Genomic DNA, 56288 nt, shown 5'->3' with positions numbered 1-56288 from the left:
AAGGAAAAACCGCACCCCAAAAGGTACGGTTCGTGAAAGGCCACGCTCCCTGCGCCGGTATTACCCGGATCAGGTTCGACGGGTTGCCCTGGGCGGAAACCCTCCCCGGGCTCTCAGCGAATAGCACCCCTGGCGGTTATGTTCGTATATGTTACGCTGCCGGCGGATTCGTTGTCAAACGATCGACGCGGAATGCCCCCGTTGCCTTTACTTGGGAGGGAGGGTGGGTTAAACTTTTTCAACATCGATCATTTTTCTCCCGGGCGAGGTGTTCCTGTTGGCAAGGCCGACGATGGCGGAAATCAGCCTTTCGGCGCTCCGGCATAATTACCGGACCTTGCGCTCCCTCCTTCCTCCGTCGACCTCCATCTTTGCCGTCGTGAAGGCGAACGCCTACGGCCACGGGGCGGTTCCCGTCTCCAGGACGCTCGTGGAGGAAGGCGTCAGGATGCTCGGCGTGGCCACCGTGGAGGAAGGGGTGGAGCTTCGCCAGGCGGGCATCCGCTGCCCGGTTGTCGTGCTGGGCGGGGTGGACGAGCTGCAGGCCGAGGAGGCCCACGCCAATGGCCTTTCCGCGGCCCTCTTCGATCCCGACCAGATTCCCTATATGGCCCGCGCCGCGGCCACCCGCGACAGGCCGTTCCCGGTCCACCTGAAGGTCGACACGGGGATGGGCCGGCTGGGCATTCTTCCGGAGAGCGCGACAATGATCATCGAGGCCGTGAGGTCGCGCAAGGAGCTGAGCGTCGAGGGCTGGATGACCCACCTCTCTTCCGCAGACGGGAAGGAACCGGCCGACCGGGAGTTCACCCTCGGCCAGCTCGCCGTTTTTTCCCGGGGGATCGCGGCGATGCGGGAAGCGTTCGGTGCCGGGGTCACGGTGCACGCCCTGAACAGCGCCGGCATCCTGTCCTTCCGCGAATACGCGTTCGACATGGTCCGACCCGGGATCACCCTGTACGGCAGCCTTCCGTCGGATGGGCTGGGCGCGGAGCTGGGCTTGCGGCCGGTGATGCGGCTGGTCACCAAGATTATCTCGATCAAGGAGCTGCCCCCGGGCCATCCCGTGAGTTATGGGAGGGGATATCGCCGGCCCGAGCGGCGGAAGATCGCGGTGGTGCCGCTGGGATACGCCGACGGCTATCGTCGTTCCTTCTCCGACGCCGCGTCCATGGGGGTGATGGGCCGCATGGCGCCGGTCGCCGGAAGAGTGTGCATGGATCACACGATGCTGGACGTGACCGACATCCCTGGCGTCTCGCGGGGGACGGACGTCGTGGTGATGGGCGAAGGAGCGGCCACGGCCGACGATCTGGCCCGTATCTCCGGGACCATTCCCTACGAGATCCTCACGCAGGTGGGTCGGCGGATTCCGAGGCGCGTCGTTGGCTGACCGGGTGAAACGCAACGGACTCTCCGTGGTCCTGGAGAAGTTCGGGACCCGGGTGTTCCGGATGGTCGAGGACTTGGGGAACGTCTTCGTCCTCTTCCTGCAGTGCCTCACCTGGCTGTTCCGTCCGCCGTCGGAAATACGGAACATCGTGAAGCAGATGGAGGAGGTGGGGATCCGGTCGATGCCGGTCGTCCTCGTGACGGCGACGTTCACCGGCATGGTCATTTCCCTCCAGAGCTGGTCGGGCTTCCAGCGATTTCAGGCGACCAGCCTTGTCGGGTCGGTGGTGGCCCTCTCCATCACGCGGGAGCTCGGACCGGTGTTCGCCGGGCTCATGGTCTCCGGGCGCGTCGGGGCGGCCATGGCGGCGGAGCTTGGGACGATGAAGGTCACGGAGCAGATCGACGCTCTTGTGACTCTGGCCACGAACCCCGTGAAGTACCTCGTGATCCCTCGCGTGGTCGCCTCCACGGTGGTCCTGCCGATCCTGGTCGTCTTCGCGGACCTCGTGGGGATCCTCGGCGGGTACTTCGTCGCCGTGTACCTTCTCGGCGCCAACCCGTATGTTTACGTCAACAAGACCTACCAGTACCTTGAGTTCAAGGACATCTATACCGGTCTTATCAAGGCCGCCGTCTTCGGCTTTCTGATCGCCCTCATCTCCTGCTACAACGGCTTCATCGCAGAGGGGGGCGCCGAGGGCGTGGGGCGGGCAACGACGCGGGCGGTGGTGGCCTCCTCGATGGTGGTGCTCATCTCGGACTACTTCATGACGTCGTTCATGTTCTAGCGGGAGGCGCCGGGTGCCGACGATCGAGATCCACGGGTTGTGCAAGCGGTTCGGGAAGAACGTCGTCCTCGACGGTCTCGACCTGACCGTGCCCCGGGGGAAGAATACGGTCGTCATCGGCGGCAGCGGCACGGGCAAGTCGGTGCTCATCAAGTGCGTGGTGGGGCTCCTGCGGGCGGACGCTGGGGAGATCCGGATCGACGGCGAGGACGTGACGAAGATGGACGAGCGCGAGCTGATCCGGGTCCGGATGAAATTCGGCATGCTGTTCCAGGGTTCGGCGCTGTTCGACTCGATGAACGTGGGGGACAACGTGGCGTTCGCCTTGCGACGGCTCCACCGGTATCCGGAGCACCAGATCCCGAACGTGGTGGAGGAGAAGCTCGCCCTGGTGGGGCTGCGCGACCTCCAGCACCTGATGCCCTCGGAACTGTCGGGCGGGATGAAGAAGCGGGTCGGTCTGGCCCGCGCCATCGCCTCGGAGCCCGAGATTCTCCTGTATGACGAGCCGACGACCGGCCTGGACCCCATCATGGCGGACGTCATCAACGACCTGGTCATCCGGCTGCGGGAGTCGCTCGGCGTGACCTCGATCTCCATCACGCACGACATGGCATCGGCCTACAAGATCGCGGATTTCATCGCCATGTTGTATAAAGGAAAGATCATCGAGGTGGGGACGCCGGACCAGATCCGGCAGACCGCCAACCCTGTGGTCTCCCAGTTCGTGGAAGGGCGCGCCCAGGGGCCCATCACGGCCGAGCACGAGGAGTTCGTCCGCTTTGTCCACCGGTCGGGCGAACCCCGGGGGCAGGAGGAGCATTGATGTCCAGAGAAGCGAAGGTGGGGATCTTCGTGGTGCTGGGGCTGGTGATCCTCACGTACTTCACGTTCCGCGTCAGCAAGTGGGGGGGGATCGCGGAAAAGGGGTACAAGCTCACCGTGGACTTCGAGACCGCAGCGGGGCTGGAGCCCAAGGCGAACGTGAAGATGGCGGGGGTCCCGGTGGGGAAGGTGGAGGAGATCCGGCTCGAGGGCAACCGGGCGAGACTCGTGCTGCGAATCGACAGGGACAAACACATCCCCGTCGACTCCATGGCGTCGATCCAGACCCAGGGGCTTCTCGGAGAGAAATACGTGGAGATCCTGCCGGGCAGGCAGACGGAGCAGATGCTCCCTCCGGGCGGCCGGATCGCCAATACCCAGCCGCCGCTGAACCTGGACGAAGTCATCCGGAAACTCTCCCTCATTGCCGACGACGTCAAGAGCTTCACCGCGACCCTCTCCGGCACGATCGGGACGGAGGAGGGAAAAAAGGCCCTGGCCCGGATCCTGGCCAACGTCGACCGGTTCTCCGGGGACCTCAAGGACATCTCCTCGGACAACAAGGAGAACCTGCGGGTCACCATCGCCAACCTGCGGGAGTTCTCCCAGACGCTCAAGGAGCAGACCCCCGGCCTTGCGAAGAAGCTCGAAGCGATGGGCGACCAGGTCAGCGGAGTGTTCGGCGAGAACCGGGAGAACATCCGGGAGAGCATCGCGAACCTGAAACTGGCCTCCGCCAAGCTGGACAACGTCCTCTCCTCCGCGGAGAAGGTGCTGGCCAAGATCGAGCGAGGGGAAGGGACCCTCGGGAAACTGGTGAACGACAACACCACCGTGGGCTCGCTCAACGACACCCTGGAAGGGATCAACCGGTATGTCCGGAAAACCGAATCCCTCAAAACGTTCCTGGACTACCGGCTCGAATACCAGACCGGCCCCTCCGAGTACAAGCACTTCGCGAACCTGCGGCTTCAGCCTTCCGCCGACAAATATTACCTCCTCGGGATCGTCGACGATCCTCGCGGGAAGCTCGACACCAGCGACACCACGTCGACCGTCAACGGGGTGACGACCCGGTCGCGCACGGAGTCCTTTACCAACAAGCTTACGTTGACCGCGCTCGTCGCGAAGCGGTTCTCCGGCTTGACGATCAAGGGGGGAGTCATGGAGTCGACGGGGGGGGTCGGCGCCGATTACGAGGTGTTCAAGGACCGACTCACCGTGGGTCTGGACGCCTTCGATTTCGGGGGGAGAACTGGGCGGCATCCGCATTTGAAAGCGTATGGCAACTATGATATCGTCAAAAACCTTTTCATCACCGGCGGGGTGGACGATATCCTCAACAGCGAGAACAACCTGAGGACGTTCTTCTTCGGATTCGGGATCAAATTCGCGGACGAGGACTTGAAGACCCTGCTGGGAGCCGTCCCGATCCGGCCGTAGCGGGCGTTCGATCACAATACGGGAAAAGACGCGAGAGGGAAGCGTACCATGGCGAGAATCCATCGGGCGATTTTGAGCGTGTCGGACAAAACGGGCGTGGTCGAGTTCGCGAAGGGAGTTTCGCGACTCGGCGTGGAGCTGTACGCCTCGGGGGGGACGGCGAAGCTGTTGAAGGAGAAGAAGATCCCGGTTCGACTCATCGAGGAATACACCGGCTTCCCGGAGATGCTCGACGGCCGTGTGAAGACGCTCAATCCGAAGATCCACGGGGGGATCCTCGCGCTCCGGGACAACCCCGCGCACCTGAAGACGATCGAAGCCCACGACATCGTTCCGATCGACATGGTGGTCGTCAACCTCTATCCCTTCGAGGCCACGATCGCGAAGCCGGGATGCACGCGCGGCGAAGCGATCGAGAACATCGACATCGGGGGGCCGTCGATGCTCCGCTCCGCGGCCAAGAACTGCCAGTACGTTGCGGTGGTCTGCGACCCGGCGGACTACCCGGACCTCCTGGCGAAGCTGAAGAAGGGGAACGGCAACCTGGACCCACAGACGCACACGGAGCTGGGTCGGAAGGCCTTCGCCCTCACTGCGGCCTACGACGCCGCGATCTCCAACTACCTGGGGCGCGGCGAGAACGGCCTCGACGAGTTCCCGGTGACCTTCACCGCCCAGTGGCTCCGGCGCCAGTCCCTCCGCTACGGGGAGAACCCGCACCAGACGGCCGCCTTCTACGCGGACCTCTCGCTCCCCCCGGAGCCGACGCTCGGCGGTGCGCGGCAGCTCCAGGGAAAGGAGCTCTCCTACAACAACATCGTGGATATCGACGCGGCCCTGCAGCTGGTCATGGAGTTCTCCGGGCCGGCGGCTGCCATCCTCAAGCATACCAACCCCTCCGGCGTGGGGATATCGAAACGAAGGCTGGTCGACGCCTTCAAGAAGGCGAGGGAGTGCGACCCCGTTTCCGCCTACGGCGGGGTGATCGGGTTCAACCGCCCGGTCGGATCCGAGACGGCCAGGGAAGTGGCGGCCACCTTCTTCGAAGCGGTCATCGCCCCCTCCTTCGACAAGGCGGCCCGGAAGATCCTCTCCGTCAAGGCGAACCTCCGGGTGCTGGAAACCGGGGGCGAGTTTCGCTGGTGCGCGGAGGCGGGCCACGAGATGAAGAAGGTGAGCGGCGGCCTCCTCCTGCAGAGCCGGGACCGGCACGTCCTCAATGACCAGGATCTCAAGGTCGTGACGAAGCGGGCGCCCACGGCCGACGAGCTCGAGGCCCTGCAGTTCGCCTGGAAGGTCTGCAAGCACGTCAAGTCCAACGCCATCGTGTACGCCCTGAAGGACCGGACGGTCGGCGTGGGAGCGGGCCAGATGAGCCGGGTGGACTCGGCAAGGATCGCGGGGATGAAGGCGCAGCGGCCGACGAAGGGTACGGTCGCGGCCTCCGACGCCTTCTTCCCCTTCCGGGACGGTCTCGACGTTGCCGCCTCCGCGGGCGCGACGGCGGCCATCCAGCCGGGCGGGTCGGTGCGCGACGGGGAAGTGATTGCCGCTGCCGATGAGCACGGGATGGCGATGGTGTTCACCGGGGTCCGGCACTTCCGGCATTAGCGGGCGGGGACACTCCTCGCGATATGAAGCACAAAACCGGGGATGTCCCCGATAAAAGGAGGGAATGAGTGGGCCTGAAAGTCCTGGTGGTGGGAAGCGGCGGGCGGGAGCACGCGCTGGTCTGGAAGATCGCCCAGAGCCCTCTGGTGGACAGGATCTACGCGGCGCCGGGAAACCCCGGGATGGCGAAACATGCCGAACTCGTACCGGTGGCCTCCGACGACCTCGAGAGGCTGCGGGAGTTCACGGTGGGGAACCGGATCGATCTGACCGTCGTGGGGCCCGAGGCCCCTCTGGTAGCAGGTCTCACCGACCTGCTGGCGAAGGAGGGGCTCCTGGTGTGCGGCCCGAGCCGTGCCGCCGCGCAACTGGAGGGCTCCAAGGTGTTCACGAAGAACATCATGGCCAGGTACGGGATCCCGACGGCCGCTTTCCGGGTGTTCGACGACTATGACGACGCAGAGCAGTTCGTGCTGACCCATCGCCTTCCCGTCGTGATCAAGGCGGACGGATTGGCGGCAGGCAAGGGCGTGGCGGTCGCCGGAACGTACGAGGAAGCGGTCACGTTTCTGCGGGACGTGATGGAAAAGCGGGTCTTCGGCACCGCCGGGGAGAGGGTCGTCGTGGAGGACTGCCTGACGGGCGAAGAGGCATCGTACATCGTCTTCACCGACGGCGAGAAGATCGTTCCTCTGCCCACGTCGCAGGACCACAAGCGGATCGGCGACGGCGACACGGGGCCCAACACGGGCGGGATGGGGGCGTACTCCCCGGCGCCGGTGGTGTCGCCCGAGGTGGAGAAGAAGGCCATGGAGAAAATCTTCAAACCGCTCCTCGCCGGCATGCGGGCCGAAGGGATGCCGTTCCGCGGGATCCTTTACGGAGGGCTCATGATCGAGCGAGGAGAGCCGAAGGTGCTCGAGTTCAACGTCCGGTTCGGCGATCCCGAGGCGCAGCCGCTCTTCATGCGCCTGAAAAGCGACCTCGTCCCTCTCCTCATCCAGTGCGCGCAGGGGAAGCTGACCGACGCAGGAATGGATATCGATCCCCGGCCTACCGTATGCATCGTGATGGCCTCCGCAGGTTACCCGGGAGCCTACAGGAAGGGATTCCCCATCTCCGGCATCGAGGAGGCGGAGAAGCTGGGCGGCGTTCAGGTGTTCCAGGCGGGAACGGCCTTTAAGGACGGCCTGCTGGTGAACAACGGCGGGCGCGTGCTGGGCGTCACTGCAGTCGACGATAATATCCGTACCGCCATCGAGCGGGGGTACCGCGCGGTGGAGAAGATCCAGTGGGAGGGGGCGTACTACCGGAGCGACATCGGGAAGAAGGCACTCCTGCGGGGCGGAGTATAAGCTTCATGGCCGGCAAAGTTCTCATCCTCATGGGCAGCAAGTCCGACGCGGAGGTGATGGGAGAAGTTTCCCACACCCTGTCCGCGCTCGGGGTCCCCTGCACGACGACCGTGGCGTCCGCCCACCGCTCTCCGGGGCGCACGCAGAAGCTGGCGCGGGAGGCGGAGGTGCAGGGATACTCCGTGATCATCGCCGGCGCGGGGGCCGCCGCTCATCTTGCGGGCGTCGTCGCGGCGGAGACGGTGCTGCCCGTCATCGGGGTCCCGCTGGCAAGCTCCCCCCTGTTGGGGCTGGACTCTCTCCTCTCCACCGCCCAGATGCCGGGAGGCGTGCCTGTCGCCACCATGGCGGTCGGCAAGGCCGGCGCCCAGAACGCGGCCTATCTCGCCGCGCAGATCCTTGCGTTGTCCGACCCGAAGCTCAAGAAACGCTTGAGGGACCGGCGGCGGAAGATGGCGGAAGGCGTCGCGGCGTCCGCCAAAGAGGTTCGATGATCTTCCTCTCCCCCGAATGCTTCCCCTGCTTCCTGCGGCAGGCGGACCTGGCGGCACGCGCGCACGGCGCCTCCGATGCGGAGCGGACGATGCTTGCCTCCCGGGTGTCCGCCATGCTGGCAGGGCTTTCCGATGGGGAAGTCCCCGCCGGGGTCGCCACGCGCCTCCAGGCGCTCGCGCGGGAAATGCTTCGGACCGATGACCCGTTCCGGCAGGTGAAGCGGCGGGAGCTGCAGCGGTTCGAGGCGGTGTCGAGGCGGGCCGAGGAGTTCGTCGCCGCCTCGCCCGACCCGCTTGCGGCGGCCGTATGGATCGCGGTGTTCGGCAACGTCATGGACTTCGGGATCATCGAGCGGGAGTGGATGGAGCGGGAGGTCGACGGCCTCTCCGGGAAGACCGCGCCGGCGGGGGTGCCCAGGGAGATCCTCGAGCGGATCCGCCGCGCGAAACGGATCGGTGTCCTGCTCGACAACGCCGGGGAGGCTGCGTTCGACGTGCCGCTCCTTGCGCGGCTCGGACGGGAGGAAGGGCGGGACGTCTGGATCGGGGTGAAGGGCGGCCCCGTCATCGACGACCTGACTGCGGCCGAGGCCATCGAGCTGGGTTTGTCCCGCTACGGCGAGATCCTCTCCAACGGGAACCAGGGCGTAGGGACCGACCTTGCTCTCTGTCCGCCGGAATTCCGCGCCCGTCTCTCGGTTTCCGACCTGGTCCTTTCCAAGGGACAAGCCAATTTCGAGACTCTCGTGGGACAGTTGCGCAACGCCGTCTTCCTTCTGCGGTGCAAGTGCCCCGTGGTATCCCGCGCCCTTGGGAAGAGGGAAGGTGACATCGTCATCCTCGACGGTGCATCCGCGACATGACCCGACTGGCGTGTTTCGACGCAGGCAACGTTGCTTTCTTTCCCCCCGGCGTAGTCGAATCGCTGCAGGCCGGAGGGATGGTCATCTTTCCGACCGACACGCTGTATGGCCTGGGGGTCGACCCGCGCTCGAAGGAGGGGCTCCGGAAACTCCTCGTCCTCAAGAGCCGCGAGGGAAGAAAGCCGATCCCTCTCCTTCTCGATCGCGCGGAGCGGGCTTCCGCCTGGGCGGAGCACGTTCCTCCCTCGGCCTTGCGTCTCATGGTAGCGTTCTGGCCGGGGGGCTTGACGATCGTGCTGCCGGCGTGGGCCGATGTGCCTCCGCAGATCACCGGCGGAAGCGGGACCGTGGGGCTCCGGGTGCCGAACCATCCCATCCCCCGGGCCCTGGCAAAGTCCCTGGGAGGGGCGATCACCGGGACGTCCGCCAACCGGGCGGGAAATCCGGGCGACTGGCGCACCGCCGAGGAGATCGTCCGCGAGTTCACCGGGGAAGTGGACTGGGTCCTGTGGGACGGGCGCTCTCCCGCGTCCGGTACGGCTGCCTCCGCGGTCCAGCGGTCCCCGGGCTCAACGGTCGTGCGCGCGAGCGAAGAGGACGTTGTCCTCCTGCGGGAAGGTGTGATCCCTTTCGGGGAGATCACCGACATTCTGAAAAAGGGGTGAAGCCATGGCGATCGTCGCTCCGTTTCGCGGGATCCACTACGACACGAAGAAGATCGGGGACCTCTCGAAGGTGGTCACACAGCCGTACGACGTGATCTCCCCGGAGGAGCAGAAGGCACTCCATCAGCGTCACCCCCGCAACATCGTCTGGGTGGATTTCGGCCTGGACCAGGCGGGGGACGGCCCGAAGGAGAACAAGTACACCCGAGCCGCCTCCCATTATCGCCAGTGGCTCTCCGAGGGGACGCTCGTGCAGGACTCCCGGCCCGCCTTCTACTACTACGAGCAGGAGTTCACCATCCCCGGCAAGGGGACCTTCGTCCGCAAGGGCTACCTGGGCGCGCTCCGCCTCTCCGCCTTCGGGGAGGGGGAGGTGCTTCCTCACGAAAAGACGCTCTCGAAGCCGAAGGAGGACCGGCTTGCCCTCATGCGAGTGACCGACGCGAACATGAGCCCCATCTTCGGGTTGTTTTCGGACCCGAAGGACGAGGTGCTGGCCGCCCTGCGCAAGGGGCTTTCCCCGACTCCCGATTTCGTGGCGAAGGACGACCTGGGGGTCCTGCACCGGGTGTGGACGGTGTCGGACCCTGCCGTCCAGAAGGCTGCGGCGAAGAAGATGGCGGACAAGAAGGTCTTCATCGCGGACGGCCATCACCGGTACGAGACCGCGCTGGCCTTCCGCGACGAAATGCGGAAGAGGCACGGGAGCCGCGAGAACGCCGCATACGAGCATGTCCTCATGTTCCTTTGCAATATGGACGACAAGGGGATCGTCATCCTTCCCACGCACCGGGGGGTCCACTCGCTTCCCGAATTTTCCGAGGAGGAGCTCGCAGCGAAGGTGCGTGCGGCGCTGCCCATGGAGAGCCGCAAGGGATCGCCGGAGGACGCCATCCGGGCTCTCGAGGCTGCGGGGAGGAAGGGGAAGGCAATTGCCTGGAGCGCGGGAGGAGGCCGGTTCCACCTGATCGCCTTCCCGGATCTTGCCCGCTTCTGCGGGGAGCGCCTTGCGAAGTTTCCCCCGGAGCTCCGCTCTCTGGACGTGGTGCTCCTGCACGGCTTCCTGCTGGAGCAGATGCTCGGCGTCACCCCTGAGGCTGTGACCGCTGGGCAGTGCGTCAAGTATTACAAGGATCCGGCCAAGGCGGTGTCGGACCTCTCGGGCGGCGCGATCCAGGCCGCGTTCTTTGTGAACCCGGTGACCGTCGAGGAGTTCCGGAGCGTGTCGCTCTCCGGCCACGTTCTGCCGCAGAAGTCCACGTTCTTCTTCCCGAAGATCCTGACGGGGTTTCTGATCTTCTCCACCCGCGGGGGTGAACGGGTCTAGGGACGGTCCTGGAGAGCGACTTGGCAGCACAACAAAGGAATCGCGGTCACACAGCCGGGGAGGATTGACCGAAAGAGGATGCCAGGACCGTCCCTGTTTTTTAACGAAGCGGAGTTGCGCGACGGCAGACCCGCTCGCATCGACTTTGCCCCGATGTCGATCCGGCAACCTGCACGGGGTTACCGGTTTTCCATCGAAGCGTTTCTTTTAGCCGATTTCGCCGCCGCCGTTTGCGGTCGCACGGTCCTCGACCTTGGGACCGGTTGCGGGATCGTCCTGCTCCTCCTGGCTCGGCTATGCCCCTCCATGCGCCACGGGGTCGGCGTGGAGATCCAACGCGATCTATGGGAGATTGCCCGGAGGAACATCGAAGAGAACGGGTTCGAAGGCGTGCTTGCCGCGGTACACGGTGATTTCCGGGAACCGCATCCGGAGCTTCCCCCGGGGGCGTTCGACCTCGTCGTCTCCAACCCGCCTTTCCGGCGGCTGGGGGAGGGCCGGAGAAACCCCGACCCCCAGAAGGAGATCGCGCGCCACGAGGCAAGGTGCAAGCTGGCCGACGTTTTCGGGGCCGCAGTCAGAACCCTGTCCGCGCAGGGTCGCTTTTCCATGATCGGTCGGCCGGAGCGTCTTGCCGAAATCCTCTCCTGCGCCTCCGCCGCGCTTATTTTCCCCGAGAGGCTCCGGTTCGTCCACCCGTACGCAGACCGTCCTGCCAACCTCGTCCTCTTTATAGGAAACCGCCGCAGGCCTCCGGAACTGTCGGTTCTCCCCCCCCTCACTGTCTACGCTTCGAGCGGGCGGTACCACCCGGAGATGGAAAGGATCTACCGCGGTCTCATCCCGCCTTGACGAACTTTAGAGAGGCGGAATTCATGCAGTAGCGCAGTCCCATCGGCTTCGGCCCGTCGGTGAACACGTGGCCGAGGTGGGCGTCGCACCGGCTGCAGAGCACCTCCGTCCGCTTCGTGAAGAAGCTGCTGTCATCCTCCGTCCGGACGTTCTCCTTGGCAACCGGGGCCCAGTAGCTTGGCCATCCCGTCCCGGAATCGTATTTGGTATCGGAGCTGAACAGGTCGTTTCCGCAGCAGATGCACTGGTAGATCCCCGTCTCCTTGGTGTCCCAGTACTGCCCCGAAAACGCCCTTTCGGTCCCTTTCTTCCGGGTGACGTGGAACTGTTCGGGGCTCAGCAGCTTCTTCCACTCGGCATCGGTCCGGATTACCTTCTCCGTCATGACGTACCCTTTCCGCTGGGCTGAATACAACTTGATCTGTGAGGAGCCGCCGCCCGTCCTCGTTCCTGCGGCCGGACTCTCCGAGGCCTGTATCGTGCCGTAGAGGGCTCCGGGATCCACGAGCGCGAGCCCGATCGCGAGGGCGCCGAGTTTCAGGAACTCGTCCCTTCGCAGATTCACGTCCAGTAAGCGCTTCATCGCTGATCCTCCTTCCACCTCCATTGAGATTCGGCTGGATCCGGTGACGTTTCCCGGAAGCTACGGTTTCCGGGAAGCAGCCTTGCGGGCAAGGGAGCGCAGGATTTTCCTTGTTTCCGGGTCGGCTACGGCGGCCACCCCTTCCGGTTCGTCGGCGGGGGAGGGAATTGCACCCTCATGCGGCGCTACCGGGTCCCCCGTCTCCGCTGCGGGGAGAGGCCCCACCACGAACCGGATGTCCTCGGCCTTTTCGTTCTCCAGGATGCGGTTGATCCGTTCGAGCAGGGCAGGTTTCCCCAACTGGAGTTCCTGCGCCCAGGCGTGGTTTTGGACCAGGACCGTGAGGACGCGGTTCTTCAGTCTTGCGGGGGACGTTTTCCCGGAGAGCAACGGGCCCACGATCTGCGGCCACGCCGAGGAGAGTCGGACCATCCACGTGACGGAGCAAAGTCCCTGGGCGGAAAGGACTTCTTCAAGTACATCCGATATCCTGGCTGCTTTTTTCACGTCCGCCTTTGGCGGATTCGCCGCATCCTGCCCCCCGCGATCTGGCCAATGAGGGCGCAAACGACAAACGGCGGGATGGCCCACGCGGACACTTGGTTGCTGATCCGCAGGTAGGCGATGACGGGCACGGAGAGATGGATGTAGACGAACCACATCAGGGAGAGTTTCCTCGTCCCTTCCCGGAGATACCCCAAGGGGAGGTTGACTGCCAGTGCCGCGACGCCGATCCACGCCATGAGGCTCAACTGGGGGGGAGTCCCGAAGAGGTTTCCGTCGAGCGTCATGGATTAACTATATAATAGATCGTCAATTCTGACAGCAGGTTCGGGAGGTTTCCTGTTGGGGCGTCCTTCCTCCCCGGAGATGATCCTGATCTTTCGGGGGACACACCAGGTTCTGTCGGCGGAGAAACATCTGAAAAGAGGAGGGGTAGCCATGCGGTTGATCCCCGTCCCCAGACGGCTTACCTCCGATTGCGGCCTTGCCATCCGGATCCCTCCCGGGGAGCTGGTTCGCGCCCGGAAGGTTCTCTCGGTGGCAAAACTTCTCCCGGTATCGGCCCACCTTTTGCGTGATCATGGAGAGTATGAGAATATTCCATTCTGAACCGCCGTTTTGCTGGACCTCCGGAAGGGGGGGATATTTACCTTGACAAACTGTAATTGGCCAATCAAAATAAATACTTATTTCAGGGCCGCCGGGGGTGGTGTGCGAAGGCGGAAGGATTGCCCCACTTTTTTAGTTGTGACGGTTTTTGTCACCCTGGTGACACTTTCTGACTCGGGTATCGCCGGTGAACCGGCGGTTCCCGCGGCGCCCCCGGTTATCGCAGCCGTATCCTTGCCGGTCCCGGCCCCGGAAGCGTTGCCCGGCCCCGCCTCTCTCCCTGTTACCACCGCCGTATCCCTGCAGGCCCCGGAGCCGGAAGCGCTTCCCGCCCAGCGGCAGGTTGAGCCGCTCGCCGTAAACTCCCAACTCCCACCCGAACCGGCTGCCGTCCTCTCGGCCCCTCCCGAAGAGAAGCAGCAGGACCGCGTGCTGTCGCAGGGGGAGGTGGACCTCCAGCTTTCGAAGGATCGTGTAGAGGAGCGGGAGGCGGATTCGTCGATGGGATTCTTCGTCAGTGCGCAGGAAGAAAGCAGGCACAAAGACACCGTTCTCTACACCGGCTTGATGGCCCGGATCGAGAAGTTCATCCGCTATTTCCAGAACGCCGGGCGAAGCAGGTTCGAGCTCTATCTGTCAAGGTCGGGCAAGTATTCGGAAATGATGCGGGAGATCCTCGCCGAGTACGGCCTTCCCGGGGATCTCATCTACCTTGCCCTCATCGAGAGCGGGTTTTCCCCGAAGGCATACTCGGTGGCGCGCGCCGCCGGGCCCTGGCAGTTCATCGCCGGTACCGGCCGCCGGTACGGCCTGCGGATCGACTGGTGGGCCGACGAGCGCAGGGACTACGAGAAATCGACCCACGCGGCAGCGTCCTACCTCAAGGATCTGTACGGGATGTTCGAGTCCTGGCCCCTCGCGACCGCGGCGTACAACGCGGGAGAAGGGAAGATCCAGAAGGCGGTAACCCGATACAGGTCCGAAGATTACGTCAAGCTGATCCGCCACCGGTACTTGAAGCAGGAGACGAAGGATTACGTCCCGAAGATGATCGCAGCCCTGACCATCGCCAAGGAGCCGGAGAGGTACGGCTTCGAGGGGGTGAAATACGAGGATCCTCTAGAATTCGACAAGGTGACCGTCCCCGGCGGGACGGACCTGCCGACGCTGGGACGGCACATCGGGGTTCCTTACGAATCCCTGCGGGAATGGAACCCGGAACTCCGCCGTTTCTGCACCCCGCCCAACCAGGAGAGCTACGAGATCCGGCTTCCCAAGGGGTACGGCAGGATCGCCGAGGAGCATATGGAGGAGATTTGGGCGAACGCCAGGGTCACCTTTCTGCTCCACACCGTGAAGAAAGGCGAGTCCCTGAAATCCCTCGCGGACAGCTACCAAACGTCGGTCCCCATCCTCCTGGAGTTGAACGGAATGAAACAGCCGAAGATCGGCCGCTCCGCTCGGCTGGTCATCCCGGTAACCGGCCTCTCCGAAGAGGAGGCCGTACCTGGGAAGGAGATGTCCGCCGAGCAGGTAGAGATGGCGCTCAAGCGGCTGGATGACGGAGCGCGGCGGACCCGGACGGTACGCGTGAAGAAGGGGGCCGGTGCAGCGCAAAAGTCCGTCGCTTCCGAGCGCGGCGGGAAGAAGGAGATCCGGCATGTCGTCCGTCGCGGAGACACCCTGTCGAAAATCTCGAAGGTGTACGGCGTCACCCCCGAACAGCTCTCCGAGCGGAACAACCTGAAGGAGGGACAGGCGCTGCCCCGGGGGCGCGTCCTGCGGATCCCCCTGGAGTCCTAAGCTGCCCGATCCCCGCAACTTCGTCTATCTCGACAACGCGGCGACTTCCCTCCCCAAACCCAAAGGCGTGGCGGAGGCGGTCGCCGCCGCCATCCGGCGAGCGGGAAATCCCGGCCGCTCGGGACACGTCCTGTCCATCCGTTCCGCCAGGGACGTATTCGCCGCGCGGGAAAGGCTGGCGAAACTGTTCGGCGCGAAGGACAGCTCCCGATTCGTCTTCACGGAGAACGCCACCGCCGCGCTCAACCAGGCGATCAAGGGGATCCTCAGGGCCGGCGACCACGTGGTGACCACCTCCGTCGAGCACAACTCGGTAATGCGGCCGCTGCGTCGAATGGAGGGGGCGGGTGTTTCGGTGACGGTGGTCGCCGCGGGCCGGGACGGCATCGTCGACGCGAAGGAGGTCGTCGCCGCCATTCGTCAGACGACGCGTCTCGTCGCCGTGGTCCACGCTTCGAACGTTTCGGGCGCGATCCAGCCGGTAGGGGAGATCGTCCGGGCCGCGCACCGGCGCGGCGTCTTCACGCTGGTGGATGCCGCCCAGACGGCGGGGGCGCTTCCGATCGACCTCGAGGGCCTCCCCGTCGACCTCCTTGCCGCCCCCGGTCACAAAGGACTCCTGGGCCCCCAGGGAACCGGTTTCCTCTACGTGCGGAAAGGGGTGTCTCTCGTGCCGCTCATTGAGGGCGGAACGGGAAGCCTCTCCGAGGCCGACCACCAGCCGTATTTCTACCCCGACGCCCTCGAGTCGGGGACCCGGAACAGCGTGGGGCTCGCCGGCCTTGCCGTTTCCCTCGCCTGGCTGCTGCGCAAAAGGGTGGAAAGCGTCCGGGAGAAGGAATTGGCGCTGCTTGCGGACCTGCTCGAGGGGATGGAGAAGATTCCTGGCGTGACCCTCTTCGGCCCCCGGGATCCCGCCCGCTGCGCTTCCGTGCTCTCCTTCCTGGTGGACGGGATGGATCCCGCGGAGACGGGATGGCGGCTCGAGAAGCGGTTCGGAATCCTCGTCCGGGCGGGTCTCCACTGTTCCCCCAACTCGCACCGGACGCTACGGACCTTCCCCGAAGGAACGGTTCGCGCGAGCCCCGGGCCGTTCACGACCCGGAAGGAGATCGCCCTCTTTCTTTCCGCCCTTCGGAAGATCCGCTGATCGACGCCGCCCGCCGAAGGATGGCGGTTGTCGACCTTCCCGCGAGGAACCTGATCGTTCGCACGGATCCGCCGCGCTCCCTGACGAATCCGGAGCCGACGATATCCTTTCCTTTCCAGTCCCCGCCCTTGACCAGCACGTGGGGGATCACGCGCTCGATCAGGGCGGCCGGGGTATCCTCCCGGAAGATCACGACGCAGGAAACACACGAGAGGGAGGCCAACAGGTAGGCCCGGTCGGCTTCCGCCTGGACGGGCCGGCCCTCTCCCTTGAGCCTTCGCACGGAGGCGTCGCCGTTCACACCCACGACCAGGACGTCGCCCAGCGCAGCGGCCTTGCGCAGGTATCTGGCATGACCGGCGTGCAGGATATCGAAGCACCCGTTGGTGAAGACGATCCGTTTCCCCTTCCCGCGAAGGCGGGAAAAGAGCTTGGCCGCCTTGCCGGCGGGGACTATCTTTTTTGCCGGGTCTTCCGGTAGGCGCGTTCGTTTCGGTCCTGAGCGCACGGAATCCTCCTCCTGACCTCGGCGACCTGGGACGGATCGATCGACGCCATCGCCAGCCCCTCTTCCTCGCCGGCGCATGCCAGCCGTTCCCCCCAGGGGGACACGATGAGCGAGCCCCCCGAATAGTGGAAATCCCCCGACCGCCCAACGGCGTTGGACGCGACGACGAAGAGCTGGTTCTCCACCGCCCTCGCGGCATTGAGCAGCTCCCAGTGCGCTTTACGGACAGCGGGCCATTGTGCGCTGAAACAGAAAAGGGTCGCCCCCGCCAAAAAATATTTCCGGGAGAGCTCCGGGAAGCGGAGGTCATAACAGATATGGGGGCCGATGACCCCGACGTCGGTCAGCGCCACCTCCGCCTTGAATCCCTTCCCGAAGTGAAGGTGCTCTCCGGACGGATGGAACAGGTGGGTCTTTCGATACTGTCCCGTGATCGCGCCGGTCGTATCGATGACATAAAGCGTGTTGTATACGTACCTCCCTGCGCGCTCGGGAAGCGATCCGGCGATCACCAGGTGTTTTTCCGACGCGAACTTGCGCAGGTCGTGCAGGATCTCCGGGGTGCTGCGGGCGAGGGCGGGCAGCCGCTCGTAGGCGAAGCCGGTGCTCCACATCTCCGGGAGAACGCAAAGTGCGGCGCCCCTTTCGGCGGCCCGCCGCAGGAGGGCGAACGCCCGTCCGGCGTTGGCCTCCACCGCGCCCATGTCGATGCGGAACTGCAGAACGGCAGCCTTGTAAGGGCGAACCATCCGGTCTCCGTGCGCCTGGAAGAATCAGAGGACGGTGCGGGCCACCGTCAGGACCACTATATGCCCGGCACCCGCCGTTTTCAAGGCGCGGGCGCATGCCCTCGCTGTGGCACCCGAGGTGTACACGTCATCCAGGAGGAGGATTTCCGGAGGCGGCCGCCGACCCGGAGGGACGTGGAAGACGTCGCGCACATTTTCCTCGCGCTCCATGAGACGCAGCCCAACCTGGGGACGCTCTCCGCCGGTCCTCCGGAGAACGAGGGGCGCGAACGGCCAACCGGCAAGGCGCGAGATCGCCCGCCCCACGAGCGCGGGAAGGTTGAATCCCCTCTGGAAATATTTGAACGACAGGATCGGGACCGGAACGACGACCGGCCGGAAACCGCCCGAAAAACGGTCGCCCCACTTTCCGAAGACGGCTTCCAGCAGCCGTTCCGCCAGGGTTTTCGCGGGAACGGCCTTCCGGGCGTACTTCGCGGCCCGGATCCCCTCCCGGACGCACCCCTCGTAGGCGAACAGCGAGCGGGCGAAATCGAAGGGAGGAGGAGTCGCGCAGGAAGGGCAAAAAGGGAGAGTTCCGCCGGCGCAGCCGTCCCCCGTGAAGGCCCCGCAGCGTGGGCACTCCTCCCCGCGATATGCGGGCCAGCTTCGGACGGAAGCTTCGGAAAGATCGCCCTCCGAAACCGGAAAAAGCGAGGTCAGGCAGCGGAACTCGGCCAGGAACCGCGCCGCCTGCCCCCGCAGGAGCCTCGCCGTGAACCCGTCCCCGGGATCAGCGGATGGAAGCCGGTGCCGCGTACTCCCTGTGTCCGTGGTCGATGGCGTAGCCGTTCCAGACTCCGCAATCGGGGCACCGGTCGGCCCACTTGATGGTGGCCTTTCCGCAGTTCGAGCAGCGGAAGGGAATGAGGTATCGCCGCTTGTAACCGAAAGCGTGCTGGTAGTGCTGGCAGGCGGACTCATAACGGCCTCTCCGCCGGAGCGCCTCCGCCAGGAGGATGTTGATGGACTCCCGCTCCGGCTCCAGCGATTCCGCCTTCAACAACTGTTCCACCGCCTCGTCGTTCATCTCCAGGCGCAGGAAAAACTTTCCCGTGAACAGGTTGATGTCGAAGTCCGAGGGGAATTCCTGGAGGAGCTCGGTGTAGACGCCGATCACGGACTGGGGGCTTTCCGTCTCGATGCCAAGGTCTTCGAGCTTGATGAGAAACACCGCGTTGCGAGTCGCTCGATAGCCCCGGAGGAGAAGATCCGTGGCTTCCGCCAGGTTCCCGCGCGACCGAACGTATTCGGACAGCGCGGTATACGCCGCACAGAACTTCGGCTGGTCCTTGATGAGTTCCCGGAGACGCCGTTCCGCGTCGTCGGTCTTCCCTTCCGCCATCCGGACGACCGCCTTCTCGTACCGGAGGGCGTCGAAAAGCGCCTGGTCCTCGGGAGTTGCGGTCTTCCCTTTGTATTTCAAGATCTTCTTCTGCATCGAGTAGGCGGGAACCATCTCCTTGCGAAGGAGGTGGATGTCCCGCAATATTTCCCAGGCGCGTGGATTTTCCCCCTCGGTGTCCTCGATGGCCTTGAGCAGGGAGAAGGCGTTGTCCAGGTCGTTCATCCTGCGGTAGAGATTCGCCAATCGGAAGAATACCGACAGGTCGGATGGATCGATCTGCTTGACCCGGGTCAGCGCCTTCACGGCCTCCAGGGGATTTCCCCGTTCCGTCTCGACGGAGGAGAGCAGGTCGAGCGCCTCGCGGTCGTCCGGGTTGACGGAGAGGCTCCGCTCGAGCTCTTTCGCCGCCTCCTGGAGCATCCCCCGCTGGAACAGCTCCGAGGCCTTGGCCACCCGCGCGCGAGCCGCCTCCCTGCGCTGCTTCTCCCGGCGTTCCTTCCAGTTCTTCGACGCCATCGTCACGTCCTTGACCAGCGTGCCGAGGATGACCATTGCCGCCCCGAGGGAGAAGGCGAGGATGGCGAGCTCGCTGACGGTGACCTCCATCTGGCGCGTGGCGGAGTAGAAGAATTGGATGTGCTGGCCGTTCAGGAGGGAGATGTAGGAAAATCCCACCAGGATGATGACGAACAGCAGGAACAGCAGTCGGACCGCCATGTGCGGAGTCCTCCGGGGTTAATGCTCCTCGGGGAGGGGGATCTCGGGGGCCGATCCCCACAGCCGGTCGAAGTTGTAGAATTCCCGAACGCTGGAAAGAAACACGTGCACCACGAAATCGCCGTAATCGAGAAGGACCCACCGTCCTTCCCGGATTCCCTCGATCCCCAGCGGCCGCACCCCGTCCTTCCGGAGCGATTTCTCGATGTGATGGGCGACGGCCGAAACCTGCCGGTCGGACGTCCCCGAGCAGAGGAGGAAGAAGTCGGTGAATGTGGCCCGTTCCCGGACGTCCAGCGCGCGGATATCGGCAGCCTTTTTCTCCTGGGCCAGCCGGGCGCACCGCAGCAGCGTATCCTGAATCGTTATGGCCGTCGCTCCTCCGGGCGATCGACGTAAAGACCATTGCCGACAATGTACCGCTCCACCTCCGGCGGAACGAGCCCCCGGATGCACATGCCCGTCCGGACTTTCTCGCGGATGTCGCTCGAAGAGATGTCCAGGGCCGGCAGCGAGGGGCAGAACAGCCTCCGCCCGCCCGGGAGGCGGTAGCTTCTTCCCAACCAACTATAGCAATGCGGGTCCTCTTTTTCAATACGGAACCCCGCCGGAGGAGCGGGTTCCGGGCCTGCGCCGGAGCGGGGAAGGAGGACGAAATCGCACGCCGAGAGAAGTTCTTCGTATCGGTGCCACGTCGACACTTCTGCGAAGGAGTCGGCCCCCATCACGAAGAGAATCTGTGCGTCCGGCAGGGCCCGCCGGAAGTCCAGTACCGTGAGGAGCGAGTAGGAAGGCCCCTCCCGCCGGATCTCGATGTCCGATGCCTCGATCCCGGGGAGACCGGCTGCGCCCGCCGAGACCATCGCGAAACGGTGATGTGCTTCCGACACGGGCTGCATCGGTTTGTGGGGCGGGTGGTGCGCCGGGAACAGGATCACGCGGGAGACCCGGAACGTCTCCTTCACCCCGATCGCCATCCGCAGGTGGCCGTTGTGGAAGGGGTCGAACGTCCCGCCGAAAAGCGCCACCGATATCCGCGGGGATTCCACTTAGGTTCTGACCTGGCCGTCCCCGAAGGCGATGAACTTCGTCGTGGTCAACTCTTCGAGGCCCATTGGGCCGAACGCGTGGATCTTGGTGGTGCTGATCCCGATCTCCGCCCCCAACCCCAGCTGGAACCCGTCGTTGAAGCGGGTGGAGGCATTGACGAGGACCAGCGAGGAGTCCACCTCGCGAACGAACCGCATCGCCCGGGCATGGTCCTTCGTGAGGATCGCCTCGGTGTGAAGCGAGCCGTAGCGGCGGATGTGTTCCATCGCCTCCTCCATCGACGAGACCACTTTCACCGCGAGGATCAGGTCGAGAAACTCGGTCCCCCAGTCCTCCTTCGATGCGGGCCTCGCCTGCGGGACGAGGCGGACGGTCTTCGGGCAGCCGCGCAGCTCGACGCCGCTCTTCACCAGCTCGGCTGCCACCGCGGGGAGAAACTCCGGCGCGGCCTTCTCGTGCACGAGGAGCGTTTCCATGGCGTTGCAGACGCCGGGGCGCTGCACCTTCGCGTTGATGCAGACGGGGATGGCCTGCCGGAGATCGGCGTCCTCGTCGACGTAGATGTGGCAGACCCCCTTGTAGTGCTTGATCACCGGGATGCGGGACTTTTCCGCCACGCTGCGGATGAGCCCCTCTCCCCCGCGGGGGATGATGAGGTCGATGAAATCCTCGGCCGCAAGCAGGCAGTCGATGGCCTTCCGGTCGGTCTGCTCGATGATCGACACGGCGTCCGCCGGCAGGCCGCTTCCCGAGAGCGCGTCCCGCAAGATACGCGAGATGGCGGTATTGGAGCGGATCGCCTCGGACCCGCCGCGGAGGATGACCGCGTTTCCGGATTTCACACACAGCGCCGTCGCATCGGCCGTCACGTTGGGGCGCGATTCGTAAATGATCCCGATGACGCCCAGGGGGATGCGCATCCGCCCCACCCAGAGGCCGTTGGGCCGCCGTCCCATCTTCAGGACCTCGCCGACCGGGTCGGGGAGGGCGATCACCTCCCCGATCCCGTCCGCCATCTGCCGGATCCGGGCGTCGGTCAGGAGGAGCCGGTCGAGCATCGCGGCGGAGAGGCCCTTGGCCTTCCCCGCATCCATGTCCTTCCGGTTTTCCGACTGGAGCCAATCCGACCGCTCTCGCAGCCCCTTCGCCATCCCGGCGAGCGCCGCGTTCTTCTTCGAGGAGTCCGCTTTCCCGAGCCGGGCCGCCGCCTCCTTCGCCGCGCGGCAGACCCGCTCCACGCGATCCTTTATTGTCGTCATCTTCCGCCCTCCGGGGACATTCTCGGGGGGGACATTCCTATTTCAAGTCTCATGTTGAGGAGTGTCCCCGTCCAGCGCGTTGAGGAGTATCCCCGCCCATCGCCGCCAGGATCGTCAGGTTGTCGCGATGGACCACCTCGGCAGGGGGTTCTTCCCCCAGGATCGCCCGGACTTCCGCGCTCTTCCGGCCCATTCCCTTCGTCACCTGCTCGCTGGACCAGGAGGTGATCCCCCGGGCGAAGACGCGCCCCCTGCGGTCGCCGATGGACACCGCGTCGCCCCTCTGAAAAGACCCCGAAACGCCAAGGATCCCCGCCGGCAGGAGGCTCTTTCCCCCCTCCAGGAGAACCTTCTTCGCCCCGTCGTCGACCGCGATCATTCCATGCGGCTGCAGGGCGTGGGCGATCCACAGCTTCCGGCTGCGCGCCTTGGCCTCCCCCCGGGGGAGGATCAGGGTGCCGGCCTCTTTCCCGTCGAGGACGTCCAGGATGGAGCGCCGCGACAAGCCGTCGGCGATGACTACCGGGGTTCCCCAGGAGGTCACGACCCGGGCGGCAAGGAGCTTGGATCCCATCCCTCCGGTCCCCACCGACCCGCCTCTCACCCCGGTGGACCGGAGGATGTCGTCGTCGATCTTCGCAAGGAGCGGGATCCGCTTCGCATCAGGGAAGCGGTGGGGATCCCGCGTGTACAGCCCGTCGCTGTCGGTCAGTAGGAGCAGCAGGTCCGCTCCCATCAGCTGCGTCACCAGCGCCGCCAGGTGATCGTTGTCTCCGAGCCGGATCTCCTCGGTGGCCACCGTGTCGTTCTCGTTGATGATCGGAACGATGCCTCGGGAGAGCAGGGTCTCCAGCGTGTTCTTCGCGTTGAGGTAGCGCTCCCGGTTTTCGAAGTCCTCGTGCGTGAGGAGGAGCTGCCCGACCTTCAATCCCCGTTTCTCGAACGCCCGCTCGTACGCCCGCATCAGCGTTGTCTGTCCCACGGCGGCGGCAGCCTGCTTGAGGGCGATCGTGCGGGGGCGGTCCGCCATGCCCAATTTCTTTCTGCCGGCGGCGATGGCTCCCGAGGTGACCACCACGACGTCGATGCCGCGGGACTCCCGGATCCTTGCGACCTGGGCCGCGAGGGAGCGGATCGTCGGCTCGCGCAGGCCCAGCGACGCGTCGGTCAGCGTGCCGCTGCCCAGCTTCACGATGATCCGGCGGATCTTTCGGGAACGAAGGAAAGCCGCTCGCTGTTCTGCAATGTCAGGTAGCATCGGGTGCTCTCTTCTTCCGGAACGTCAACATGCCGTCGAGGAGGGTCGCGATCCCTTCGCCGGTGGCGGCGGAAATATAATAGACGCTCGCAACCGGGAAATTCAACCGTGCAAGGGCTTTTTCGGCGGATTCCCGCGCGCCGGGGAGGTCCATCTTGTTGAATGCGAGGATCGTCTGCCTGCCCGCCAGTTCCGGCAGGAACTTCTCCATCTCTTCCCGTACGGTGTGGGTTGCCTCAACGATCCTCTCGACGGGGTGGGAGGCGTCGACCACATGTACGAGACCTTCGGTACGCTCGGCGTGCTTCAGGAAGCGATGACCCAGTCCCGCCCCGCGATGGGCCCCTTCGATCAGCCCGGGCAGGTCCGCCACGACGAACTCCTCGTCCCGGTGCGAGACGACTCCCAGAACCGGAGAAAGGGTCGTGAACGGGTAATCGGCGATCTTGGGCCTTGCCCGGGAGATCCTGGACAGGAGGGTCGATTTCCCGGCGTTGGGCAGCCCGACCAGCCCGATGTGCGCGATCAGCTTGAGCGTAAGGTGCAGCCGGCGTTCCACGCCGGGCCTGCCGGGATCCGCGCGGTCCGGCGCCTGGTTGGTGGCCGATGCAAAAGCGGAGTTTCCTCGCCCCCCGCGCGCTCCGGCAGCCGCGACGAAGGCGTCCCCCTCTTTCGTGAGGTCGGCAAGGACTTCCCCGGTTTCCTCGTCGCGGACGATCGTCCCCGGCGGGACGGCGATGACCAGGTCGGGGGCGTTCTTCCCGTACCTGTTTTTCCCCATGCCGTGCTGGCCCCGCTTGGCCTTGAAGATCTTCCGGTATCGGAAATCGAGGAGGGTGGAGAGGTGGGGGCTGACCTGGAGAAGGACGCTTCCCCCGTTGCCACCGTTGCCGCCGTCGGGCCCGCCCCTGGGGACGAACTTCTCCCGGCGAAAGCTCAAGCATCCCCGGCCGCCGTCCCCCGAGCGGACGGTGATGGCGGCTTCATCTATGAAGGGCATGAAGGGGGGTGGGATTACGAAAGGGCGAGGACGGACACCCTCTTCCGGTCCTTGCCGAACCGGTTAAACTGCACCGTGCCGTCGATCAGGGCGAACAGGGTGTGGTCCTTGCCCATCCCCACGTTGGTCCCTGGATGGACGGGCGTCCCCCGCTGTCTCACGATGATCGATCCGGCGGTGACGTACTGCCCGCCGAAGCGCTTCACGCCGAGCCGCTTGCTCTGGCTGTCGCGCCCGTTCCGGGAACTGCCGACCCCTTTTTTATGCGCCATATCCTATGACCTTCCCGCAGGAGGGGAGGTTACCCCACCCGGATCTCCTGGATGGAGAGCCTGGTGAAGGGTTGGCGATGCCCCTGCTTCTTTGCGAACCCTTTTCGCCGCTTGTACTTGTAGATGACGATCTTCTTCGCCTTTCCCTCGCCGAGCGCCCTGCAGACGACCTTCGCGTTCGGGACGGTCGGAGTTCCAATGGTCGTGCCGCCTTCGGAGGAAACGAGCAGCACGTCCGTGAGTTCCACGGTACTTCCGGCCTCGACCGGGAGCTTCTCCACGTTTACGATGTCACCGGGGGAAACCCGCAACTGCTTCCCGCCGGACCGGACCACGGCATACATGATGGTACCCCCGTCCTTCCGCAACCGGAATTATTCAATGTAAAAGACTGCAGATGGTCTGTCAACTCCGAAATTGCCGCTCCTGGTGGTATATTTAGATCCATCCTTGAGCGCAAGGGGGAAGGTCGCCTACTTTCATGAAGAGGGACGTCCTGATCGTCGGAGGGGGACCCGCCGGGCTGCTGCTGGCGCACCATTTCCAGGAGGACGGGATCGATTACCACGTCCTGGAGCGGGGGAAGGTGGCGCAGGCGTGGCGGGCGATGCGGCCGGGCATGGTGCTCCTGTCCCCCTCGGTGCCGGGGACCGACTGGACCTCGCTCACGCTCCAGCACCCCCTATGGACGTTGCCCGGCGTGCGGAAGCCGTTTCCCACCCGCGAGGATTTTCTCTGCTACGTCGAGGCGTTTTCCCGGGAACACGCGCTCCGCATCGGGGAAAACGTTGCTGCGACGAAGGTGGTCGCGGCGCCCGGGGGATTCCGTGTCTCGACCACAGCGGGGGAGAGTTTCTGCCGCTTCCTCGTGCTGGCGTCGGGCGCCTCCACGTCCCCCGCCTTTCCCGACATTCCGGGCATCCCGCTCAATTCCCACGTGGTCCATTCCTGCGATTTCGTCCACTGCATGGCCTACGCGGGGAAGCGCGTCCTGATCATCGGCGGCGGGAACTCCGCGGCGGAGATCGCGATCGAGCTGGCCGGTACGGCCAGGGTGACGCTGTGCACCCGCGGGCCGTTGCGCTTCTTCAGCGAGACGGGGGAACTGGAGCACATCCGGGGATCCTCGGAAAGCGTCCTCAAGGAACTGATCCGGTTCGGGATCATCCATCTCCGGGAGGCCGATCCCGCCCTGTCCGTCGCGTACCGCCGGGTGCGCTTCCGGTCGGGGGACGAGCGGGAGTTCGACTGGATCCTCTGCGCGACGGGCTACCGCCCGAAGTGGATCCCCATAGAGGGGGGAGAAATACAGAAAGACACGGACGGCTACCCGGTGATCTCCGGAGTGGGGGAATCCACCGTCCCGGGCCTGTATCTCTGCGGCTCCCTCGCGCGCTTCAACCGCCGGTGCGCCTTCATCCACGGCTTCCGCAACTACGTCGAGAAAGTCTTCTGGGACATCGCCGACCGACTGTAGGCTCAGGAGGCGCCTTCCGCGATCGGCTCCTGCGTCCGCTTCGCCGCAATCGGCTTTGCCTCCAGGCACTGCAATCGTTTGATTCAGCCCCCAGCCGCGGGGTCCTTCTTCCTTTCGTCATGGAGCGTGAAATCGGGCAGACGGTACTGGACAGCTTCCGCGAGGTGGGGGAGAGAGACCGTTTTCTCTCCCGACAGATCCGCGATCGTACGGGCCACGCGGCAAACCCTGCCCAGTGCCCTGCCGGAAAAACTCAGGCGGTCGGCGGCCCGGGTGAGAAACGCGCGGGCATCGGGCGAGAGGTGGGAGGCCAGCTCGGAAAACGGGGCGCGCACCGTGCCGTTGGCACGGCAGAAGCGGCCCGAGTATCTCCTTTCCTGGACGTTCCGGCATCGCTTCACGCGTTCGCGCACTGCAGCGGACGCCTCTCCCGAGGCGGGCCCGCACCAGTCCGCCCCTGCCATCGGGAGGACGGACACCGACAGGTCGATCCGGTCGAGGAGCGGCCCGGAGAATTTCTGGCCGAACCGGGAGAGAAGCGGCGGCGAGCACCGGCAGATCCGACGGGGATGGCCGGCGTTCCCGCAAGGGCAGGGGTTGGTCGCCGCCACTAGCAGGAAGCGGCATGGGAAGCAGAAAACGTTTCCCGCCCGCGCGATCCGGATTTCTCCCGATTCGAGCGGCTGGCGAAGCGCCTCCCTCGCCTCGCGCCGAAACTCCGAAAATTCGTCCAGGAAGAGGACGCCCCCGTGGGCGAAGGAGATCTCCCCGGGATGGGGGGGGTTCCCGCCGCCGATCAACCCGGCGGGAGAAACGGTGTGGTGAGGGGTCCGGAAGGGCCTGCGGGAGATGAGGCGAGGCCAGGGAGGCTCGGCTGCCGCGCTGTACACCTGCGCCGTCTCCAGCGCCTCCCCCTCTTCGAAGCCGGGCAGGATGCCCGGGATCCGTTCGGCGAGCATCGTTTTTCCGCACCCCGGGGGGCCGATGAGCAGCAGCGCATGGCATCCCGCCGCCGCGATCTCCAGGGCCCTCCGGGCAACCGGCTGTCCGACGACCTCCCGCAGGTCCGGGGCGGGGGCCTCATCGAGGCCGGAGAAATTGTCCCCCTGCGGTACCATGCGAGAGGCCGCATTCCCGGATAGGGCGGAAACCGGTCGCGCAGCGTCGCCGCCGGAAAGACGTCGATGCCCGGGACCAGGAGCGCTTCGGCCGCGTTTGCGGCAGGGATCATGATTCCGTCCAGCCCGAGCCGTCTTGCCAGGAGGCTCTGGGAAAGCACTCCACGGACCGGTTTGAGGGAGCCGTCCAGCGAAACTTCCCCGGCAACCAGGTGATCCCGGAGGGCGTCTGACGGAAGGGCACCTTCGGCGCAGAGGATGGAAAGGGCGATGGGCAGGTCGAGGAGCGCCCCGTCCTTCCGGATGTCGGCGGGTGCGAGGTTGATGGTCACTTTCCTTCCGGGGAAGGGGAAGCCGGAGTTGCGGATGGCGATGCGGATCCGGTCTCCGCTCTCCCGCACGGGGCCTCCCGGCAGGCCCACGACGGTGTAGGAAGGAAGTCCCTGGGAGATGTCGGTTTCCACCTCGACGGGAATGGCCTCGATCCCCAGCATAGTGGAGGCGTGGACGCGGACGAGCATGCGGGAGACCTCCCTGGCTGTCGGGCAGGATCTGGACCACGGCCGTTTCGGAGAGGAAAGAGAGCAATCCATGTGCCGGCTCCGCGGGCAGGACAGGAAAGGGAAAGGTGCCGCGTGAGGAAATGGGTCGGTTTCCTGTTCGTACTGTGGACGGAAATCAAGGGTCGATTTCCGAACGCACAGGACCCGTTATTCCATGCAGTATACGGGAAGGGAAAGGCAGGGACTATTTCACACCGGGGCGCGTGATTTCCCGACCGAGCCGGTCGGCGAGCCGGGCGGCTTCCCGGAATTCGGCGGCGGGAAGAGGAAATGGGCCGAAGCGGTCCCGGTGATAGAGCGCAAGGAACCGGGATGCATCCCCGGCGAGAGCCGGCTTCTGCCCGGCGGCGCGAAGAAGCATCTCCTCCAGAGTGACCCCCGGCGTGCGCCGGTACCCGCGGGCGGCCAGACGGCGCAGCAGGCGGGTGTATGGCCTTGGGGGGCGTGCCTCTCCCTTGCCCTGCCCGGCGAACGACTCCCTTTGTGACGCAGCGCCGAGAACTCTCCGTAGGAGGATCGCGAGGAGGAGCGGCGTGAGGAGGACGGCGGCCAGCAGGCCCGCCCGGCGGCGAACCTCCCCTCCCGCGGAGAAAGCGCGCCGCATGTCGGCTTTTGCCCGCCCGAGTGCGGCCCATCCTTCCGACACGCTTTCCGCCTGCATCTTCAGGGAATAGTCGACCACGTACTTGTTCCACCGCTGCCGCGCCCAGTCGATGTAGATGCCCACCTTCCCGGTCCGGGCGAAGAAGGGGGAGTGCTCCCCGAGCGGCGGCGTGGCGTCCAGCGTCACCCACCTGCCTCCGATCCAGGCCTCCGTCCATGCATGCGCGTCGGACATCCGGACGATGAGGTATTTCCCGACGTCGCTCCATTCCCCGCCCAGGTATCCAGCCGCTACGCGCGCGGGAACGCCTGAGGCACGCAGAAGGAGGGCCAGGGCGGTGGCGTAATGCTCGCAGAAGCCCGCCCTCTTGGCGAAGAGGAACTCCCGGACCGAGAAAGCCGGATCGATGAGCGTGTACCGGTAGCCGGTCCGGAAATGCCGCAGCGCGAGCTCCGCCCGCTCCGCGTCCGAACTCCCTCCCGCGGTGACCTTAGCGGCCAGCGCGCGGATGTCGTCCCACCCGGACGGCAGCTCCAGATATTCGCGCTCCCGGGGAAACCCGGCAATGCGGCTGCGCGGCGCTTCGTGGAAAAACTGCAGGCGATAGCGCAGGGCGGTGTGACCCGGCTGCGACAGGGAGAAGTTCCCTTCCTCCTCCATCCAGATTTCGCCCAGGCTTCCCTCGAAGAGGAAGGGACTCCCATATACGAACAGGGCAGGGTTGTCCATCGCCTCCAGGGTAATCTCTGCCGTCGAGAGGCGGACGCCCAGCGGGGCCGGGACGACGAGGTAGGTGAACCCGCTCCGCACGACGCGCAGGCGGGATCCCCAGGGGCGTTTCCACGCCGTTCCGTCGAACCGCGAATACACGGCCCCCCGCAGGTAGAGGGAAAGCGGGGAAGCTCCCGGAGGCAGCGCCGGGAATTCCACCCGCGCCACCACGCGCCGGTCCGCCTTTATTCCCGTCACGTCCCTGAGGGAGATCGTGTCGGAGAAACCGGTGAACCCCTCGGCGCGCCCGAGGCGGCGCAAAATCTGCCCGATCCCGATCCGGGGAGTCACGGCGAAGAGGATCGCGGTGATCAGGAACCCTCCCGTCGCCGAGAAGAGAAGAAGCTTCGCCGCGAAGCGGGGGCGCACGGGGCGGGCGGTTTCGCCCTCTTCCTCCCGCTGCCCGATCTGGAGGGCCCACATCCCTTCCGCGCATAGACCGAGATAGAGGAAGGCGAAGGCGGCGAACTGGATTTCCGTGGTGGTTGCGGCGGCAGCGAGAAATTCGAGGAAGGAGATGGTGCACAGCTGCCAGCCGTCGCGCGCGTTCTTGGGGAACAGGAACTTCACCGACTGGATTCCCAGCACGAGCACGGATACCGAGAAGAGCAGGTCGCCGCTTCCCAGGAGGAGGTCGGCGCCGGACGCGGCGAAGGCGAGGGCGACCAGGGGGACGGTGAGCCGCCGTAACCCCTCGCGGGAGGCCCCTGCCCGGTCCAGGAAAACTCCCGCGATGAAGGCGGCGAAGGAGGCCAGGAGCGCCGCGCGGGACACCTCCGTCAGCAGGGCCAGGAGGAGCAGTCCGCAGACCCACTGCGCTCGCAGGATCCACCAGAGGAAACCTGCCCGGGAGACGGGAGGGCGGTGGCTGCTCACGTCAAGTCCCCCTCCCGGAAAGGGTGCCGTCGCATTCGACCAGCGCCAGGAAGGTCAACGCCCGTGGTCTGCGGCCGCCGCCGGAGGCGTCCACGCCGAGCCGGTCGCCGACCCAAAGCCGGTACGGCTTTCCCTTCCTCTCGCACCGGAGGACAAAATCGCATGCCCGGGAGACGAGCCGCTCGAACTCATGGGGAGGGCAGGGCGCGGGGAGATGCAGGTCCGATACGGGGGCCGCCTCCCGCTCGCGTTCCTTGACCATCCATTTCCCCATCCGCGCGGACGCCTTCCAGTGAATGTCCCGGACGGCATCGGCGGGCAGGTGCTCGCGGGCTCCGCGGATCGCCGTCCCCTGCCTGCCGGCGGGCGCGGCGCCCCCCGACGGGTCGGGGGCGGCCAGGATCGCTTCGGGCTCCCCCGCGCCGGAAGGTGCGGGATACACCAGCAAGGAGGTTTCCGTCGCCGCGTCCATCGACTTTTCGAACAGGGCGAATGGGAACAGGGTGGAGACAGCGCAGGAAACGGGAGGAAGCGCTCCCCTTCGCTCCGGGCGGAAAGAGAGGACGCGGGTTGCCGAGCCGCCGGCCGATATTTCCGGAAAACGCGCCGTCAGGCGGGTTCCCCCGAATGCGAGGCCCACCGTGAGCGACATCGCGGGAAAGCGCTTCCCTGCCGCGGAGCACGTCACGGCCAGGAGGCTCTCGCGGGAGGCGAAGGCTTCCGAGGCGGGCCGGACCTGTACGGAGACTCCCCGGATGCACCACTCCGAGAGGATCCCCGATAAGATGATGAGACTCAAGTTCATGCTGAGGGCGATGTAGAGGAGGTTGTTGCCCGTGTTGATCGCCGCCGCGCCCACACCGAGCGTGAGGAGCAGAAATCCCTTTCCTTCGGTCGTCACCCGGAGCCTGCGCGGGAGACGGAACTTCCCGCGGAACCCGGAGAGGGCCCCTTTCATACCGGCGGCGGGACGGCCTCGAGGATTTCTTCGATCACCGCCGCCGCGGCCTCGGCGGATGCGTCCCCCCCGGGAGATCCTTTCAGAAAGATGCGGTGGCACAACACGGCCGGCGCCACCCTCTTGACATCGCCGGGGACAACGTGGTCCCGGCCCGTGAGGAACGCCAGCGCCTGAGAGGTGCTCTTGAGCCCAATTGCTCCGCGGGGGGACGCCCCCAGCCGCACCGCCGGATGCGTCCGCGTCGCTTCCACGATCCGGTAGATGTAGGACACGACCGGCTCGCGCACCGTGACCTGGTTTACCAGGATGCGGCATTCCCGCATCTGCTCGGAGAGGAGGACGGGCAGGACGCCGTCCCGGCTGGTGAACAGGTTGTTTTCCCGTATCAGCCGCAGTTCCGAATTCCGGTCCGGGTAGGAAAGCCGCAGCCGGAGATTGAACCGGTCGAGCTGGGATTCAGGGAGGGGATAGGTTCCGTGCTGATCGAAGGGGTTCTGGGTAGCGATGACCAGGAAGGGGTCGGGCAGGGCGTACGTCCGGTTCTCCACGGTGACCTGGCGCTCGCTCATTCCTTCGAGCAGGGCGCTCTGCGCCCTCGGGTTGCTCCGGTTGATCTCGTCCGCGAGGACGATGTTGGCGAACAGGGGACCGGGAGAGAACGTGAAGTTCCGCTTGTCCGCGTCGAAGATGTGGACCCCGAGAACGTCCTGCGGGAGAAGGTCGCTCGTGAACTGCACGCGGCGGAACGTCCCCGAGATGCTCGCGGCGATGGCTCGCGCCAGCGTCGTCTTCCCCGTTCCCGGCATGTCCTCCAGAAGGATGTGCCCACCCGCCAGGAAGGAGGAAATCGCAAGCTCCACGGCTTCCCGCTTCCCGAGAAGGACCGACTCGACGTTGTCGCGCAGCCGATGGATCGCCGATCTGGCTTCCGCGAAGTCCATGTCTTTTATTATCGCCGAAAGGAATTTCGTTCTTTGGGGTTTTTTTGGAATGGAAGTTGAAGGCATTCCCGCCCATTCCCCGGAAGGGAGAAGCCATGCGGAAGATTCCCGGCCGCAACGACAGGCCGCTGGAGACGTCGGAGGAGGCGGACCTCTTTCGAGTGGCCTTTCCGGAGGACTGGGAGCGGATGCGAAGCGTGGCCCGTGGGGAGGAAACGGCCGACGCGGCGCGGAAGGCGCGATGGGAGGCGACGGTCGAGATCGTCCGCCGGGCCCTCTCGGCTCCCCCTTCCCTCCCCGAGCCGTTCCGGTCGGCGGCCGACGTGTTCGACCGCTATCGCTACCTTCTGGCGGACCTTCCGGTCGAGGCGTTCATCGTCCTCCTGCTGGACGTCAAGAACCGGCCGATGCAGGATATCCGTGTCTCGACCGGGATCCTGAACGGAAGCCTCATCCACCCCCGGGAAGTGTTTGCCCCCGCCGTCCGGGAACGGGCCGCCTCGATCCTTCTGGTCCACAACCACCCCAGCGGCGACCCCGCTCCGAGCCCCGAGGACCGGGAGGTCACGAAACGCCTTCGTTCGGCGGGAGGAATCGTGGGGATCGCGGTTCTCGATCATGTCATAATAGGCGACGGTTCCTTCTACAGCTTCCGGGAGGAAGCGGATTGGTGATGACGGGCGCAATCAAGTCCCTCGCGATATTTTTTCTCACCCTCCTCAGTTCGCTGGGCGCGTTCCTCTGCGGTGCGGTTGCACGTTCCGAGGGCGCCGCCGGCAGGGTCATGGGGTGGTGGGGAAGGGGGGTCATCCGGCTCGGCGGATGGCGGGTCCAGACGGAAGGCCTGGAACGCCTGCCGGAAGGGGGGGCGATCCTCGTGTCGAACCACCAGAGCCTTGTGGACATCCCCCTCTTTCTCTCGGTGTTCCCGAGGGAGATCAAGTTCCTGGCGAAGAGGGAACTGGGGGAAATTCCCCTCTTCGGGAAGGCGATGGGTTTCGCCGGAAACCTGTTCATCGACCGGGACGACCCGCGCGACGCGGTCCACCTGATGCGGGAGGCGGTCCGGAGAATTGCAAAGGGGCAGGTCGTCGTCGTTTTCCCCGAGGGGACGCGCAGCCCCGACGGCGAGATCGGGGAGTTCAAGACCGGGGCGTTCTACATCGCCCAAAAGGCGGGCGTCCCCATTCTGCCCGTCTATATCGACGGCGGCCGGCACGCCCTCCCCAAAGGCTCCCTCCTCTTCCAACCGGCGGAGATGGTGGTGCGCGTCCTGGAGCCGATCCTCCCCGAAAGCAGCGGCTCCTCCTCCAAGCAGGCGATCGCGGAGGAGGCGAGGCGCCGGATCCTCTCCGCCCGCGCAGCCCGGACACGAGGTCCGGGCGCGAGCGGGCGAGAATCCAACCGGAAGAGATCATTATTGAAGGAGGATTCGAGCTCCGAGCCGGCGCCGACGAGGATCCGGCCTCGGGAGTAGTTCTGGCGGGATCCGGGTAGCGAGGAAGCCATATCGTCGCCGTTTCATGATACGTTTTATGGTTGCGAGGTGAAGATGCCGCTGCGCGTCGTGCCCCTGGGAGGGCTCGGGGAGATCGGGCTGAACTCCATGCTGTTCGACGACGGGGAGTCGGCCCTCCTGATCGACGCGGGGCTGATGTTTCCCGACGACACGATGCTGGGGATCGACTACGTCATCCCCGATTTCGACGTCTTGCGGGAAGTGGCTCCGCGCCTGAAAGGGCTCCTTCTCACCCACGGCCACGAAGACCACATCGGGGCGGTCTCGTTCCTCCTCAAGGAGTTCGACGTCCCGGTCCATGGAACCCCGCTGACGCTCGGTCTTCTCCGGCACCGCCTCGAAGAGTACGACCTGGACGGGGCGGCAAGGCTCGTCACGATCGGCAGGTCCGAGCGTTTCCGCCTGGGGAGCTTCGACATCGAGGCCTTCCCGGTCTGCCACAGCATCCCCGATGGCGTCGGGTACATCCTGCGCTGCGGGGAGGGTGTTTTTGTCCACACCGGGGACTTCAAGATCGATCCGCGCCCGCCCGACGGCGTCCCGACCGCCGTCGCCCGTCTCGCGCGCCTGGCCTCCGAGGAGAGGGTCACGGCGCTGTTCTCCGATTCCACCAACGTGGAGCGGGAAGGGCACAGCCTGCCGGAGGCGTTCGTGGGGGAGGCGCTGTCGGAGATCTTCGGGGACGCGCAGGGGCGGGTCATCGTAGCGATGTTCTCCTCCAACATCCACCGGATCCAGGGGGTGCTCACGGCGGCCGCCCGCCACGGCCGCCGGGTGGCGCTCTGCGGCAGGAGCATGGTCCGCAACGTCGCCACCGCGCTGGACCTCGGGTGCATGAAGCTCCCGCGTCCCGACGTCCTGCTTCCCGTCGAGGAAGCGGAGACGCTGCCCGACCGGAGCGTCGTCGTGCTGACGACGGGGAGCCAGGGGGAGCCCCGCTCCGCGTTGACGCTCATGGCGCTGGGCGAGCACAAGCACGTCCGGGTCCGGGAGGGGGACACCGCCGTCCTTTCCTCCAAGTTCATCCCGGGAAACGAGCGGGCGATCGCCAGCGTGATCAACCACCTGTTCCTGGCCGGCGCGGAGGTGCTCCACGAAAGGATTTCCGAGGTCCACGTCTCGGGCCACGCCAGCCGCGAGGAGCTGAAGATCATGATCGGCACGGTGCGGCCGAAGATCTTCATCCCGATCCACGGCGACCCGCGCTTCCTCTTTCGGCACAGGAACCTGGCGAGAGAAATGGACGTCCCGCACTCCGAGGTGGCCTTGAACGGGGACATCCTGGAATTTTCGGGAGGGGAGCTGGCGAGGGCCGGAAAGCTCGCCGTCGGCCGTTTTTTCGTGGACGGGAAAGGGGTGGGCGACGTGGAGAGCTTCATCCTCAAGGACCGGTACCAGCTTTCGCAGGTGGGGATGGTGATGGTGGTCCTGGTCCTCTCCTCCACAACCGGGGAGATCCTGTACGGGCCGGACATTTTGACCCGGGGCGTCGTCACGGAGAACGGCTCCGAGGCGAGCGTCGAGGAGGCCCGGGGGATCGTGCTCAAGACGTGGGAGGATAGCGGCGTCGAGGCGAGGAAGGACCTCACGGAGATCCAGACCGACATCCGGAAGGCGCTGCGCCGGTACTTCAACAAGCGCCTCGAGCGCAAGCCGGTGATCCTCCCCGTGGTACTGGAGCTTTAGATGGGAGAGAAGATCCGACGGGACGCCCTGGCCATCCTGTTTTTGACCATCGGGATCTTCCTCACGGTGGCGCTGGTGTCGTTCCACCAGGTCGATCCTTCCCTCTCCGCCTGGAGTTCCGGGGCGGGAGGAATCAGGAACTGGGGGGGATGGGTGGGCGCGATCCTCTCCGATCTGCTGCTGCAGCTGTTCGGAATCGGGGCCATCGGTTTCCCCGCCCTGTGCCTGGCTCTCGCCTACTGGACCTTCCGCGGGGAGGGGATCTCCGGAAAGTGGGGCCGGGCCGCGGGGGGGCTGATCGCCGTCTGCTGCCTGCTCGGGGTCTTGAGCTTCTTCACCGGGCACATCCGGATCCTCGACCAGGGCATCTTCCTGCCGGGGATCGTGGGATACCTGCTGGGAGTCAATTTCTTCGGGAGGCTGCTGAACCCCGTGGGGGGGCTCCTCTGCCTCTCCGCGCTCCTGCTCTTTTCCCTTATGCTGTTCACCGGACTGCCGCTCTCCGGCATACCCTCCCTCTGGCGGCGAAAGACGAGCCCCGAGAAGGTCCGCGCCATGGTCAAGGAAAAGCTGTCCCCGAAAGAGGAGTGGGAGCCGTCGAGCCCGCATCCGGAGCCCCCGAGGGAGGCGCCCCCACCGCGCATCGTTGCGCCCTCCCCCGCCCCCGCCGAGCCCGCGCAGGCCGCACGGGCGGCCGGCAAGGAGTTCGTGCTCCCGCCGCTGGAGCTGCTGGAGCCTGCCGTTGCGGGAGGAAACGGCGCGGACGAGGAATCCCTCCACAGGAACGCGGAAACCTTGATCGAAAAACTCTCCCAGTACGGGATCGACGGCACGATCACCGAGATCCGGACCGGGCCCCTCGTCACCACGTACGAATTCCGGCCGGCGCCGGGGATCAAAGCGATCCGCGTCGTGGGGATGGCGGACGATCTGGCGCTGGCGATGCGATGCGAATCGGTCCGCGTTGTCCCCAACATCCCCGGAAAGGGAGTCATGGGTTTCGAGATCCCCAACGAGGGACGGGCCCGCATCAACCTCCGGGAAATCCTCGGAAGCCGGCCTTACGCGGAGTCGGAGGCGACTCTGTCGCTTGCCCTCGGGAAGGACATCTTCGGCGAACCGGTCGTCCGGGACCTCTCGAAGATGCCGCACCTCCTGATCGCCGGCGCCACAGGGTCGGGGAAGAGCGTCGCCCTCCATACCATGATCCTGTCGATCCTGTTCCGCGCGACGCCCGAGGAGGTGAGGTTCATCCTGGTCGACCCCAAGATGCTCGAGCTCACGCCCTACGAAGGGATCCCCCATCTCTACCATAACGTTCTCACCCAGTCGAAGGAGGCGGGGCAGGTGCTCAAGTGGGCGGTGGGGGAGATGACCGGGCGCTACCAGCTCATGCAGGAAAACGGTGTCCGGCACATCGACGCCTACAACCAGCTCGTGGAGAAGCGTTCGCGCTCCGCGTTTCGCCCGAAGACACGGAACGGGGAGGGGGAAGAGCTGGTCCGCCTTCCTTACATCGTCATCGTGATCGACGAGCTGGCCGACCTCGTCATGACAACCGCGTCGCGCAGAGAGTTCGAGGATACCATTACCCGCCTGACCCAGATGGCGCGAGCGGCGGGGATCCATCTCATCTTCGCCACCCAGAGGCCTTCCGTGGACGTGCTTACGGGCGTGATCAAGGCGAACTTCCCGGCGCGAATCTCCTTCAAGGTGGCGTCCCAGTACGACTCCCGGACCATCCTGGAGCAGTCCGGCGCGGAGACGCTCCTGGGTTATGGGGACATGCTCTTCCTCCAGCCGGGCGTCGGAGGGATCCTGCGCCTCCACGGCCCCTACGTGGGAGAGGGAGAGATCCAGCGTGTCGTGGAGCACCTCCGTACCCAGGGGGCGCCGGTCTACGAGCCCTCCATCACGATCCAGGCGCCCGAAGAGGAGCCCGACCCGTCGAGGGACGAGAAGTTCGACGACGCCGTGGAGGAGGTGGCGCGGGCCGGCCGCGCCTCCGTGTCGCTCCTCCAGCGCCGGCTGCAGATCGGCTTCAACCGGGCAGCCCGGATCATCGAGGAGATGGAACGGCAGGGGATCGTCGGGCCCTCCGAGGGGGGGAAGCCGCGGGAAGTGTATGTGACCCGCAAGGACTCATGATCCAAGCCGTCATTTTCGATTTCGGCAACGTGATCTGCGCGTTCGATAACGACGTCTTCCTCCGGAACCTGATTTGCCATACCGACAGGCGTTTCGACGATTTGAAGATGGCGATCTACGCATCCGACCTGCCGGCCCGGTACGAAACCGGCCGGATCTCCTCGGAGGATTTTTTCCGCGAGGCGGCAAGAAGGGGAAACCTGTCGGTTTCCAGGGAGGATTTTTTCAAGGCCTTCACGGGGATCTTCACTCCCATCCCCTCCACGTTCCGGCTCATCCGCCAGCTCAAGGAGAGGTACAAGATCGGGCTGTTGTCGAACACGAACGAGTGGCACTTCGAGCATTACTTCAAACAGGTAGAGATCTTCCCCCTGTTCGACTCCGTGACGGTCTCCTTCGAGGTCAAGGAGATGAAGCCGGGAGAGAGGATCTACCTCGACGCCGTCGGGAAACTTCGGGCCCGGCCCGAGGAATGCGTCTACATCGACGACATCGAGGCGTACGCCGAGGGGGCACGGCGGCTGGGGCTACAGGGGATCCGCTACGTCTCCCACGGAGCCCTTCTGGAGTCCCTGGACGCAGTCGGTGTCCGAGTCCCGAGCCTCTGACACCGGGCCGGCGGCGCACACCTCGGTTGGTGTAAGATAGAGAGAGTCTTTCAGGAAAGGAGCGTCCCTCGTTGAGGCACGCATGGGCACGGGCCGCGCTGGCGGCCCTCTTTGTTTTTCTTGCGGCAGCCTCCGTGGCGACGGGGACGGAGGAAACCGGGGAGGCCCTCCTGCAGAGGGTGGCCGGAAAGTATGCGACCGCCCGGACGTTTTCCGCACGGTTCCGCCAGGAGGTCCCGCTGCAGAACCTGGGGATCGTGCGCAAGTCCTCCGGGCAGGTCTATTTCGAGCGGCCCCTGAAGATGCGGTGGGATTACCGCGGCAAGGACGCCCAGATCTTCCTGGCCGACGGGGAACACCTGTTTTTCCGGCCGGCCGATTCTCCCCAGGTTTTCCGGCGGAAGATCGACGAGAAGGCGCTCGGCGGGAAGGTCCCGCTCCTGCTGCTCTTCGGGAAGGGGGAGATCACGGAACTCTTCCGGGTGGAGGAGGCCGTCCCGAGGAAGGGTGGCGGCGAAACCGCCCTGCGGCTCGTTCCACGCGGCGACGACGCACCGGAAGTGCGCCGTATCGACCTGGTCGTGGGGAACGGAGACCTTCTGGTTCGGGAGATCCACATCTATGACCGGATGGGCGGGGCCAATCACCTTTACCTGGAGGGGACGACCCTCGATCCTTCCCTGCCTTCCCGGCTGTTCCGCTTCCGGAAGCCTGCCGGCGTCGAGATCGTTGACGGATGATTCCGCGAAAGGCTCCCACGGTGCGCATCCTTACGCTGGGGTGCGCGAAGAACACGGTGGACACCGAGGTGATGACCGGTCTTCTCGCCGAGGAGGGTTGCCGGGTCGTCGCCGGCGGGCGAGCGGACGTGGCCATCGTCAACACCTGCGGCTTCATCCGCGACGCGAAGGAGGAATCGATCGGGGAGATCCTGGCTTGGGGACAGGCCAAGGAAAAGGGGAGGATCCGCCGCCTGGTCGTGGCGGGCTGCATGGCGACCCGATACCGGGAGGATCTTCCGAAGCTCCTTCCGGAAGTCGACCTTTTCATCGGGCCGGGAGACCTTCCCGCCCTCCCGGGTCTCATCCGGAAAATGTTCGAGGGGGAGGCTCCCCGCACCCATATCGTGGAGGCGGCGCTCGGCGACGAGGCCTACCGGAGCCGCGTTTCCGTGGAAGGGATCGCATCGGCGTTTCTGAAGATCCTCGAGGGGTGCGACAACCGCTGCTCCTACTGCGCGATCCCCATGATCCGGGGGCCTTTGAAGAGCAGGTCGAAGGAGTCCATCCTGGCGGAAGCCCGTCTGCTCGTCCGCCGGGGAGCCCGCGAGGTCAACCTGATCGGACAGGACATCACTTCGTACGGCGCGGACCGGGGGGAGAAGAGGGCGCTTGCGCCCCTCGTACGGGAAATCTGCGCGATCCGGGGCATCCGATGGGTGCGGCTCCTGTACTTGTACCCGGGAAGGATCGACGATTCCCTGATCGATCTCCTTGCGACGGAAAAGAAGATCTGCCGTTACCTCGACATCCCCGTCCAGCACATCGACGCCGGTGTTCTCGCAAGGATGGGACGGCGCTACACCCCCGATGACGTCGGGAAACTTGTCGCCCGGTTGCGGGAACGCCTCCCCGGGATCTTCCTGCGGACCTCACTGATCGTCGGATTCCCCGGGGAGACGGCGAAAGCGTTCGACCGGCTGCTCCGATTCGTCCACGAGACCCGGTGGGACTACCTCGGGGTGTTCCCGTACTCCCGGGAGGAAGGGACGCCGGCCCATTCCATGCGTTCCCAGGTGTCCGAGCCGGTGAGTCAGGAGCGGGTGCGCCGGGTTCAGGACGTCCAGGCGGACATTCTCGCCGCGAGGAACGCGGCCATGATCGGCGAGAAGGTGGAAGTGCTGGTCGAAAAGACGCTTGCCCGGGAGCGCGCGGTGGGACGCCACCGGGGCCAAGCCCCCGAGGTGGACGGGACCGTTCACCTGGCCGGCTACGCGGGCCCTGCGGGGGGCTTCTGCCGGGCCCGGGTGACCGGCGCGCGGGAATGGGACCTGTTTGCAAAACCGGTTGACAGCGGAACGACTCCGGTTATACTAACGTAATTTTCCGATCCCGGCGGGGGTCTCAAGGCCCATGAAATCGATCAAGGACATGCTGCTCCGCATGCGAGAGGATCTCGTGAAGGATATCGCGCGCAGATCCAAGGCGACCACGGAGGGCACCACGCCCGACATCGGGGACATCCTGGACTCGGTCTCCGAGGAGCGGACGCGGGAGCTGGACATGATCCTGACCGACCGGGAGAAGAAGAAGCTGAGCCAGATCGACGACTCGCTCGACCGGATCGAGGAAGGCTCCTACGGTCTGTGCGAGGAGTGCGGCGTGAAAATCCCCAAGGGTCGGCTGAAGGTGATGCCCTTCGCCAAGTACTGCGTGGAGTGCCAGGAGAAGCTCGAGCGGGAGGAGAAGTACCTGCGCGAAGAGCCGGAGGACGGGATCAAGAAAGTCCCCGCCGGAGAGATCGAGGAGTAGCGGCCCTCTCGCCCCCGCACGGGTTCGCCGTTTTAGTCCGCCGTTTTGTCTTTCCTGTAAGAAACCACCCCCCGGTTATGTTCCTGGAGCGTTCTGGAGAACTTGTGGGACCCGTCGTTCCGCGATACGAAGTAGAGGTAATCCGAGTCGGCGGGGAAAAGCGCGGCCTGGATGGCCGAAATTCCCGGATTGGCAATCGGCCCCGGCGGGAGCCCGCGGTTCAAGTAAGAGTTGTACTGCGACGGCGTCTGCAGGTCTTTTTTCGTCAGTCCCTCCCCGAACCGCTTGAGCCCGTAGATCACTGTGGGGTCCATCTGAAGGGGCATCCCCAGCGAGAGGCGCTTCCGGATGACGGCCGACACGAATGGCTTCTCCTCGTCGACACCGGTCTCCTTTTCGATGATCGACGCGATGGTAACGAGCTGGAGAAGCGAGAATCCCGCCTCACGGGCCCTGCCCTCCCATTCGGGGAGGATCTTGCGGCGGAACTGGCGGGCCATGACCTCCAGGATGTCCTCCGGGGACATGGACTTCTCGAGCAGGTAGGTGTCCGGGAAGAGGAACCCCTCCGCCGTGGCCCCCGGTATGCCCAGCCTGCGCAGAACCTCCCGGGAAGCGGCGGTTTCGAGGAATTTCTCAGGATCGACGAGCTCGATGCCTCCCAGAATCTTCGCGATGTCGTAGAGGTTCGACCCCTCGGGGATCGTCACGGAATAGCGGGTGATCTCGCCGCGAAAGAGCTTTTTCCAGGCCTCCACTGCCGAAGGGGGGTCCGGGAACGAATATTCGCCGAACTTCAGACGCCTCCCCGTCATCGATCCCTGGATCAGCATCCGGAAGACGAGGGGGTGCTGCAGGACCTTTCTTTCTGCCAGAAGTCGCGCGACCTCGGAAGAAGTGCTTCCTTTCGGAATGACCACTTTGACCATTTGCCAATCCTTGGACGGAGGGGTGTCCATGAGCAGGAAAGCGAAGAGGGACGCCATTCCGAGCAGCAGAACGAGGGCGACCTTGAATTTCTGGGAAGACATGTCGGGGATTACTTCCGGTTCCGGGCGTCCAGGACGGATTGCAGGAGAAGGGCGGCGGCGAGGCTGTCGCGGATCTCTTTCCGTTTCTCGCGTCGCACGCCGGACTCGATGAGATGGCGTTCCGCCTGGGCCGTGGTGAAGCGTTCGTCCCACGGGACGACCGGCAAACCGAGGCACTCGTGGATCTTCAGCGCAAACCCCCTGGCTTTGGCCGCCTGGACCCCCTCCATCCCGTCGGGGAGGAGCGGGAGACCGATGACCACGGTTTCCACCCCGTATTCCCTCGCCACGACCGCGATCGCCTCGATGTCCTTTCGGTCCCCCTCCCGCCGGATCGCCGGAAGCTGCTGCGCAGTGATGCCGAGGAGGTCGGAAATCGCCACCCCGATGCGACGGCTGCCGAAGTCGAGCGCGAGCACCCTTCCCCTGATCTGATCCATCGGCGATTCCCCTGAGAAAGTTTACGTTTCCTCCCGTCGGACCGTCAACTCGGGGAACGGCCATCAAGATTGACGAACCGGCCGACCTCCGGTAAAACTATACGCATTGCGGAGGGGGGATGCCAGGTTCGATTACCGACGTGGCGGGCGTCCTGCTTGGGCACGAGCACGACTTCGCCAGGGGTTCCGGGGTGACGGTACTGCGGTTCCCCCAAGGGGCAGCGGGGGCCGCCGACATCCGCGGCGAGGCCGCTGGAACCCGGCAGATGGACTCTCTCCTGCGCCCCCATCCCGTTGGCCGCATGCATGCCCTCGTTCTTGCCGGCGGGAGCGCCTTCGGGCTCGACGCCGCGGCGGGGGTCATGCGCTATCTGGAAGAGGCAGGGATGGGATTTCCCACCCCCGGGGGGATCGTGCCGATCGTTCCCACCGCCGTGATCTACGACCTGGGTTTCGGCGATCCCTCGTTTCGCCCGACGCCCGACATGGGATACTCGGCTGCCTCCAGGGCGTCCGCCGTGCCGCCGGCCCGCGGCTCCGTGGGGGCCGGCGCGGGGGCCACGGTCGGCAAGGCGTTCGGCATCGGCCGCGCGATGAAGGGCGGCTTCGGGACGGCCAGCGAGGCGGGCGGCGGAACGATCGTCGGTGCCTGCGCCGTCGTGAACGCTTTCGGGGACGTGGTGGACCCGGAAACGGGCGACTGGATCGCCGGGGCCCGGGAAGAGGATGGGAAAGGGCCCGCCTGGACGGAGAAACGGTTCCGGGAGGGGTTCCGGCGGGAGCCCTTCGCTCCGGAGAACACGACACTGGCCGTCGTTGCAACGGCCGAACCGCTTTTACGCGAGGAACTCATGGCCGTCGCGCGGATGGCGCACGGCGCGTTGTCGCGGGCCATCCGCCCTGTCCACACGCCGATGGACGGGGACATCGTCGTAGCGCTCTCCACCGGTCTTTCGGGACGAAGGGGAAACGTGATGCAGGCAGCGATGCTGGGAGCGCGCGCGCTCGAAAAGGCGATTCTGGACGCGGTTCGGAGCGCGGTCGGTACCCCGGCCGTTCCGTCGGCTGAGGATCTGTCGGGGAAGGGAGGGGAGAGCCGTGATGAACCGGATTGAGGAAACCCTTCGGGGGTTGCAGTCGGATCCGTCGCCCTCGGTGCGCGAGGCCGCGTCCTCTTCCCTGGACCGGCTGAGGGCGAAGCGATCGGTGGCTTCCTATTTGAACGTGCTTCAGACGGGCACCTTGGAGGAGCGGATGCGGGTCGTTTTCTCCGCGGAGGACATCGGCGGGTCGGAAGGGATCTCCCTCCTGCTGGCGGCCTTGAACGACCGCGAGGCGGAAGTCCGGGGGGCCGCCGCCCGGGTGCTCGCTTTCTCCCCCACCGTAACCGTTCTTAAAGCCCTGGTGGAACGGCTTCCGAAGGAGGAGGGGGTCGTGCTGGGGAACCTCCTGGAGACGCTGGGGAGATCCCGGAGGAAGGAACTCGCCCCCGTCATCGGAAAATTTCTTGGCCACCCCGATCCGGAAGTCGCCGGCAAGGCGGTGGAGGCGTATGCCCTCGTCGCGGAAAAGAAAGAGTGGGAGAAGATCCTCCTCCAGGCGCGCTCGGAGAGCGAGGCGGTTCGCGCGGCGGCGGCCCGCGCCCTGTCGGAGTGGAGCGGGGGGGATGCTTAAGCTGGAGCCATCGCGGAGAACAGGGCCCCCGTGGTTGCGGACGGGTGGAATTGCGGGTTCACCGGCCCGAGGATCATCCGGCGCGGCTTTTTCGACGCTCCGTCCGATTCGCCCAGGTCCACCTGTTCCGGCCGGGGGAGCGGGTTGCCGTTCAGGTCGAACAGGACCACGACCTTCTGCCCCCCCTCGCCGGATGTCCCCTGCCCCGAGACCACCCCGATCTCCATGGTGTTCAATCGAACCATGGTCCCTACCGGATAGGTTCCCATGATTTTCGCGAAAACCTCTACGACCCCTGGGTCCAGCGACTTGCCGGCGACATTCTTCATGATCTCCAGCGACTCCTGCGGGAACCGGGCCTTCTGGTACGATCGCATCGTCGTCAGCGCGTCATAGCTGTCGGCAACGGGAATGACGTTGGAATTGGGGTGCATGCGGTAATCCGGCTCCGGGCGTGGATATCCCGTCCGGTCGAACCGCATGTGGTGTTCCAGGACCAAGTACGCGGAGGCGGGACGGATATGGGACATCTTCCCGAGAAGGGCGAACCCTTCCCCGGGGTGCTTCTTGATCTCCTCGAACTCCATTGGGGTCAGCGTGCTGGGCTTCCGGATGAGGTTGAGGGCGAGCTGCGTTTTCCCGATGTCGTGCAGGAGGCCCGCGACTCCCACGTCGACCTTGTCCTGGGAGGAGAGATTCAGGGTATCGGCAAGGGCGAGCGACAGAACGGCCACGTTCACGGAATGGTTGTAGGTGTACTCGTCGTACTTCTTGATGAGCGTCAGCGCCAGCATGGCATCCCGGTTCCGCGTGAGCATGCTGCTCATGTCCTTGACCACGCGCTCGGACTCGGCCCCGGAAGGGATCCGTCCCAACCGCACGTCCCGCAGGACCGAGACCACCACGGAGACCGCGTTGTCGTAAAGTTCGTGCGCGACCGTCTGGTCGTCCTTCTCGCTGTCCTCGATCGGCTTGACGCGGATGTAGGTGACTCCCGACTGGAAAAGGAGTTCCTGGATCCGGTTCGGGGAGAGCTCCTGCTCCTTCGTCTCATGGAGGAAACGGATGAAGTTCTCGATGTCGCCGGGCGTGAGCCTCTTGTCGAAAATGATGGCCGGCACCCCGATCCGGGAGAGCCGTTCCATGAAGAATTCGTGGGAGGAGGTCAGGCTGAAGATGGGGACCCCTTCGAAGACCAGCGTGCCATCCGTAATGAGGAGGACGAGCTCGGAATGGTCTCCGAAGAGCAGGAGGAGGTCCTTGTGCACCTTCTCCACGGGGGTACGGACCAGGGGGTGCGCGGCGGGATAGAGCCCCCGGTTCCTCAGGGAAGTTCCCAGTGCCCGGATCAGGCCGGTAATCAGGATTTCCTGTTCGCGCCGGTTCATGGCCGATCCTCCTCTAATTTTTCCTGAGGAGGCGTTCCGCCTCCGCTCTCAGGTATTTCTCCGGTGCGCGGGCGGCCCGTTCGAGCACCTCCTTGGCCTTTTCCCCGCTCATCTTTGAGATGCTCCGGAGCGCGTGGGTTTTCATGGCCCGGAACTTTTTCGTCTCCCAGACGGCCGTCGTCCGGAGGATTTCTTCCAGGGCCGTGACCGCCTCGTCGGTGTCGATGGCCCGCAGGGATTCGATCGCTTCGTGGGCCAGCCGGTAAATGGGGAACAGGAACCGCTTGTGGACGGTCCGCCGGAACAGGGTGAGGACGGCCTCGGATTCCTTTTTGGAAGACATCGCCGCGGTGGCGGTCAGGGCCACCGTTTCCTCCGGGAAGAAGCAGAGTTCCCCCAATGCCTGGACCGCGGAGGGGTGGGGGAGCTTGGAAAGCGCCTTGATCGCCTCCTTCTTCACGCGGAGGTCCGGGTGGGACAGGGCGTTGGCCACGTGCGGTGCGAGATCGGGGAGCCCCAGGCTTCCGAGAATCTTCACCATGTTGCGGATCATGAACCACCGGGAGTCGTTCAGGTTCTCGAGGATGGCGGGTACTGCGGGCCTGCCGATCCGGACGACGATCTCCACGATCGATCTCCGCGCGAGGAGGTCCTCCTCGTCCGCGAGCGTCCGGAGAAGCGGCTTGACGGCCCGGTCCTCGAACGCCACCAGCACCGTCTCCACCCCCCGGCGGCCCCTTCCGGACTTCCCCCGAAGGAGATGGATGTAATGGGAGACCAGCTCTTCGGTGGCCATCTCCTTGATCCCGAGGCGCGCGAGGTTGGCGATCTCCGCGTTCTGCATGGGCGGGCGCTCGATGTGGCCCGCGAAGATCATGAGCGCCCGGGAAGCGAATTCGATCTTCCGGTCCATTCGCTCGCTGAAAAGGGCCCGGGTGAGAGCGATGAGGTGGTCGCGGTACGTGGCGGCGTCGGTTTCCTTCTCGATCAGGCCCAGAAGGTCCTCGATCGTCAATTCTTCCAGATCCACATTCTCCAGACCCAACGACGGTTCCGCGTCGGTCTGCGCAGACTCTGCGCTCTCTTCGGGCAGGACCTCCTCCTCCGTCTTCATCATCTCCGTGAGGCCCTGGTAATCCACGCGGTTCACCCAGATCCGCGACACTTTCGCCCGGATCATTACCTGCTCGAGGCCGCCCTCGTCCTGGATCTGCTGGAGGTCGCGGTTGAGGATGCCGAGGAATGCGATCATCTCGTTGGACTTCAGGTTGGGCAGGAAGATGATCTTGCCTGCGCGTCGGAGATAGAGCTCCCGGTTCAGGTCCGCGATCGCCTTGCTCGGAACCGGGAGAGGTGTTTCCCCGTATAGGAGGGTGTTCTTGGTCACGTCGATTTCCAGCCCTTCCTCCGGCAGCGGGATCTCTTCGAAGTTGGAGATGATTTTGGAGATGGCCTGGATCAGCGCGGGGTGTCCGGGAGGGTAGAAGCTGACGCTTTTCAGCCCCTTTGCCAGTTCGGTGACCGCCCGGGAGATTCGCTGTATGAGGTCGCTTTCAGGCATTTTCGTCTCGCAATGCCCCGTGGATGGCAAAAATCGTTTTATTTGTCACAGTCGTTTATTATAAATGTAAAATTGATAATCTGGTTATGCCTATCTTTCAACGAAAACGTTTTCGGGGAAATCTGCTCTGGAGGGCGGTCGCCTCAGGGCTCGGGCTGGGTTTCGCTCCCGTGGCCCCCGGAACGTTCGGCTCCCTGCTCGCCCTGCCGCTGTGGTTCTGGGGAGGCGGAACGGGGCCGGTCCATTACTGCGCGCTCGCCGGAGTGCTCCTGCTGTCGGTTCCCTCCGCGCACGTGGAAATCCGGGAAACGGGCAGAAGGGATCCCCCCTCGGTCGTGATCGACGAGGTGGCGGGAATGCTGCTGGCCGCGACGGGGATCCCCTGGGGGTGGAGGCCGGTCCTGCTCCTTTTCCTCCTTTTCCGGTTCTTCGACATCGTGAAATTCGGGCCCGCGGCCTGGGCGGACAAGCGGGAGGGAGCCGTGTACGTCGTCGCGGACGACCTCGTTGCGGGGGTGTACGCCAATCTTGCCTACCGGGGGATCGTGTGGCTGACCGGGTGATCCGGAATCTGGCGGAGCGCTTAGGAGCGGCGTTCTCAGGAGCGAAAATCACGCTGGCCGTCGCCGAGTCGTGCACCGGGGGAAGCTTGTGCGCCGCGATCACGGAGATCCCGGGGAGTTCCGTCTACTTCCTGGGGGGCGTTGTCGCATATCACAACGAAGTCAAGACCAGGGAACTCGGCGTCCCGGAGGAGTTGATCCGGTCCGTCGGCGCGGTGAGCGAGCCGGCGGCGATCGCCCTGGCGGACGGGGTCAGGCGCCGGTTCGGCGCGGACGCCGGGGTCGGCGTCACCGGGATCGCGGGACCGGGCGGGGGATCGCCGGAGAAGCCGGTGGGCACCGTATGTCTGGGGATTTCGGCGGATGGCGTCCGGCATTCGGGCAGGAGGAAATTTTCCGGCGACCGCGAATCCGTCCGTGGCCAGGCCGTGGCCTGGGCCCTGACCGAGCTTCTCCTGCGGGTGCGCGCCGTGGGGGGAGAAACGAAATGAGGGCGTTCATCGGGATCGGCCTGCCGCCTTCGTTCCGTCGGGCGATCCGGGAAGCGATTTCCCCGTTCCACGCGCGGCGTCTCGCCGTTTCCTGGACCCCCGAGCAAAACCTCCATGTAACGTTGAAGTTTCTCGGGGAGACATCGCCCGGAAGGGTGGACGAGATCGCCTCGCTGCTCCTTGCGGCAGGGAGCGGGATCCCTGCCTTCGAGTTCCTCGCCGAGGGGGCGGGAGGATTTCCATCCCTGCGTGCTCCGCGCGTGCTGTGGGTCGGCATCCGGGAACCGCTTGAATTGGTCGGGAAGTTGCAAGAGAATATGGAAAAGGTGCTTTCCGGCGCGGGCTTCCCATGCGAGGAAAGGCCGTTCCACCCGCACATCACGGTCGGCCGCGTACGAGACAGGCTCCCCCCGGGGTGGGGGGAGAGATACGCCAGTGCCCTGTCCGGGAAACCGTTCGGGGCGGTCGGGGTAAACTCGTACCAACTGTACGAAAGCCGGCTGTCTCCGGGAGGAGCTGTGTATACCGTCCTGCGCGACATTCCACTCCCGCGGGGGCCCGAGAGGACGGAGAGAGAGGAGAAAGGGAAATGATCCAGGACCCGAACCGCCGGAAGGCGCTCGAAATGGCGCTTTCGGCGATCGAAAAGAATTACGGCAAGGGTGCGATCATGCGTCTCGGGGCCGACACGCCCGTAAAAGACATCCCCGTGATCTCCACGGGGGCGCTCTCCCTGGACGTGGCACTGGGAATCGGCGGAATCCCCCGGGGTCGCGTGACGGAGATCTTCGGCCCGGAGGCGTCCGGGAAAACCACGCTGGCCCTGCATATCGTCGCGGAGGCGCAGCGACAGGGGGGGATTGCGGGGTTCATCGACGCGGAACATGCCCTGGACCTTTCGTACGCGAGAAAGCTGGGTCTTTCCACCGAGGATCTGCTGATCTCCCAGCCGGACACCGGGGAGCAGGCCCTTGAGATCGCTGAAATGCTCGTGCGCAGCGGCGCGCTCGACGTCCTCGTCGTCGACTCGGTCGCGGCGCTGGTCCCCAAGGCGGAGATCGAGGGGGAGATGGGGGACGCGCACATGGGACTCCAGGCGCGCCTGATGTCCCAGGCCCTCCGCAAGCTCACCGCGACGATCAGCAAGTCGCAGACGGCGGTCATTTTCATCAACCAGATCCGGATGAGGATCGGTGTGATGTTCGGCAACCCGGAGACGACGACCGGCGGGAACGCCCTCAAGTTCTACGCCTCCGTCCGGATGGACATCCGCCGCCTGACGCAGATCAAGAAGGACGACGAGATCATCGGGAGCCGCACGCGCGTCAAGGTGGTCAAGAACAAGCTCGCGCCCCCCTTCCGGGAGGCGGAGTTCGACATCCTTTACGGAGAGGGGATCTCGCGGGAAGGGGATCTCCTGGACATCGGCACGGAGCTCGGGATGATCGAGAAGAGCGGCGCGTGGTATTCCCTGGAAGGGGAGCGGATCGGCCAGGGGCGGGAGAACGCCAGGGGCTTCCTCAAGGAGCACCCGGAGATCGGCTCCGGCCTCCGGAAAAAGATCCTGGCGAACTACGGCATCGGGGAAGCCGGCCGCGCGGCGCAGGAAGGAGCCACCTAAATGGAACTCAACGACATCCTCAAGGCGGCCGTCCGTCATGGCGCTTCCGACGTCCACTTGAAGGCCGGGCTTCTGCCCGTCTTCCGGATCAACGGCAAGCTTGTCCCCCTCAAGGTGCCGGAGCCGCTCAAACCGGAAGAGCTCTCCGCCATGGGCGCGGTCATCCTCACGGAGGAACAGCGGAAAAAATTCGAGCTGGTCCACGAACTCGACTGCGCCTACAGCATCTCGGGGCTGGGGCGGTTCCGCGTCAATATCTTCATTCAGCGCGGCACGATCGGGATCGTTCTCCGCATCGTCCCCGTCGGAGTCCTGTCCTTCGAGGAGCTCCACCTGCCGAAGGTGCTGGAAAAGGTTGCGCTGGAGAACCGCGGACTGGTCCTGTGCACCGGGACCACCGGCTGCGGGAAGTCGACGACCCTGGCCTCCATCATCGAATACATCAACATACACCGCAGCTGCCACATCGTTACGATCGAGGACCCGATCGAGTTCCTCCTCCATGACCGGAAGAGCATCATCAACCAGCGGGAGCTGGGCGTGGACACCGTTTCCCTCGCCGGGGCGCTCCGGAGCGCCCTGCGGCAGGACCCCGACGTGATCCTCGTGGGCGAGATGCGCGACCTGGAAACGATCGAGACGGCGATCATGGCCGCCGAGACGGGGCACCTTGTCCTCTCGACGCTGCACACGCTCGACGCCGCCGAGACGATCAACCGCGTCGTGGGAGCGTTCCCGCCCTACCAGCAGAAGCAGGTTCGGATCCAGATGGCTTCCCTGCTGAGGTCCGTCATTTCCCAGCGGCTGGTGCCGAAGGCCGACGGAAAGGGCCGCGTGCCGGCGATCGAGATCATGATCAACACCGCCCGGGTCAGGGAGTACATCGAGGACAAGGACAAGACCAAAAAGATCCGGGAGGCGATCGCCCAGGGGTACGTGAGCTACGGGATGCAGACCTTCGACCAGTCCCTCATGTTGCTCTACAAGGAAGGGCTGATCTCCCTGGACGAGGCGCTGCGGCAGGCCTCGAACCCCGACGATCTGGCGCTGCGCATCCGCGGGATCTCCTCGGGCACGGACCTGACCTGGGACGATTTTGACAAGAGCGGCGAGCTGCCGACGAAGGAGTAAAAGCGGAGAGCCGCCGCCCCCGGGCGGGGCTATGGCAGCGGCGCTCCGGATGCTCTCCCGGCGGGGCTTGAGCGAGGGGGAAATCCGGGAAAGGCTTGCGAAGAAGGGGATTCCCCCGACGGAGGCTTCGGCGGTGATCCGCCGGCTTCAGGAGCTTGGGCTGGTGGACGACCCGGAGCTTTGCGCGCAGCTGGTGCGCTCTTACCGCGAGACGCGCTCCTACGGATCCGCAAAGATCATCTGGGTCCTGCGGGCGCGCCATTTTCCGCCGGACCTTGTCGAGAAAATCCTGCGGGAATCCTCCTCCGGGGAAGAGGAGTTGGCCGCCGCTTCCGCCGCCCTCCGGAAGAGGTTCCGCGCCGGGCTCCCCTACGGCCGGCAGGGGGCTGCCAAGGCCTACCGGTTTCTCGCGGGGCGCGGGTTTTCCCCGGAGATGTGCCGGAGGGCCATCGGGGGGTTTTCGTTCGACATCCAGGAAGGCGAGGGATAAACCATTGTCGAAGACCGGGGCTTCTCTTCGCGCCGCATTTCTTTCCTATTTCGAGAAGAACGGCCACAAGGTCCTTCCCGGGTCCTCCCTGGTGCCGGGAAACGACCCGACCCTGCTGTTCACGAACGCCGGCATGGTGCAGTTCAAGGAGAATTTCCTGGGACTGGGGCCCGCCTCCCTTACACGCTCGGCCACCGCGCAGCGCTGCCTGCGCGTCAGCGGCAAGCACAACGACCTCGAGAACGTCGGCTATACGGCCCGACACCACACGCTCTTCGAAATGCTGGGGAACTTCTCCTTCGGGGACTACTTCAAGAAGGAGGCGATCTTCTTCGGGTGGGATTTCCTCACGCGGGAGGTCGGGCTCGACGGCCGGCGGATGACGGTGTCCGTCTTCCGGGAGGACGACGAAGCGTACGACCTCTGGCACAAAACGATGGGGCTGCCCGCCTCGCAGATCGTGCGGTTCGACGAGAAGGACAACTTCTGGGCGATGGGGCCTACGGGACCGTGCGGGCCGTGCTCCGAGATCATCTACGACCAGGGGGATGGGGTGGGGTGCGGGCGGCCCGGGTGCTCCGTGGGTTGCGACTGCGACCGGTTCCTCGAGATCTGGAACCTCGTCTTCATGCAGTACAACCAGGATGAGAGCGGCAAGAAGACGCTGTTGCCGAAGCCCAGCATCGACACAGGGATGGGGCTGGAACGGCTGGCCGCGGTCGCCCAGGGGGTCGCCAGCAACTACGACACCGACCTCTTCCAGCCGATTCTCCGTGAAATCGCCCGTCTTTGCGGCGTCGCTCCCGGAACGTCGAAAGCCGCCGACGCGGCGATGCGGGTGATCGCCGACCATGCGCGGGCCACGGCGTTTCTCATCGCCGACAGCGTGCTCCCCTCCAACGAGGGGCGGGGGTACGTCCTGCGCCGGATCATGCGGCGCGCCCTGCGGCACGGGAAGAAACTCGGATTCGACGGGCCGTTCCTCCACCGGGTGGCGGGCACCGTGGTGCAGGAGTTCTCGCCCGCATACCCGGAACTGGGCAAGAACGCCGCGTTCATCGACACCGTGGCCGTGAACGAGGAGAAGCGGTTCCTCGAGACCCTCGACGCGGGCCTGCGGATGGTCGAGGACGAATTCTCCCGGATCGGGAGGGAGGGGAGGGTCGTATTCGCCGGCGAGGTGGCATTCAGGCTCTACGACACCTACGGATTCCCTGCGGATCTCACGGCGGACCTGTGCCGCGAGCGGGGCGTTGCGCTCGACCAGGAAGGGTTCGAAAGAGAGATGGAGAAGCAGCGGGCGCAGTCCCGGGTTTCCTGGAAGGGGGGAGAGGTCGCCGCGTCCGACGCAGCGGCAGCGTTCCTTTCCGGCGCAGGGATCGCGGTGGAGTTCGTCGGCTACGAGCGTCTTGCCGCCGCGGGCAGGATCGTGGCCCTCTTCCGGACGGGGGAGCAGGTACCTTGCGCAGGGGCGGGCGAGGAGATCGATTTCGCCACGGACGTAACTCCCTTCTACGGGGAATCCGGGGGGCAGGCGGGGGACATCGGGACCGGCGCGGGGAAGGGATTCCGGCTGCAGATCCTGTCGACGCGAAAACCCGCCGCGGACGCGATCGTCCACCACGCGAAGGTCGCCGAGGGGACGGTGCGCGGGGGAGAGGCGGTGGACCTTTCGGTCGACGAGCAGGTGCGGCGCCGGACACAGGGCAACCACACCGCGACGCACCTCCTCCAGGCGGCGCTCCGGAACGTTTTGGGGACCCACGTAAAGCAGGCGGGCTCGTACGTGGGCCCGGACAAGCTCCGGTTCGATTTCACCCACTTCGAAGGGATCCCGGGGGAGGCGCTGCACGAGGTGGAAAACCAGGTCAACGAGGCCATCTTCTCGGCGTTACCGGTGAAGTGGGAATCCCTGCCGCACGACGCGGCGATTGCGGCAGGCGCGATGGCGTTCTTTGGCGAGAAATACGGCGACGCCGTCCGGATGGTGAGCGTCCCCGGCATCAGCCGGGAACTGTGCGGGGGAACGCACGTCCGCAACACGAGCGAGATCGGCCTTTTCCGGATCGTTTCGGAGGGGGCGCTCGCGTCGGGGGTACGCCGCATCGAGGCCCTGACGGGGATCGCGGCGCTGCGCCACCTGCGGGACGAGGCCGGCCTGCTGCACGAAATCTCGCGCGACCTCAAGGTCTCTCCGGCGGACGCCGCCGATCGCGTCCGCAAGCTGTTCGTCCAGATCAAGGGCCTCGAGAAGGAGCTCCAGGAGGCCAGGCGCCGGGCATCGCGGGACCTCGTCGGGGAGGTCTTGGGCAAGGCGGTGAAATCGGGGGGCGTGACGTTCGCGTCCGCCGAGGTCGAGCCGATGGACGCCGCCGCCCTGCGGGATCTGGCCGACAAGGTCAAGGGGAAGATGAAAAGCGGGATCCTGCTCCTGGGTAGCGTCCAGGGCGACCGGTGCCACCTCGTGGCGGGCGTGACGGAGGACCTGCTGTCCTCCTATTCGGCGAACGACATCGTCAGGAAGGCCGCCACGTCGGTAGGCGGCGGCGGCGGCGGGCGGCGCGACATGGCCCAGGCGGGCGGTTCAAAGACCGACGGCCTTGCGGAAGCGCTCCGATCGCTGTCCGGGTGGGTGAAATAGGCCGGCCGGGGGGGTTACTCGCCTTTGGTATCCCGGTCGAGCGTGTTGAGGTAGAGCTGGACCAGCTTGTTCGTGGGGTCCCGGAAGAGGGCCTCCTCCCATGCGCGGCGTGCTTTTTCCTTTTTCCCCGACAGGTACAGGAGAATCCCCTGCTGGATCCTCGCAGGGACGTTGTCCGGGTGGGCGGCGAGGACCTTCTCCACTTCCTCCAGCCCCTCGACCAGCTTGCCTGCTTCCCGTAGCGCCACGACCATCCGGATGCGCAGGTCGGGATACTCGGGAGCCACCGCGAGGGCCTTCCTGTATTCCTGGATCGCTTCCTCGTTCTGGCCCAGGGCGAGGTACAGCTCACCGAGTTCGGAGTGCAGGTTGGCGATCTTCCCGCGGAAGAGGTTGCCGCGCGTAGGTTCCCCCATGCAGACAACGGATTCGCTCGCACGCCGGTAGACGGCCTTCGCCTCCTCGTACTTCCCCATGTCGTTGAGGGTGATGGAGAGCGAGAGGAGGGCCTCGGTGTAGGTTGGGTTGAGCCCGATCGCCTTCTCGAAATACTCGACGCCCTGGTGGAGCTTTCCCCATTGGTGATAGATGAGACCGAGGATGTAGTAGAGGTCGGCGTAGCTTGCCCCCCCTTCGATCGCCTCGCGCAGGACCCTTTCCGCGCGGAAGAAGTCCCTCTCCTCGAAGGCCCGTTTCCCGATGGTGATGAGCGTGGACAAGTCCCGGCTCACGGCTTCTTCCCTCCCGGTGCGGGGAACTTTTCGGCGAGGCTCTTCCTGGTTTCAGCCGCCTCCGCCTTCTTTCCCTGCTTTTCCAGCGCCTCCGCGAGGAAGGACAAGAGGGAAGGCACGGCGGCGGTTTCCGGGTATTCCGACAGGGCCCGCAGGGCGCGCGCCTCCGCGCTTGCGTAATGCTTGCGGCCGAGGTAGTGGGAGACCACCTGCTTTTCGTGCTCCGCCAGCCGGTTCCGAAGCTCGGCGATCTTGACGGCGGCGATCGGAGAGTAGGGTCCTTTCGGGCTCTTTTCCAGCACCTGCGTGAACGCCTTGACCGCCTCGAGGGTCTTGGTCTGGTCCCGGCCCGGGTCGGCCACCTGCCTTGCAAGGAGTTCCCCCTTCCGGTAGAAGGCATAAGGAACATTGTCGTCGGCAGGGTAAAGACGGAGGAAATCGTCGAAAGCGACCTCCGCCTCGACGTCGTCCCTGTTGTTCATCCGGGCGTCGGCCAGGCCGAGCTGGGCCTTCGCGGCGAGGGGGGAGTTGGGAAACCGCTCGAGGAGCACCTGGAAGGCTTCGGTCGCGTCTCCGTACTTTTTCGCGGCGAACTTCTGCTGCCCTCGAGTGAAGAGGTCGGGGGCGGTGAGTCCCGTTTGCTTCGCCAGCTTTTCGGTACAGGCGGGGAGAAGGAAAAGCAGGAGCAGGACCCCGATGGCGGGGAAGTTGCGCGGCCGAAGCATGGGGAAAAACGGTAGTATAGCCAGCGGGAATTGTCAATGTTACCCTAAGATTTTTTAGGGGGACATTCCAACGGAACACTCCTGATCTTTGCGCTCGTTATGGCGAGGAGTGTTCCCCGCGATGGGGGGTCAGATGAAAGGGAAAGTGGCGGTCGTCACCGGAGGGTCGCGCGGCATCGGTTTTGCGGTAGCCACGCGGTTCTTGAGGGAGGGGGCGCACGTGGCGGTTGCGGATCAGCGCGACGAAGCGATGGAGCATCTCCGGGTGGTGGGGCAGAAGAGGGGCGCGCGACTTCTCTTCGTCAAGACGGACATCCGGCGGTTTTCCGAGGTGGAGGCCGTTGGGAAGAAGGTGATCGCCGGCCTGGGAAGGATCGACATCTGGGTGAACAACGCCGGCTGGGATCGGATCACCCCGTTCCTGTCGACGGTTCCGGAGGATTGGGCGAAGGTGGTGGAGATCAACCTGATGGGGGTGGTGCACGGGACGCGCGTGGCTCTTGAAGCCATGGTCGCGGGGAAGGAGGGAGGGGCGATCGTCAACGTGGCCTCCGACGCGGGCAGGGTCGGAAGCTCGGGCGAGGCGGTCTACTCCGGCGCCAAGGGCGGGGTGATCGCCTTCACGAAAGCCGTCGCCCGCGAAGTCGCCCAGCACGGGATCCGCGTCAACTGCGTCTGCCCGGGGCCGACGGAGACCCCGCTCCTCACGGAGAATTTCGGGACGGAGGAGGGAAGCAGGATCATCGAGGCGATCAAGCGCGGCATCCCCTTCCGGCGCCTGGGCAGGCCGGAGGAGATCGCCGCCGCCATCCACTTCCTGGCGTCGGAAGACGCCTCCTACATCACCGGGCAGGTCCTGAGCGTCAACGGCGGTCTGAACATGGTCGGTTGATGATAAATTTTTCGCTGGGCGGTCTCGGAAAAATGATATAAGTTACTGTTTCAACGCGGCACCGGAAAGACAATAAAAAAAACAGGGAGGTAGAACCAACAATGAAAGGCGAAAAGAAATGGCTTGTTTTCTGCTTCGCGCTGTTCCTCGCGTCGTTCCTCGGAAACGCGGCAACGGCGGCGGAAGTTATCAAGGTCGGGATCGTGCTGCCGCTGACAGGCGAGCAGGCGAAGTTCGGCGAGATCGAGAAGCGATCGTTCGAAATAGCGGCGGAAGAGATCAACGCGAAAGGCGGCGTCAAGGGGAAAAAGCTGGAACTTCTCTTCGAGGACGATACCGGGAAGCCCGACGTCGGCCGGTCCGCCACGGAGAAGCTGATCTCCCAGGAGAAGGTCCCCGTCATCACGGGCGGGTACTCCAGTTCCGTCACCGCCGCCGCGACCGCCGTCGCCCAGCAGTTCAAGGTACCCTTCCTGGTCACGACCGGCTCGGCGGACAAGATCACGGAAAGCAATTACGACTACGTCTTCCGGATCAACCCGCCCGCCAGCGAGTACCCGGCGGCGGTCGTCACCTTCCTCCAGGAGGTGGTCAAACCGAAGACGGCCGTCATCCTCTTCGAGAATTCCCTCTTCGGGC

Annotated in this window: 57 protein-coding genes, 2 pseudogenes and 1 other annotated feature; of the genes and pseudogenes, 35 read left to right on the top strand and 24 right to left on the bottom strand. The window is 65.2% G+C overall.

Translation table 11 applies throughout. The features are described 5' to 3' along the window. Positions 1-28: 28 nt before the first annotated feature. Positions 29-141 (bottom strand) — a binding site (TPP riboswitch). A gap of 133 nt (positions 142-274) precedes the next feature. The 11 genes from A2Z13_02375 (at position 275) to A2Z13_02325 (ending at position 11618) form a co-directional block, all read left to right on the top strand. After that, entirely contained in the window at positions 275-1393 is a 1119-nt protein-coding gene (locus A2Z13_02375; protein OGP80481.1) for an alanine racemase, read from the top strand. Positions 1394-1454: 61 nt separating this feature from the next. Further along, the gene (locus A2Z13_02370; GenBank protein ID OGP80480.1) at positions 1455-2183 is read left to right on the top strand and encodes an ABC transporter permease; all 729 of its coding nucleotides are present in this window, start codon (positions 1455-1457) and stop codon (positions 2181-2183) included. Between the two features lie 13 nt (positions 2184-2196). Then, positions 2197-3009, top strand: coding sequence for an ABC transporter ATP-binding protein (locus A2Z13_02365; GenBank protein OGP80467.1), 813 nt, complete (start codon positions 2197-2199; stop codon positions 3007-3009). Then, positions 3009-4451: a hypothetical protein gene (locus A2Z13_02360; GenBank protein OGP80466.1), complete on the top strand. Its 1443-nt coding sequence runs from the start codon at positions 3009-3011 to the stop codon at positions 4449-4451. The genes A2Z13_02365 and A2Z13_02360 overlap by 1 nt, the downstream gene beginning before the upstream one ends. Before the next feature lie 48 nt (positions 4452-4499). Further along, positions 4500-6062: a bifunctional phosphoribosylaminoimidazolecarboxamide formyltransferase/IMP cyclohydrolase gene (locus A2Z13_02355; GenBank protein OGP80465.1), complete on the top strand. Its 1563-nt coding sequence runs from the start codon at positions 4500-4502 to the stop codon at positions 6060-6062. Positions 6063-6136: 74 nt separating this feature from the next. Further along, positions 6137-7417, top strand: a complete 1281-nt coding sequence (locus A2Z13_02350; protein OGP80479.1) for a phosphoribosylamine--glycine ligase — start codon at positions 6137-6139, stop codon at positions 7415-7417. A gap of 5 nt (positions 7418-7422) precedes the next feature. Next, positions 7423-7911, top strand: a complete 489-nt coding sequence (locus A2Z13_02345) for a 5-(carboxyamino)imidazole ribonucleotide mutase (protein OGP80464.1) — start codon at positions 7423-7425, stop codon at positions 7909-7911. Continuing rightward, a complete protein-coding gene (locus A2Z13_02340) occupies positions 7908-8774 on the top strand; it encodes a hypothetical protein (protein ID OGP80463.1) in 867 nt (288 codons plus the stop codon). Before A2Z13_02345 ends, A2Z13_02340 begins: the two co-directional genes overlap by 4 nt. Next, the gene (locus tag A2Z13_02335; GenBank protein OGP80462.1) at positions 8771-9439 is read left to right on the top strand and encodes a threonylcarbamoyl-AMP synthase; all 669 of its coding nucleotides are present in this window, start codon (positions 8771-8773) and stop codon (positions 9437-9439) included. The genes A2Z13_02340 and A2Z13_02335 overlap by 4 nt, the downstream gene beginning before the upstream one ends. Before the next feature lie 4 nt (positions 9440-9443). After that, positions 9444-10766 (top strand): hypothetical protein, encoded by a 1323-nt coding sequence (locus A2Z13_02330; protein OGP80461.1) that lies wholly within the window; start codon positions 9444-9446, stop codon positions 10764-10766. 153 nt (positions 10767-10919) lie between these two features. Then, complete coding sequence (locus A2Z13_02325) at positions 10920-11618, top strand: hypothetical protein (protein OGP80460.1); 699 nt, start codon at positions 10920-10922, stop codon at positions 11616-11618. Here the strand turns inward: A2Z13_02325 and A2Z13_02320 are convergent. The 3 genes from A2Z13_02320 to A2Z13_02310 form a co-directional block, all read right to left on the bottom strand. Next, complete coding sequence (locus A2Z13_02320; protein OGP80478.1) at positions 11605-12003, bottom strand: peptide-methionine (R)-S-oxide reductase; 399 nt, start codon at positions 12001-12003, stop codon at positions 11605-11607. The genes A2Z13_02325 and A2Z13_02320 overlap by 14 nt on opposite strands. Before the next feature lie 258 nt (positions 12004-12261). Then, positions 12262-12708 (bottom strand): hypothetical protein, encoded by a 447-nt coding sequence (locus A2Z13_02315; protein ID OGP80459.1) that lies wholly within the window; start codon positions 12706-12708, stop codon positions 12262-12264. Next, a complete protein-coding gene (locus tag A2Z13_02310) occupies positions 12705-12944 on the bottom strand; it encodes a hypothetical protein (GenBank protein OGP80477.1) in 240 nt (79 codons plus the stop codon). Before A2Z13_02310 ends, A2Z13_02315 begins: the two co-directional genes overlap by 4 nt. A gap of 103 nt (positions 12945-13047) precedes the next feature. Between A2Z13_02310 and A2Z13_02305 the strand changes: the two genes are divergently transcribed. From A2Z13_02305 to A2Z13_02295, 3 genes are all read left to right on the top strand, one after another. Continuing rightward, entirely contained in the window at positions 13048-13314 is a 267-nt protein-coding gene (locus tag A2Z13_02305) for a hypothetical protein (protein ID OGP80458.1), read from the top strand. A gap of 234 nt (positions 13315-13548) precedes the next feature. Further along, the gene (locus A2Z13_02300) at positions 13549-15117 is read left to right on the top strand and encodes a hypothetical protein (GenBank protein OGP80457.1); all 1569 of its coding nucleotides are present in this window, start codon (positions 13549-13551) and stop codon (positions 15115-15117) included. A 1-nt stretch (position 15118) separates the two neighbouring features. After that, positions 15119-16267, top strand: a complete 1149-nt coding sequence (locus tag A2Z13_02295) for a cysteine desulfurase (GenBank protein ID OGP80456.1) — start codon at positions 15119-15121, stop codon at positions 16265-16267. Here A2Z13_02295 and A2Z13_02290 read toward each other — a convergent pair. Genes A2Z13_02290 through A2Z13_02280 form a run of 3 tightly spaced genes read right to left on the bottom strand, consistent with a single transcriptional unit; the run spans position 16212 to position 17734 of the window. Further along, positions 16212-16775 carry a hypothetical protein gene (locus tag A2Z13_02290; protein ID OGP80455.1) on the bottom strand — a complete coding sequence of 188 codons (564 nt, stop codon included), beginning with the start codon at positions 16773-16775 and terminating at the stop codon, positions 16212-16214. The two genes, A2Z13_02295 and A2Z13_02290, sit on opposite strands and share 56 nt — an antisense overlap. Beyond that, on the bottom strand, positions 16721-17524 hold the full coding sequence (locus A2Z13_02285) for a hypothetical protein (protein ID OGP80454.1): 804 nt from the start codon (positions 17522-17524) through the stop codon (positions 16721-16723). Before A2Z13_02285 ends, A2Z13_02290 begins: the two co-directional genes overlap by 55 nt. A 24-nt stretch (positions 17525-17548) precedes the next feature. Continuing rightward, complete coding sequence (locus A2Z13_02280) at positions 17549-17734, bottom strand: hypothetical protein (GenBank protein OGP80453.1); 186 nt, start codon at positions 17732-17734, stop codon at positions 17549-17551. 109 nt (positions 17735-17843) lie between these two features. Here A2Z13_02280 and A2Z13_02275 point away from each other — a divergent pair, with 109 nt between their 5' ends. Beyond that, a complete protein-coding gene (locus A2Z13_02275; protein OGP80452.1) occupies positions 17844-18035 on the top strand; it encodes a hypothetical protein in 192 nt (63 codons plus the stop codon). Between the two features lie 261 nt (positions 18036-18296). Here A2Z13_02275 and A2Z13_02270 read toward each other — a convergent pair whose 3' ends face one another. Genes A2Z13_02270 through A2Z13_02235 form a run of 8 tightly spaced genes read right to left on the bottom strand, consistent with a single transcriptional unit; the run spans position 18297 to position 24811 of the window. Next, the gene (locus tag A2Z13_02270; GenBank protein OGP80451.1) at positions 18297-19628 is read right to left on the bottom strand and encodes a hypothetical protein; all 1332 of its coding nucleotides are present in this window, start codon (positions 19626-19628) and stop codon (positions 18297-18299) included. Positions 19629-19646: 18 nt separating this feature from the next. Next, complete coding sequence (locus A2Z13_02265) at positions 19647-19997, bottom strand: ribosome silencing factor (protein ID OGP80476.1); 351 nt, start codon at positions 19995-19997, stop codon at positions 19647-19649. Next, positions 19994-20662: a nicotinate (nicotinamide) nucleotide adenylyltransferase gene (locus tag A2Z13_02260; GenBank protein ID OGP80475.1), complete on the bottom strand. Its 669-nt coding sequence runs from the start codon at positions 20660-20662 to the stop codon at positions 19994-19996. The genes A2Z13_02265 and A2Z13_02260 overlap by 4 nt, the downstream gene beginning before the upstream one ends. Positions 20663-20677: 15 nt before the next feature. Beyond that, positions 20678-21937 carry a glutamate-5-semialdehyde dehydrogenase gene (locus A2Z13_02255; protein ID OGP80450.1) on the bottom strand — a complete coding sequence of 420 codons (1260 nt, stop codon included), beginning with the start codon at positions 21935-21937 and terminating at the stop codon, positions 20678-20680. A gap of 49 nt (positions 21938-21986) precedes the next feature. Continuing rightward, positions 21987-23195: a glutamate 5-kinase gene (locus A2Z13_02250; GenBank protein OGP80449.1), complete on the bottom strand. Its 1209-nt coding sequence runs from the start codon at positions 23193-23195 to the stop codon at positions 21987-21989. Beyond that, entirely contained in the window at positions 23185-24195 is a 1011-nt protein-coding gene (locus A2Z13_02245) for a GTPase ObgE (GenBank protein ID OGP80448.1), read from the bottom strand. Before A2Z13_02245 ends, A2Z13_02250 begins: the two co-directional genes overlap by 11 nt. A 14-nt stretch (positions 24196-24209) precedes the next feature. Then, positions 24210-24467: a 50S ribosomal protein L27 gene (locus A2Z13_02240; protein OGP80447.1), complete on the bottom strand. Its 258-nt coding sequence runs from the start codon at positions 24465-24467 to the stop codon at positions 24210-24212. 29 nt (positions 24468-24496) lie between these two features. After that, a complete protein-coding gene (locus tag A2Z13_02235; GenBank protein ID OGP80474.1) occupies positions 24497-24811 on the bottom strand; it encodes a 50S ribosomal protein L21 in 315 nt (104 codons plus the stop codon). 137 nt (positions 24812-24948) lie between these two features. On the opposite strand from A2Z13_02235, the gene A2Z13_02230 reads away from it, so the two are divergent. Beyond that, positions 24949-25944, top strand: coding sequence for a hypothetical protein (locus A2Z13_02230; protein ID OGP80446.1), 996 nt, complete (start codon positions 24949-24951; stop codon positions 25942-25944). A gap of 83 nt (positions 25945-26027) precedes the next feature. Here A2Z13_02230 and A2Z13_02225 read toward each other — a convergent pair. From A2Z13_02225 to A2Z13_02210, 4 genes and pseudogenes are all read right to left on the bottom strand, one after another. Then, positions 26028-27583, bottom strand: a pseudogene (locus A2Z13_02225) (hypothetical protein). 226 nt (positions 27584-27809) lie between these two features. Continuing rightward, a complete protein-coding gene (locus A2Z13_02220; GenBank protein OGP80445.1) occupies positions 27810-29876 on the bottom strand; it encodes a hypothetical protein in 2067 nt (688 codons plus the stop codon). 1 nt (position 29877) lies between these two features. After that, on the bottom strand, positions 29878-30834 hold the full coding sequence (locus A2Z13_02215) for a hypothetical protein (protein ID OGP80444.1): 957 nt from the start codon (positions 30832-30834) through the stop codon (positions 29878-29880). Then, positions 30831-31778 (bottom strand): hypothetical protein, encoded by a 948-nt coding sequence (locus A2Z13_02210; protein OGP80443.1) that lies wholly within the window; start codon positions 31776-31778, stop codon positions 30831-30833. The genes A2Z13_02215 and A2Z13_02210 overlap by 4 nt, the downstream gene beginning before the upstream one ends. 95 nt (positions 31779-31873) lie before the next feature. Between A2Z13_02210 and A2Z13_02205 the strand changes: the two genes are divergently transcribed. From A2Z13_02205 to A2Z13_02170, 8 genes are all read left to right on the top strand, one after another. After that, the gene (locus A2Z13_02205; GenBank protein OGP80442.1) at positions 31874-32452 is read left to right on the top strand and encodes a hypothetical protein; all 579 of its coding nucleotides are present in this window, start codon (positions 31874-31876) and stop codon (positions 32450-32452) included. Further along, positions 32452-33255 (top strand): hypothetical protein, encoded by an 804-nt coding sequence (locus A2Z13_02200; protein ID OGP80441.1) that lies wholly within the window; start codon positions 32452-32454, stop codon positions 33253-33255. Before A2Z13_02205 ends, A2Z13_02200 begins: the two co-directional genes overlap by 1 nt. A gap of 75 nt (positions 33256-33330) precedes the next feature. Then, on the top strand, positions 33331-34983 hold the full coding sequence (locus A2Z13_02195; protein OGP80440.1) for a ribonuclease J: 1653 nt from the start codon (positions 33331-33333) through the stop codon (positions 34981-34983). Then, entirely contained in the window at positions 34984-37131 is a 2148-nt protein-coding gene (locus A2Z13_02190; GenBank protein ID OGP80439.1) for a hypothetical protein, read from the top strand. After that, on the top strand, positions 37128-37739 hold the full coding sequence (locus tag A2Z13_02185; protein OGP80438.1) for a hypothetical protein: 612 nt from the start codon (positions 37128-37130) through the stop codon (positions 37737-37739). The genes A2Z13_02190 and A2Z13_02185 overlap by 4 nt, the downstream gene beginning before the upstream one ends. Before the next feature lie 71 nt (positions 37740-37810). Then, on the top strand, positions 37811-38479 hold the full coding sequence (locus A2Z13_02180; GenBank protein OGP80437.1) for a hypothetical protein: 669 nt from the start codon (positions 37811-37813) through the stop codon (positions 38477-38479). Next, complete coding sequence (locus A2Z13_02175) at positions 38476-39840, top strand: ribosomal protein S12 methylthiotransferase RimO (protein ID OGP80436.1); 1365 nt, start codon at positions 38476-38478, stop codon at positions 39838-39840. The genes A2Z13_02180 and A2Z13_02175 overlap by 4 nt, the downstream gene beginning before the upstream one ends. A 31-nt stretch (positions 39841-39871) precedes the next feature. Then, positions 39872-40270 carry a hypothetical protein gene (locus A2Z13_02170; protein ID OGP80435.1) on the top strand — a complete coding sequence of 133 codons (399 nt, stop codon included), beginning with the start codon at positions 39872-39874 and terminating at the stop codon, positions 40268-40270. A gap of 32 nt (positions 40271-40302) precedes the next feature. Here A2Z13_02170 and A2Z13_02165 read toward each other — a convergent pair whose 3' ends face one another. Beyond that, positions 40303-41301 (bottom strand): hypothetical protein, encoded by a 999-nt coding sequence (locus tag A2Z13_02165; GenBank protein ID OGP80434.1) that lies wholly within the window; start codon positions 41299-41301, stop codon positions 40303-40305. Positions 41302-41309: 8 nt separating this feature from the next. After that, positions 41310-41741 (bottom strand): hypothetical protein, encoded by a 432-nt coding sequence (locus tag A2Z13_02160; GenBank protein OGP80433.1) that lies wholly within the window; start codon positions 41739-41741, stop codon positions 41310-41312. Between the two features lie 119 nt (positions 41742-41860). Here A2Z13_02160 and A2Z13_02155 point away from each other — a divergent pair, with 119 nt between their 5' ends. Further along, positions 41861-42856, top strand: a complete 996-nt coding sequence (locus A2Z13_02155) for a hypothetical protein (protein OGP80432.1) — start codon at positions 41861-41863, stop codon at positions 42854-42856. After that, a complete protein-coding gene (locus tag A2Z13_02150; GenBank protein ID OGP80431.1) occupies positions 42843-43415 on the top strand; it encodes a hypothetical protein in 573 nt (190 codons plus the stop codon). The genes A2Z13_02155 and A2Z13_02150 overlap by 14 nt, the downstream gene beginning before the upstream one ends. Here A2Z13_02150 and A2Z13_02145 read toward each other — a convergent pair. Together A2Z13_02145 and A2Z13_02140 are read right to left on the bottom strand one after the other, a co-directional pair. Further along, the gene (locus tag A2Z13_02145; GenBank protein ID OGP80430.1) at positions 43412-44803 is read right to left on the bottom strand and encodes a hypothetical protein; all 1392 of its coding nucleotides are present in this window, start codon (positions 44801-44803) and stop codon (positions 43412-43414) included. The genes A2Z13_02150 and A2Z13_02145 overlap by 4 nt on opposite strands. Before the next feature lie 13 nt (positions 44804-44816). Further along, positions 44817-46364, bottom strand: coding sequence for a hypothetical protein (locus A2Z13_02140; GenBank protein ID OGP80429.1), 1548 nt, complete (start codon positions 46362-46364; stop codon positions 44817-44819). A gap of 86 nt (positions 46365-46450) precedes the next feature. On the opposite strand from A2Z13_02140, the gene A2Z13_02135 reads away from it, so the two are divergent. The 7 genes from A2Z13_02135 to A2Z13_02105 are packed head-to-tail and all read left to right on the top strand — an operon-like array spanning position 46451 to position 53301. Then, the gene (locus A2Z13_02135; protein ID OGP80428.1) at positions 46451-46927 is read left to right on the top strand and encodes a hypothetical protein; all 477 of its coding nucleotides are present in this window, start codon (positions 46451-46453) and stop codon (positions 46925-46927) included. Further along, positions 46912-47418, top strand: coding sequence for a hypothetical protein (locus A2Z13_02130; GenBank protein OGP80427.1), 507 nt, complete (start codon positions 46912-46914; stop codon positions 47416-47418). The genes A2Z13_02135 and A2Z13_02130 overlap by 16 nt, the downstream gene beginning before the upstream one ends. Then, a complete protein-coding gene (locus A2Z13_02125; protein ID OGP80426.1) occupies positions 47415-48011 on the top strand; it encodes a 2'-5' RNA ligase in 597 nt (198 codons plus the stop codon). The genes A2Z13_02130 and A2Z13_02125 overlap by 4 nt, the downstream gene beginning before the upstream one ends. Beyond that, positions 48008-49039: a recombinase RecA gene (locus A2Z13_02120; GenBank protein ID OGP80425.1), complete on the top strand. Its 1032-nt coding sequence runs from the start codon at positions 48008-48010 to the stop codon at positions 49037-49039. The genes A2Z13_02125 and A2Z13_02120 overlap by 4 nt, the downstream gene beginning before the upstream one ends. Beyond that, positions 49040-50170 carry a type IV pili twitching motility protein PilT gene (locus A2Z13_02115; GenBank protein ID OGP80424.1) on the top strand — a complete coding sequence of 377 codons (1131 nt, stop codon included), beginning with the start codon at positions 49040-49042 and terminating at the stop codon, positions 50168-50170. 31 nt (positions 50171-50201) lie between these two features. Continuing rightward, complete coding sequence (locus A2Z13_02110; GenBank protein ID OGP80423.1) at positions 50202-50660, top strand: hypothetical protein; 459 nt, start codon at positions 50202-50204, stop codon at positions 50658-50660. A 4-nt stretch (positions 50661-50664) separates the two neighbouring features. Next, positions 50665-53301 carry an alanine--tRNA ligase gene (locus tag A2Z13_02105; GenBank protein ID OGP80422.1) on the top strand — a complete coding sequence of 879 codons (2637 nt, stop codon included), beginning with the start codon at positions 50665-50667 and terminating at the stop codon, positions 53299-53301. A 14-nt stretch (positions 53302-53315) separates the two neighbouring features. On the opposite strand, the gene A2Z13_02100 is transcribed toward A2Z13_02105, so the two are convergent. Then, positions 53316-54032, bottom strand: a complete 717-nt coding sequence (locus A2Z13_02100) for a hypothetical protein (GenBank protein OGP80421.1) — start codon at positions 54030-54032, stop codon at positions 53316-53318. After that, positions 54029-54757: a hypothetical protein gene (locus A2Z13_02095; protein OGP80420.1), complete on the bottom strand. Its 729-nt coding sequence runs from the start codon at positions 54755-54757 to the stop codon at positions 54029-54031. The genes A2Z13_02100 and A2Z13_02095 overlap by 4 nt, the downstream gene beginning before the upstream one ends. 121 nt (positions 54758-54878) lie before the next feature. Here A2Z13_02095 and A2Z13_02090 point away from each other — a divergent pair, with 121 nt between their 5' ends. Beyond that, on the top strand, positions 54879-55649 hold the full coding sequence (locus tag A2Z13_02090) for a hypothetical protein (GenBank protein OGP80419.1): 771 nt from the start codon (positions 54879-54881) through the stop codon (positions 55647-55649). Between the two features lie 101 nt (positions 55650-55750). Then, positions 55751-56288 (top strand): annotated as a pseudogene (locus tag A2Z13_02085) (ABC transporter substrate-binding protein).

The organism is Deltaproteobacteria bacterium RBG_16_64_85, assembly GCA_001798885.1.
GTDB lineage: Bacteria > Desulfobacterota > Deferrimicrobia > Deferrimicrobiales > Deferrimicrobiaceae > FEB-35.
Note: the sequence above shows the minus strand (reverse complement) of the source record. Positions and strands in the feature narration are given on the sequence as shown.

Coding starts and splice junctions, on each gene's coding strand:
- A2Z13_02270 (OGP80451.1), bottom strand. CDS start 19,628: ATGGCGGTCCGACTGCTGTTCCTGCTGTTCGTCATCATCCTGGTGGGA.
- A2Z13_02125 (OGP80426.1), top strand. CDS start 47,415: ATGAGGGCGTTCATCGGGATCGGCCTGCCGCCTTCGTTCCGTCGGGCG.
- A2Z13_02195 (OGP80440.1), top strand. CDS start 33,331: ATGCCGCTGCGCGTCGTGCCCCTGGGAGGGCTCGGGGAGATCGGGCTG.
- A2Z13_02280 (OGP80453.1), bottom strand. CDS start 17,734: ATGGAGCGCGAGGAAAATGTGCGCGACGTCTTCCACGTCCCTCCGGGT.
- A2Z13_02320 (OGP80478.1), bottom strand. CDS start 12,003: ATGACGGAGAAGGTAATCCGGACCGATGCCGAGTGGAAGAAGCTGCTG.
- A2Z13_02250 (OGP80449.1), bottom strand. CDS start 23,195: ATGCTACCTGACATTGCAGAACAGCGAGCGGCTTTCCTTCGTTCCCGA.
- A2Z13_02090 (OGP80419.1), top strand. CDS start 54,879: ATGGGGGGTCAGATGAAAGGGAAAGTGGCGGTCGTCACCGGAGGGTCG.
- A2Z13_02215 (OGP80444.1), bottom strand. CDS start 30,834: ATGAAAGGGGCCCTCTCCGGGTTCCGCGGGAAGTTCCGTCTCCCGCGC.
- A2Z13_02145 (OGP80430.1), bottom strand. CDS start 44,803: ATGAACCGGCGCGAACAGGAAATCCTGATTACCGGCCTGATCCGGGCA.
- A2Z13_02340 (OGP80463.1), top strand. CDS start 7,908: ATGATCTTCCTCTCCCCCGAATGCTTCCCCTGCTTCCTGCGGCAGGCG.
- A2Z13_02160 (OGP80433.1), bottom strand. CDS start 41,741: ATGGATCAGATCAGGGGAAGGGTGCTCGCGCTCGACTTCGGCAGCCGT.
- A2Z13_02285 (OGP80454.1), bottom strand. CDS start 17,524: ATGGTTCGCCCTTACAAGGCTGCCGTTCTGCAGTTCCGCATCGACATG.
- A2Z13_02370 (OGP80480.1), top strand. CDS start 1,455: ATGGTCGAGGACTTGGGGAACGTCTTCGTCCTCTTCCTGCAGTGCCTC.
- A2Z13_02330 (OGP80461.1), top strand. CDS start 9,444: ATGGCGATCGTCGCTCCGTTTCGCGGGATCCACTACGACACGAAGAAG.
- A2Z13_02210 (OGP80443.1), bottom strand. CDS start 31,778: ATGGACTTCGCGGAAGCCAGATCGGCGATCCATCGGCTGCGCGACAAC.
- A2Z13_02190 (OGP80439.1), top strand. CDS start 34,984: ATGGGAGAGAAGATCCGACGGGACGCCCTGGCCATCCTGTTTTTGACC.
- A2Z13_02355 (OGP80465.1), top strand. CDS start 4,500: ATGGCGAGAATCCATCGGGCGATTTTGAGCGTGTCGGACAAAACGGGC.
- A2Z13_02325 (OGP80460.1), top strand. CDS start 10,920: ATGTCGATCCGGCAACCTGCACGGGGTTACCGGTTTTCCATCGAAGCG.
- A2Z13_02335 (OGP80462.1), top strand. CDS start 8,771: ATGACCCGACTGGCGTGTTTCGACGCAGGCAACGTTGCTTTCTTTCCC.
- A2Z13_02170 (OGP80435.1), top strand. CDS start 39,872: ATGAAATCGATCAAGGACATGCTGCTCCGCATGCGAGAGGATCTCGTG.
- A2Z13_02360 (OGP80466.1), top strand. CDS start 3,009: ATGTCCAGAGAAGCGAAGGTGGGGATCTTCGTGGTGCTGGGGCTGGTG.
- A2Z13_02200 (OGP80441.1), top strand. CDS start 32,452: ATGACGGGCGCAATCAAGTCCCTCGCGATATTTTTTCTCACCCTCCTC.
- A2Z13_02135 (OGP80428.1), top strand. CDS start 46,451: ATGCCTATCTTTCAACGAAAACGTTTTCGGGGAAATCTGCTCTGGAGG.
- A2Z13_02120 (OGP80425.1), top strand. CDS start 48,008: ATGATCCAGGACCCGAACCGCCGGAAGGCGCTCGAAATGGCGCTTTCG.
- A2Z13_02110 (OGP80423.1), top strand. CDS start 50,202: ATGGCAGCGGCGCTCCGGATGCTCTCCCGGCGGGGCTTGAGCGAGGGG.
- A2Z13_02175 (OGP80436.1), top strand. CDS start 38,476: ATGATTCCGCGAAAGGCTCCCACGGTGCGCATCCTTACGCTGGGGTGC.
- A2Z13_02140 (OGP80429.1), bottom strand. CDS start 46,364: ATGCCTGAAAGCGACCTCATACAGCGAATCTCCCGGGCGGTCACCGAA.
- A2Z13_02310 (OGP80477.1), bottom strand. CDS start 12,944: ATGGCGTGGATCGGCGTCGCGGCACTGGCAGTCAACCTCCCCTTGGGG.
- A2Z13_02095 (OGP80420.1), bottom strand. CDS start 54,757: ATGCTTCGGCCGCGCAACTTCCCCGCCATCGGGGTCCTGCTCCTGCTT.
- A2Z13_02240 (OGP80447.1), bottom strand. CDS start 24,467: ATGGCGCATAAAAAAGGGGTCGGCAGTTCCCGGAACGGGCGCGACAGC.
- A2Z13_02185 (OGP80438.1), top strand. CDS start 37,128: ATGATCCAAGCCGTCATTTTCGATTTCGGCAACGTGATCTGCGCGTTC.
- A2Z13_02245 (OGP80448.1), bottom strand. CDS start 24,195: ATGCCCTTCATAGATGAAGCCGCCATCACCGTCCGCTCGGGGGACGGC.
- A2Z13_02255 (OGP80450.1), bottom strand. CDS start 21,937: ATGACGACAATAAAGGATCGCGTGGAGCGGGTCTGCCGCGCGGCGAAG.
- A2Z13_02230 (OGP80446.1), top strand. CDS start 24,949: ATGAAGAGGGACGTCCTGATCGTCGGAGGGGGACCCGCCGGGCTGCTG.
- A2Z13_02155 (OGP80432.1), top strand. CDS start 41,861: ATGCCAGGTTCGATTACCGACGTGGCGGGCGTCCTGCTTGGGCACGAG.
- A2Z13_02205 (OGP80442.1), top strand. CDS start 31,874: ATGCGGAAGATTCCCGGCCGCAACGACAGGCCGCTGGAGACGTCGGAG.
- A2Z13_02345 (OGP80464.1), top strand. CDS start 7,423: ATGGCCGGCAAAGTTCTCATCCTCATGGGCAGCAAGTCCGACGCGGAG.
- A2Z13_02235 (OGP80474.1), bottom strand. CDS start 24,811: ATGTATGCCGTGGTCCGGTCCGGCGGGAAGCAGTTGCGGGTTTCCCCC.
- A2Z13_02150 (OGP80431.1), top strand. CDS start 42,843: ATGAACCGGATTGAGGAAACCCTTCGGGGGTTGCAGTCGGATCCGTCG.
- A2Z13_02115 (OGP80424.1), top strand. CDS start 49,040: ATGGAACTCAACGACATCCTCAAGGCGGCCGTCCGTCATGGCGCTTCC.
- A2Z13_02165 (OGP80434.1), bottom strand. CDS start 41,301: ATGTCTTCCCAGAAATTCAAGGTCGCCCTCGTTCTGCTGCTCGGAATG.